Here is a 57,671-nt window from a genome sequence, read left to right on the forward strand (position 1 = left end):
TAAATTAAAAGCAATTAGCGGTTTTAATGCGTTAAAAAATTGTAATAGCACCTTTGATATTAACGTAAATGAAAACCTAGAAACAATTGAAGGTTTTAATAACCTAATTCATATTGGTGAAGATTTAGTTATTCAATCAAACAATAATTTAGTCAAGGTAAAAGGTTTTGAATCCTTAACTAACATTGGAAAAAACCTCAAACTTGGAAGCAACCTCCTTATTAAAAGTATAGAAGCGTTTAATAACCTTAAAACGATTGGAGAGGATTTAGATTTCCGATACAATTGGAGTTTAGAAAAGTTAGATATGTTTCCAAATCTAGAAACAATTCAAGGACGTTTGATCATTGAAAATCATAAAAAACTAAAGTCTCTTCAAAGTTTAAACAATTTAACTTTCGTTGGAAATCAGTTATATATAGCCGAAAATTTAATACTTTCAAATTATTGTGGTCTAAAGACTTTAATACAGACAGAAGGAGGACTCCAAGAAGGTGATAGCGGCCCACCATACAACGTTCCATATTTCGTAATCGTCAATAATTTATACAATCCTACGCGGCAAGATTTACGTGATGGGAATTGTTCTCAATAAAAAACTTGGATTTAATTTTAGCAAAAACACCAGCTTCTGACAAGCTGGCATTTTCGTTTAATAATATGTCAGTTTATAGGCAGTGGCATAGTTTCTGCCAATAAGAAATCATTACATAAAAACATAAGTTTAACAACTATAAAAAATAATAAAATATGGCATTAAAAATTCAACCACTTGCAGACCGTGTATTGGTTCAGCCAGAAGAAGCAGAAACTAAAACCGCCTCTGGACTTTACATTCCTGATTCAGCAAAAGAAAAACCACAACAAGGAAAAGTAGTAGCTGTTGGTAAAGGAAAAGAAGATCACAAAATGACAGTTAAAGTTGGCGATACTGTTCTTTACGGAAAGTACGCCGGAAGTGAATTAAAATTTGATGGCAAAGATTATATGATTATGCGTGAGGACGATATACTCGCAATTATCTAAAATTAAGGACTCACAGATTCCAATATATTCCATTTAAAATTGTTTTTAGAATTTGGAATATTTGGAAAAAATAGAATTAAAAAAATAATACTAATCTGAAGGTTCCCAATTCTAGCGGGAATCGCAAAATATAAAATTTATGGCAAAAGATATTAAATTTGACATTGAAGCTCGTGACGCTATAAAACGCGGTGTTGATGCTTTGGCAAACGCAGTAAAAGTAACTTTAGGACCAAAAGGTCGTAATGTAATTATTAGCAAATCCTTTGGAGCTCCGCAGGTAACTAAGGATGGTGTTACAGTTGCAAAAGAAGTAGAATTAGAAGACGCTCTTGAAAATATGGGCGCACAAATGGTGAAAGAGGTTGCTTCCAAAACTAACGATCTTGCTGGTGACGGTACAACTACTGCTACAGTTCTTGCGCAAGCAATCGTTAAAGAAGGACTTAAAAACGTAGCTGCTGGTGCAAACCCGATGGATTTAAAGCGCGGAATCGACAAAGCTGTTGAAGCTATTGTTGCTAACCTTGAAAAGCAAACTACTAAAGTTGGGAACTCTTCTGAAATGATAAAGCAAGTAGCTTCTATTTCAGCAAACAACGACGATGTTATTGGTGATTTAATTGCTAAGGCATTCGGAAAAGTAGGAAAAGAAGGTGTTATTACTGTAGAAGAAGCAAAAGGTACTGAAACTTATGTTGATGTAGTTGAAGGAATGCAGTTTGACCGTGGATATCTTTCTCCATACTTCGTAACAGATACTGAAAAAATGCAAACAGAATTGGAGAACCCAATGATTTTGCTTTACGACAAGAAGATTTCTTCAATGAAAGATTTACTTCCTGTACTTGAACCAGTAGCACAACAAGGAAAGTCGCTTTTAATTATTGCTGAAGATGTCGATGGTGAAGCACTAGCTACATTGGTAGTAAATAAGCTTCGTGGTTCATTAAAAATTGCTGCTGTTAAAGCTCCAGGTTTTGGTGACAGAAGAAAAGCAATGTTAGAGGATATCGCAATCTTAACTGGTGGTACTGTAATTTCTGAAGAGCGTGGATTCACTCTAGAAAACACAACTATCGACATGCTTGGTTCTGCAGAAAATGTAACTATTGATAAAGACAATACAACTATTGTAAACGGTGCAGGTGAAACTGACAATATTAAAGGTCGAGTAAACCAGATTAAAGCACAGATTGAATCTACAACTAGTGACTACGATAAAGAAAAGTTACAGGAGCGTCTAGCTAAATTAGCTGGTGGAGTTGCTGTTCTTTATGTAGGTGCTGCATCTGAAGTAGAAATGAAAGAGAAGAAAGACCGTGTAGATGATGCTCTTCACGCTACTCGTGCAGCTGTAGAAGAAGGTATCGTTGCTGGTGGTGGTGTTGCTTTAGTTAGAGCTATAGAAGTTCTTAAAAAGATAACTACAGATTCACTTGATGAAACAACTGGTGTAAATATTGTTTCTAAAGCAATTGAATCTCCTCTACGTACTATCGTTGAAAACGCCGGTGGTGAAGGTTCAGTTGTAATTAACAAAGTATTAGAAGGCAAGAAAAACTTCGGTTACGATGCTAAATCTGAAACGTATGTTGATATGATTAAAGCTGGAATCATCGATCCAAAGAAGGTAACTCGTGTAGCCCTTGAAAACGCTGCTTCGGTTGCTGGTATGATTCTTACCACAGAATGTGCTTTGGTAGATATTAAAGATGAAAATGCTGGCGGCGGAATGCCGGCTGGTATGGGAGGCGGAATGCCAGGAATGATGTAAAATCAACTTCCAGCATTCAATCTGCTGTACAAAACTAAACCTCATAGATCTCATAGATCTGTGAGGTTTTTTGTTTTTAGAACTTTTGAAAAAAAACTAGTATGAGACAATTAAAATTAAAATCATTTTAATTTTAAACATATAGTTACATTTGGGTATCCTAAAGATGAAAACTAAGTAGAACCATAAATCGACTTATCAAAGACTTGAATTTCATTAAAACATATAAAAATCCAATTCTTGTTTCTTTAGTATCGATTGTACTCTACTTAGGCTTTGCATATAATTTGGAGCGCAGTGAGTTCGTAAAACTCATTTGTTTTTATTCTGTGCTGTTTATCACTTCTTATCTATTTATAGAAAAATATCTCTCACGACATCAATTGCGTTTTTGGGTTTTAGCGAGCTTTGGAATTATTTTTCGATTAGCTTTTATTGTTTCGATTCCAAACCTTTCACAAGACTTTTATCGCTTTTTATGGGATGGCAGATTGTTAATTCAAGGGTTTAGTCCGTATATATTTACACCCACCACTTCATCTTCGTTTGACGTTGCAATAGCCCAATCACAAGAGCTAATTGTAGGAATGGGTGCGCTTAATGCAAGTCATTTCAGTAATTACCCTCCAGTTAATCAGTTGTTTTTCTCAATTGCTGGGCTATTCGCTGGGAAGAGTATATTAGGGTCGGTTATTGTTTTACGAATGGTCATTATTTTGGCAGATGTAGGTATTCTCTACTTCGGAAAAAAGGTATTAGAGCAATTAAACCTTCCTTTAAAAAATATTTTCTGGTATTTTTTGAGTCCTTTTATAATTATTGAACTTACAGGAAATCTACATTTTGAAGGAGTTATGCTGTTCTTTTTTGCATGGGCATTGTATTTACTATTCAAGAGAAAGTGGTTTTGGGCGGCGGTTTTAATCGGACTTTCAGTTTCGGTGAAATTGTTACCCTTATTGTTTTTACCTTTATTTTTTAGATGGTTTCAAAAAAAAGAGATTCCAACTGCGTTTAACCTGACATCTCTTTTAAAGTTTTATAGCATAATAGGAGTAACGGTTTTAATAACTTTTCTACCATTTCTCTCCCCAGATTTTATTCAAAACTTCGCAGCTACCATCGGACTTTGGTTTCAAAACTTTGAGTTTAATGCGAGCATTTATTACATAATTCGATGGATTGGATTTCAAGTTGTAGGTTGGAATATTATTGGAACTGTTGGAAAAATACTACCCTTGATAGTTGTGCTTTTTATCTTAGGACTTTCGTTCCTTAAAAAGAATAGTACACCTCAACAGTTAATTACGTCAATGCTATTCGCGGTATCTTTCTACTTCCTATTATCTACAACTGTTCATCCGTGGTATATTGCCACTCCGCTTATACTTTCGGTTTTTACGAATTATAAATTTCCTATTGTATGGAGTTTTGTGGTTATTCTTAGTTATTCAGCATATGGAAAAGAAGGATTTGATGAAAACTTATGGTTGGTCGCTTTAGAATATATTATAGTTACTGGAGTTGCTGTATGGGAATTTACTCGTTTCAAAAAGTATAGCGGAAAGGAGAAAATCCTAAACCATTGAGTGAAAATGCAATCGAAAAATCACTCTTTTCATATCATTCCTATTAGTCTAAGATCATTATGGAGGTAAGGCTTGTTTCCCAATAATTTGGTAGTTGAATTAAATTACGAAAGCGTGGTTTCGAGTTTTTAAATCTCAGGGAGTAGCATTATAATAGGGTCTTACATATTGAAAATATTATAATCACCTTTAATTCTTAGTAAAATAGAATTTTCTACATTTTCATTTCACAGTAATTTTTACATGTAATTAACTGAAAAATAAATAGTTAAAAAGTTGTAAAACCAAATAAAAAAGTATAAATTTATACTTAGTTTAATGTAAATTCATACTGTCATGAAAAAGCAATATAAAACCCCCGACACGACAAACTACGTAAAGGAAGCTCCTACATATTTTTACGATGGGAATCTAGCTATTCCCTTAGTTGATATGACTTCCTATCAGAAAATGCAAATAGTGCGGGATGGGGTTACCAAAACTTATTTAACCAAGCTTAAAAAAGAAACTTCTTTAGATTACGATGCTTTAGCTCAAGCATTATCCGTAACACGTTCCACGCTTATCAATAAGAAAGGCGATCAAAAGTTTAGCGATCATATTAGCGAGCGAATTATTGCTGTAGCCGAAATTTATTCCTTTGGCTACGAGGTGTTTGAAGACAAAAGCAATTTCAACAAATGGATGTTTTCTTCAAATCAAGCCTTTGCAGGAGCAAAACCTTTTGAACTTATGGACAATCAATTTGGTCGTGAGGAAGTTCGAAACCTGATTGGCCGTATTGCCCACGGCGTATTTTCATAATTATGAAGGTTTATAGAATAACAAAAACAAAATACGCCGAAGATCTAAGCGGTACAGGAGCAAAACTCTACGGGGGAAGATGGAATCATATTGATTCCGCTTGTATCTATACTGCCGAAAGTCGTGCTTTATCTGTTTTGGAGTATGCCGTTAACATAAATATAGACTTCATTCCACGTGCCCTTAGTTTATGTGTTTTTGAAATTGACGAAAGCCAAGTTTACTCATTTAAACAAGAAGATTTACCAGGAAACTGGAGAGAAACGCCTGCACCAAAATCAACTAAGGATTATGGGACACAATTCTTAAAGAGCAACAAGCCTATCTTAAAAATTCCATCTATAACAATTCCTGAAGAATTTAATTATATAATAAATCCTCAAATAGCTAGTTTGAGTTTTAAACTAGTTGAAATAAAGGACTTCGTCTTTGATTTACGAATAAAGAAAAAGTAATTGCCTTGACTTCTACAAAAACTATGAGTTTACTTTTTTACACGTTCTAATCTGTAGAAATCTTTTCTTCTATCTTTTAAATTTCTTACTGCTCCAAAAGTATGAAGCTCACGAAGTAAGTCAATATCTACATCGGCAACCAATATCATTTCGGTATTTGGTGTTGCTTCCGCTTTAATTCCATTACTTGGGAAAGCGAAGTCACAAGGAGTGAATACAGCGCTTTGAGCGTACTGTATGTCCATATTATGGACTTTTGGAAGATTGCCCACGCTTCCTGCTATAGCCACGTAACATTCGTTTTCAATAGCCCTAGCTTGAGCACATAATCTAACACGTGAATATCCATTTTGAGTATCGGTTAGGAAAGGAACAAAAAGAATGTCCATGCCTTCATCCGAAAGTAATCGCGAAAGCTCAGGAAATTCAGAATCGTAGCAGATAAGCACTCCTATTTTTCCACAATCGGTATCAAATGTTTTTAAGGAGTTTCCATTGGACATTCCCCATACGCGTTCTTCATCTGGTGTAACGTGAATTTTCTCAAAACGTTCCACACTTCCATCACGACGACATAAATATCCTACGTTGTATAACTTACCGCGAACTATTTCGGGCATGCTTCCCGTGATTATATTTATGTTATAGGAAATTGAAAGTTGCGAAAGCTTTTCGGTAATTTTTTTAGTGTATTTTGCTAGTTCTCGAATTGCATCAGGTTCGCTTAAATGATTGTATTCTGCCATAAGCGGAGCATTGAAAAATTCTGGAAACATTGCAAAGTCGCAGCGGTATCCTGCAACACTATCTATAAAATATTCAGCTTGATGCATCAATTCCTCCATTCCGGAATAGCTTCGCATTTGCCATTGAATAAGACCAAGACGTACAACACTTTTTATAGCTGTAGGTGTTGGTTTTTTTTCAGGTTTCGTATAATAAATATTATCCCATTCCATTAAAACGGCAAATTCACCTGAAGCCTTATCACCTTCAAGATAGCCTTTTAAAACACGAACAGGGTGAAAGTCATTAGAAATCTGAAAATTTAAAACTGGATCGTCAATTTGCTTGCGTTTAACTTTTTCGATGTATTGTTTTGGTGAAAGCTTATCGGCATGCCGGTGATAGTTTGGCATTCTTCCTCCAAACACAATGCTCTTTAACTCTAAGTTCTCACAAAGTTCTTTTCGGTAATCATACAATCTTCTTCCTAGACGTAGTCCACGAAAATCGGGACGTATAAAAACATCTATTCCATACAGCACATCACCTTCGGGATCGTGTATTTTAAAAGTTGGATCACCAGTTACATCTTTATACGTATGCTTCTCCCCTAGTTTATCAAAATCTACAATAATAGAAAGCGCACAACCAGCAATTTGGCCATCAGCCATAATTAATACTTGACCTTCTGGAAAAACATCTATTAGGTTACCTATTTCGTTGATTTTCCAATAGCTATTAGGCATTCCTCCATAAGACTGAATAGTTGCCTTTTTAAGTGCTTCGTAGTCTTTTAAGGTTAAAAACTTAAGCTCGATATTTTCAATCTTTTTTGGTTCCATGGTTTTTATGATTACTTCTATTTAAGCAATTTCGATTAGGGTATAAATAATAAATGTTAGAGAGCAAAAACCGCAGCCAATTCCCAATTTTTAATTAGGAACTGTAAACTGCGGATTGTTCTTTGAATGCATTAAAGTATATAATGAACGTTACTTTTTACATATCCAAAATATACGCAAAAACTAAAGGAGCAACAATAGTAGCGTCACTTTCAATAATAAATTTAGGTGTATCTATATCTAATTTACCCCAAGTAATTTTTTCGTTAGGTACAGCTCCTGAGTAACTACCAAAACTTGTAGTTGAATCACTTATTTGGCAGAAATAACTCCAGAAAGGAGTATCAGTACGTTCCATGTCTTGGTATAACATCGGTACTACACAAATTGGGAAATCTCCTGAAATACCTCCTCCAATTTGGAAGAAACCTATTCCGTTTTTAGAATTTTCAGTGTACCAATCTGCAAGGAAAGTCATATACTCAATTCCACTTTTCATAGTAGAAGCCTGTAATTCTCCTTTCAATACATAACTAGCAAAAATATTTCCCATTGTACTATCTTCCCATCCCGGGCAGATAATTGGTAGGTTTTTTTCAGCTGCAGCGTACATCCAAGAATCTTTTAAGTCAATTTCATAATGTTCTTCCATTACTCCACTTAAAAGCAGCTTGTACATATATTCGTGCGGTAGGTAGCGTTCGCCATTAGCTTCAGCATCTTTCCATATTTTTACAATATGCTTTTGAATTCTTCTAAAAGCTTCTTCTTCAGGAATACAAGTATCAGTTACTCGGTTTAACCCTTTTTCAAGTAAATCCCATTCATCCTGCGGTGTTAAATCGCGGTAATTAGGTACTCTTTTGTAATGGCTATGCGCCACAAGGTTCATTATATCTTCTTCAAGGTTTGCACCTGTACAAGAGATAATTTGAACTTTATCTTGACGGATCATTTCAGCAAATATCTTTCCTATTTCGGCTGTACTCATCGCACCAGCCATAGATACAAGCATTTTTGAGCCGTTCTTTAATTGTGCTTCATATCCTTTAGCTGCATCTACAAGCGCTGCTGAATTGAAGTGTAAATAATATTTTTCAATAAACTGAGAAATTGCTCCTTTGTTAGTACTCATCTTCTTCTGTGTTAAATTTTGAATTACCTTTTTTGCCCGAATCAGTCGGAATTGAGATATTAAAATTGTTTTCGTAGTCGTCGCCTTCTTCTACACCTTCGAATTTATACGATAACATTTTGTAGTAAAGTTTAGCCGCTACAAAGTCTGAAGATTTTTCGTCTTCTTTCGGACAAAGTTCAACGATATCAAAACCTACTACGTTTTTCTCTTCAAAAACTTGTTTTAAGAAATCAAGGGTTTCGTACCACAACAATCCTCCAGGTTCTGGAGTTCCTGTTGAAGGTAAGATTGAAGGATCGAAAGCATCAAGATCAAAAGTGATAAAAACATTATCTCCTAAAGCTTCAATTACTTTATCTATCCAGTATTCGTCTTTTACCATATCATGGGCGAAGAAAACTTTTTCCTCATCCATAACTCTTGTTTCAGCAATATCCATACTGCGGATACCTACTTGAACTAGATTGGTATTTTGACTTGCTTCGTAAACAGCACAAGCGTGATTGCATTTTGTTCCTTCGTACTCTTTGCGTAAATCGGCGTGCGCATCGATATGAAGCACCGTAAGATTATCAAAACATTCATTAAATGCTCGAATTGAACCAATAGAGATACTGTGTTCTCCTCCAAATAAAGTAACAAACTTGTTGCGTTTAATATAATCTTTGGTGGTTTTATGCACTGCATCAACCATGGCTTCCGGAGAAGAGTTTTCGGTTATTGCATCAGCTAAATAAACGCCTTGTTTGTAAACCTCCGATTGGGTTTCAATGTCGTAAAGTTCCATATTTTCCGAAGCATCCAAAAAGGCATCTGGACCTTTGTCCGCACCTTTTTGCCAAGTACTAGTTCCATCGTAAGGAACTGGAATTAATACTATTTTTGATGTTTCAAGTGCCGCATATTGTTGCGGGATACCTGCGTACGTTTTAGTGCTCATAACCTAAAATGTTTAGCAATTGCTCGCTTGTTTGTTGTTCTGAAAAAAGTTTAGTTGTAATATTATTATTTTCGTCTCTATCAATCAAAATATGTTTTGGCTGCGGGATCAAGCAATGTTGAAGTCCACCAAATCCACCGATAGTTTCTTGATATGCTCCTGTATTAAAGAAACCGATATACAACGGTTTTTCTTTCTTAAATTTCGGCAAATAAATTGCCGCCATATTCTGCTCACTGTTGTAATAATCATCACTATCGCAAGTCAACCCACCTAAAAGCACTCTTTCATACTCATCGTTCCATCGATTTAAAGGTAGCATAATAAACTTCTTACTAATAGCCCAAGTATCAGGCAATGTAGTAATAAATGAAGAGTTTATCATATTCCATTTTTCACGGTCGTTTTGTTGCTTTTGGTACAAAATTTCATAAACTGCACCTCCGCTTTCACCAACTGTAAAGCTCCCAAATTCAGTAAAAATATTTGGAACTGGCACATCGGCTTCAGCGCACGTAATGCTTATCTGATTGATAATTTCATTAACCATATACTGATAATCGTACTCAAAATGTAAAGAGTTTTTTATAGGAAACCCGCCTCCAATGTTTAGACTATCCAGAGAAGGACACATTTTTTTAAGACGTACATAAACCTTTAAACACTTTACCAATTCGTTCCAATAGTAAGCAGTATCACGAATACCAGTGTTTATGAAGAAGTGAAGCATTTTCAGATCCACCTTATCATTATTTTTAATTTGGTTTTCGTAAAAAGGAATGATGTTTTTATATCCAATACCTAACCGGGAGGTGTAAAACTCGAATTTCGGTTCTTCCTCTGAAGCAATTCTAATTCCCACCTGAAAGTGATCGTTTATGCTATCTGAAAGCAAATCAATCTCTTCATAATTATCGATAATTGGAATACAGTTTTCGTGACCTTCATTAATAAGACGCGCTATACTATCGATGTATTTCTCACGTTTAAAACCATTGCAAATTACATAGGTTTTATCTGTAAGTTTTCCTGTTTTTTTAAGACTCTCAACAATGTTTATATCAAAAGCTGATGATGTTTCGATGTGAATATCATTCTTTAGCGCTTCATCTAAAACGTGTTTGAAGTGCGAGCTTTTGGTACAGTAACAATAACTGTAATTGCCCTTGTAGTTATGCTTTTCAATGGCTGTATTAAACCATTTCTTCGCCAAATTTATATTTTCCGAAATTTTGGGCAGGTATGTAAATTTAAGTGGTGCACCATACTTTTGCACCAATTCCATCATATCTACGCCGTGAAATTCAATTCCATTCTCTCCTAAGCGAAATTCTTCCTGAGGAAAGTAATAAGTTTGATTTATTAAATCTATATATTTAGTATTCATTTTTTTGTTTTCAAAGTGTAAATTAAAAATCTCTATAGACTAATCCACTTAAAAGATTAGATATAACAAAAAATTAACTTGTAAACTATATACGAATAGGCAAATACTTTAAAGTAAGGACTTTGCCTTTAATCTGCAGATAAGCAGTTTTAGGTAGTATGAGTAAATTGTTCATTTAGGATATCTGCTTTTGAAAATTTCAAAAGCCAACCATTAAAGATAATATCATTTGAGTTTGAAATACAAATGTGCGAAAAAAATTCAATATTTTTTACAATTAGCAAAAAATTCACTTTAGTTAGCCATACTAAACATATTCAGCTCTTTACTAGTTAGTGTTCTCCAACGTCCGCGTGGTAAATCTTTCTTAGTAAGAGGGCCTAATGTAACACAATCTACACGCATTACATCATAACCTAAATGTTCAAAAATTGTTCTGATTACGCTATTTCCAGTATGCTTAATTTTTAAGCCAACTTCACTCTTAGGTGAATTATCTACATAGCTAATTTCCTCAACTGCAATTTCTTTCCCTTCAATAGTTAAACCGTCTTTAATTTTTTTAAGATGTTCCGCTTTTAAATTTTTGTCTAATGCTATGTGAAACAATCTTGAAATTCCTTTTTTCGAGAATTTCTGTACAAACTCTTCGTCATTAGTGAAAAGTAACAATCCAGTTGCATTTCTTCCTAAACGGCCAAATGGCTTTATTTTGGTAGTAGTAGCATTAGCAACAAGATCCATTACCGTCATACCTTTTGCATTGCTATCTGTTGTAGCAAACCCCTTAGGCTTGTTTAGTAAAATATAAGTATTAGGTTCAGGGTTTAAACGACGTCCATCAAAACGAACATCATCATTTAATTGAACCTTGTAACCCATTTCATTAATAATCTTACCATTTACAGTAACTAAACCTGTTGCAATAAATGTATCTGCTTCTCTTCTAGAGCAAACTCCACTGTTTGCAATGTATTTATTCAAGCGTATTCCATCTCCTGGATTACTTTTCTTAACTTGTTTCGGCGCCACTTCTCTTCTACCAATTTCTTTTCCGCTTTTATCGAATTTTAATTTTGGTTTTGAAACTGGGTCCTGCTGACGTCCCGTCTTTTTTGATGGAGCTTCAGTTTTTAAGGGAGCATTACCTCTTGCATTACTTCTTTTGCGTTGGTTGTTACCACCACGCCCTGAAGCTTTTCCTCTATTCGTATTATCTTGTCTGCTCATATTATAAATTTTTGCAAAGGTAATGAATTTAAGTAGGCAGAAGCATTTTCATTTTACACTTAAACTTCCTATAATAAAACCCCACAGATGCTGGATTTTAGCTAATTATTTGTTTTAAGACACTTAAATAGTCTGCTCTATTTTTTACAAAATCCATCTCAGAAATATCAATTATCTTAATATTTTCGGAATGTTGATTTTTTATAAACTCTAAGTAACTTTCATTCAACTTCTGAAGGTATGAAGCTTTAATACTTTGCTCGTACTTTCTACCGCGCTTTTTGATATTTTCTAATAACCGCTCTGTGTTTTGATATAGATAAACATATACATCTGGTTTTGGCACCTCTTTATGCATTACGTGAAATAGCTTTTTATAAAGCGTGTATTCTTCTTCCGGTAATGTGATACTAGCAAAAATCAAAGATTTGTTTACATCGTAATCGGCAATTACAGATTCTTTAAACAGGTCGAATTGGGTTATATCATCCACCAATTGTTGGTAACGATCTGCCAGGAAAGACATTTCTAAAGGAAATGCATAGCGAGCTGCATCTTCATAAAATTTCGGAAGAAAAGGATTGTCTTTAAATCGTTCTAAAATTAATTTAGCATTAAAGTCATCTGCTATTTTCGTCGCTAAACTAGTTTTTCCCGCTCCAATATTCCCTTCAATTGTAATATAACTGTATTTTGAAATATTATACTTACTCATAGGATTCACAAGCCATTTCGATTGTTTGTGTAGCTCGCTATTATCTTCAGTTTCAGTTAATATTTCACCTATACTTTTTTTGGAAATAGGATGAATTAATTCAGAGTTTAAATCATATAACGGCTGAAGAACAAACTTGCGCTTTTCCATTTGTGGATGCGGGATCGTAAATTTTTCAGTGTCAATAATCATAGTGTCTATTAAGACAACATCAATATCTATAGGACGAGAACTATACCCTTCTGAATTATTTCTTATCCTTCCAATTTTCTTTTCAATACCTAATACAGACTTAAGAACTTTTTGCGGTTTCTGGTTTGTATTTACCCAAACTGCACAGTTTAAAAAAGGGTCGCCATCAAAACCCATTGCGGGGGTTTCGTAAACTGAAGAAATTTTTATTACAGATCCAATTTCTTCAAAAATAAGGTCAACAGCATTTTGAAGATATTCAAAACGGTTACCCATATTGCTTCCGAGAGATAAAAAGACGTTATGCGAGGGCTGAAGTGGTTTCAATTGTTAACATTTAAGACGAAATTAAGGAAAAGAAAAAGACTACCAAGTAAATTTGCGGGCAGATATAATTTTTCCTTAATACCACTTTTTAATAAGTTGCATTAAAAGGAATTATAAAAAATAAATTTCTCAATTTTCTTATGAAGAAAGCACTCAAAATTTTTGGAATCATTTTAGGATTAATTTTGATCCTATTGATTGCCGCGCCTTTTATTTTTAAAGGAAGTCTTGAAAAAATACTAAAAAACAACATCGATCAAAACATAAATGCTAATGTAAGCTGGGAAGAACTCGATTTAAGTCTTTTTAGTAGCTTCCCAGATGCTTCCCTTAAAGTGAAAAACTTTTTAGTAATTAACAGAACGCCTTTTGAAGGAGACACTCTTGCTAGCGGTAAAACCTTATCGCTAAACATGGGCATTCTGCAACTTTTTAAGTCTGAAAACATCAAGATAGATGCTTTAAAACTTGACGAAACATTTCTGAATATAAAAATTGACTCTTTAGGAGTCACTAATTATGATATTGCTATCAAGGACGACGCGCCAATTCTTAATGAAGAAGATACGAGTAGCGGGTTTACTTTTGAGTTGGATAAATATGAAATAGAAAATTCACGGATTAACTACTTTGATGAATCTTCAAAAATTTATTTAACATTATCAAACATTCAACATGAAGGTAATGGTGATCTTTCGGCAGAAGTTGGGCAACTAGATACTTATACAGAGGCATTAGCTTCTTTCAAAATGGAGGACACTGAATATTTGTCCAACAACAGCATTTCACTTAATGCTATTTTTAAATTAGATCTAGTAAATCAAAAATACTCTTTTCTAGAAAATGAGGCTAAAATCAACGAGCTACCGCTAACATTCGAAGGTTATGTAAAACTAAATGAAGACAACAACGAAGTTGATATTACTTTTAAAACCCCTTCATCCGATTTTAAAAACTTCTTAGCCGTATTTCCTGAAACTTATGTGAAGCAAATAAGCGATGTAAAAACTACAGGAAACTTTACTGTAAACGGAGTAATTAAAGGCATTGTAGACAGCATTCACATTCCTACCATGGATATAAAAATAGGAAGTGAAAACGCATCATTTAAATATCCCGATTTACCTAAAACGGTTGAAAATATTACAATTGATGCACAGTTAAAAAACGAAACTGGCCTACCAAAAGATACTTTTTTAAACATTCCAAACCTAACTTTTAAAATTGACGGTGAACCTTTTAGAATGAATGGAAGTATTGTAAATATGACCGAAAATCCATTTGTTAATCTAGAAATGCAAGGAACGCTTAACCTGGCCAACATTGAAAAGGTTTTACCTGTAGAAATAGAACAGAACCTCAGCGGAATTTTTAAAGCCGATGTTGTTGCAAATTTCGACATGGAATCTGTTGAAAATGAGCAATACCAAAAAATAGACGCTCGTGGAAATGCTAGCCTGTCTAATTTTACTTATGATGCTGGATTTAAAAAAGACTTAAAAATCTCGGATGCTAGGCTTACATTACAACCTGGAGTTTTCACTTTAAAAGAACTGAATGCAACCACAGGGCAAACAGATATAAAAGCTTCTGGAAATATTAAAAACTTAATTCCATTTTTAGTTAGCAATCAAGAGTTAAAAGGAAACTTTGACGTTACATCAAACACTTTTAACGTGAATGACTTTATGGTTTCTGAAACCTCATTGACAGAATCAAAATCTGGTGAAAAAGGTGAAACATCTAAGAAAGTTACCAATAAAGAAGCCATTAAAATCCCAGGATTTCTTGATGCTACCTTAAACTTTAAGGCTAATAAAGTTATCTACGATAATTTGGAACTTAAAAATGCAAAAGGCGTAGCTTCCGTTAAAAACGAAGCTATTACAATTAGCAATTTCACTTCTGATATTTTCGGTGGAAATATTGCTCTTGATGGTAATGTTTCTACCAAAACTGACGTTCCAACCTTCGCTATGAAACTGGATCTGAGTAAAATTGATATAGAGGAATCATTTGAAAAACTTGAAATGTTTCAATATCTAATGCCAATAGCAAAAGCATTACAAGGAACTCTAAACACCAAATTTGAATTTAATGGTAAGTTAACCTCTGATCTTTCTCCTATACTTTCTAGTCTTGGCGGAACTGCCTTGGCTCAAGTATTAACGGCAGAAGTCAATTCCGAAAACACACCGCTGTTATCAGCGCTTAGTGATAAAATTGCTTTTTTAAACCTTGACAAATTAAACCTACAGAACCTAACAACCAATTTAGTTTTTAAAGATGGCGATATTGTAATTAAGCCTTTTAACTTCGACATTAAAGGAATTGATGTAGCTGTTTCAGGAACTCACGGCTTAGACAAGTCGATAGACTACGATGTAACCATGGATGTTCCTGCCAAATATTTAGGTGGTGAAATCACCAAACTTCTTCAAAAACTAGATTCAAAAGAAGCAAACCAAATGAGTGTTGCGCTTCCTATAGGTTTAAAAGGAACTTTTAATAACCCGCAAGTTTCTTTAAATGCTGAAAACGCTATCAATAAGCTTACTCAAGAACTTATAGCCAAGCAAAAGGATAAACTTATCAACCAAGGAACAGATATTCTTAGTGGTATTCTTGGAGGTGGAACCAAAGCTGATTCTACTTCAACAAACACAAATACCCAAAAACAAGATACGATTCAACAGCATACACAGCAGCAAAATACCCAACAACAAAACACTAAGGTTATCAAGGATATTTTGGGTGGAATTTTAGGGGGTAAGAAAAAGAAACAAGACACTACTAAAGCTGGAAATTAATAAAAGACAGCAGCTAAAAGCATCTCTTTATTTATTTAACTAATTTACAGTTATTGAAACCACATATCCTTCGTTACTGCGAACATTAAAAACGGTATTATCTTCAAATATGAGGTATTGCCCTTTTATGCCTTTTAAGATTCCTTCGTAAAATGGAGTTTTGTCAAGGTTAAGCGATTTTGGTTTTTCTGGATATTTAAGGACTGGAAATTGTAAATTGGTTTCAGAATTGTTCTCGAGATAATAATCCATTGCTTCAGTAGGAATATATTGTTTTAACTTCTCACGCCATTCTACCAAATCTTCATCTTTAATATCGTTTTTCAGCATATTACGCCAATTAGTTTTATCGCTTACGTGATCTTTTAAAGCAATCTCGGTAATTCCAGCTAAATATCTGTTTGGCACTTCTACAATTTCAATAGCTTCATGTGCTCCTTGGTCTATCCAACGTGTTGGCACTTGTGTTTTACGGGTAACGCCTACTTTAACGCTACTACTGTTTGCCAAATAAACAATGTGGGGTTGAAGTTGCACTTTTTTTTCATAATCAAGGTCGCGATCTTCAATTTCTAAATGCGCAGTACTTTTTTCCGGATTTATAATCCAATCTGCAGCTTGGGGTATTTCAAAAAAACAATCATAACAAAATCCTTGACGGTAAATTTTTTTCTGAAGTTCACAATTTAAACATTGATGATATCGGAAATTAATTGAAATCTTCTTGTCCAATAATTGATTCACATTTATAAAGTCGTTTTTAAAAATGAGGTAATACTGAATGGGTGAACCGTTTTCAGTTTGCATTTTTGTAAGTACTCCTTCGTAATTCATTTATTTTATAGTGTTTAGGTTGAAAATTTTCCTTGCAAAAGACATAAAAAACATCTCTTCTAAAAAAGGAAACTCATAATTATAAAATCATTATTTTTATAGCATAAAGATAGCAGAAAATTATGCCAATCCCGATTGTAAACTCCATTGCTTCTTGGTTTCTTAAAAAGAGGTTTCATCAAATAGATCTATTTCTAAAGTATCCTATTGAGGTTCAAGAAGAATTGCTTTTCAATTTACTTTACAAAGCGAAAAATACTGAAATTGGACAAGAGTATGGTTTCGGTTCTATTAAAACCTATCGAGAATTTGCAGATAGAATCCCAATCACTACATACGAAGAGAATGAAGCGCGAATTGAGCGTGCTCGAAAAGGCGAAAGCAATATATTTTGGCCTACTCCAATTAAATGGTTCGCAAAATCTAGTGGTACTACCAATGCAAAAAGTAAATTTATTCCCGTTACCCACGATTCGCTTGAAGACTGCCATTATGCAGCCAGCAAGGATTTGTTGTGTATGTACCTCAACAATAATCCAAATGCTCAGTTATTTCTAGGGAAAAGTTTGCGCCTCGGTGGAAGTAAACAGCTTTATGAAGAAAACGGAACTGTATTTGGCGATTTATCTGCAATACTAATAGATAACATGCCATTTTGGGCAGAGTTCAGCAGTACGCCGAGTAATGAGGTTTCGCTTATGGGGGATTGGGAAACTAAAATGCAGGCCATTGTAAATGAAACTATAAAAGAAAATGTTACAAGTCTTGCAGGTGTACCCTCCTGGATGTTGGTATTGTTAAATAACGTAATAGAAACAACAGGAAAAGGAAATTTATTCGAGGTTTGGCCTAATTTAGAAGTGTATTTTCACGGTGGAGTAAACTTCGATCCTTACGTAGATCAATACAATAAATTACTACCTAAAAGTGACTTTAGATACTACGAAATCTATAACGCTTCAGAAGGTTTTTTCGCCATTCAAGACAGAAACGACAGCAAAGAGTTATTGCTAATGCTCGATTACGGTATTTTCTATGAATTTATTCCAATGGATAATTATGGCACAGGTGATGAAAAAGTTATTCCATTAAGTGAAGTTGAGGAAGGGAAAAATTATGCTGTAATAATCACAACCAACTCTGGGCTTTGGCGATATAAAATAGGGGACACTGTGCGCTTTACTTCTACAGAACCTTATAGAATAAAAGTAACAGGCCGCACCAAACACCATATAAATGCCTTTGGGGAAGAGTTAATTATCGAAAACGCCGAAACAGCATTGCGTAAGGCTTCTCAACTTACAAATGCTGAGATTGTTGATTATACTGCAGCACCAGTTTTTATGGATGGTAAAGAAAAAGGGGCTCACGAATGGATTATTGAGTTTAAATCACCGCCTCACGACTTAGAAGTTTTTACAAAGCTTCTAGACACAGCTTTACAAGAAGTAAACAGTGATTATGAGGCAAAACGCTTTAACAACACAACCTTAAATTCTCCCAAAATTCATTACGGAAGAGAAAATTTATTTTATGATTGGTTAAAAGATAAAAATAAGCTTGGAGGTCAGCATAAAGTTCCTCGACTATCAAATACTAGAAATATGCTAGAAGAATTATTAGCACTTAATAAGTAAAGACTTCAGCATGCTATCTAAAAAAAAAGCCTCAGGATATCCTGAGGCTTTTTTAAGCAAATTATATTTCCCTATGAAACTGCCTTCAACTTCTTAAGTGTCGACTTATTAAGTTTTTCATCGGCATATTCTCTAGTTACTTTTACTAATTTTTCATCAGTACCTGGCATTTCATACATTGCATCGGTAAGCACTGCTTCACAAAGTGAACGTAGTCCTCTAGCTCCTAGCTTATATTCAATTGCTTGTTCCACGATAAAATCTAGTGCTTCCTCAGTCACTTCGAAATCTATTCCGTCCATTTCAAACAGTTTTTTGTACTGCTTTATAATTGCGTTTTTAGGTTCCGTAAGAATTGCACGAAGCGTTTCTTTATCTAGTGGATTCATATATGTTAAAACTGGAAGACGTCCAATAATTTCAGGAATCAACCCAAAATCTTTCAAATCTTTTGGGATAATATAGCGAAGCATATTGTCCTTTTCAATTTCAGTTTCCTTTAAGGTAGCAGTAAAACCAACGGCCTGCATATTCAATCTTTTGGAAATATGACGTTCAATTCCATCAAAAGCTCCTCCAGCGATAAAAAGTATATTTTCGGTGTTTACCTCAATAAACTTTTGATCTGGGTGCTTTCTACCACCTTTAGGCGGAACGTTAACTGTAGTGCCTTCTAAAAGCTTTAATAGCGCTTGTTGAACACCTTCACCACTTACATCACGTGTAATTGATGGGTTATCGCTCTTACGTGAGATTTTATCGATTTCATCAATAAAAACGATACCTTTTTCAGCTTTTTCTAGGTTGTAATCTGCAGCCTGAAGCAAACGAGTTAAAATACCTTCAACATCTTCCCCTACATAACCAGCTTCAGTTAAAACCGTAGCATCCACAATAGCTAGTGGAACGTTCAACATTTTTGCAATTGTTTTTGCAATTAGTGTTTTCCCTGTTCCTGTTTGCCCAACAATAACGATATTACTTTTCTGAATTTCGATATCGTCATCGCTCTTAGGCTGAAGTAAACGTTTGTAGTGGTTATACACCGCTACAGACATAACTTTCTTTGTGAAGTCTTGTCCTATCACATACTCATCTAAGAATGCTTTAATGAGCTTTGGCTTTTTCAGCATAAGGTCTTTAGACAATTCTGAGTTATCAGAATGCAAAGCCTCCTCAACAACAATCCCGTGCGCTTGCTCTATACAACGGTCGCAAATGTGGGCATCCAATCCTGCAATTAGCAGTTTGGTTTCCGACTTTTTACGGCCGCAAAAAGAACATTCTAAATCTTCTTTCGACATAATATTTTTTTCAAAAATCTTTACTTAATCTCTTGTCAATATTTCATCAATCATACCGTATTCAACAGCTTTATCTGCTTTCATCCAGTAATCACGATCACTATCTTCATAAACTCTCTCATAAGTTTGACCAGAGTGTTTTGCTATAATTTTATAAAGTTCCTCTTTAAGAGTTACAATTTCGCGAGCTGTAATTTCGATATCACTTGCTTGACCTTGAGCACCACCTAAAGGCTGGTGAATCATAACACGTGAATGCGTTAAACCACTACGCTTCCCTTTTTCACCAGCACATAAAAGCACTGCTGCCATAGAAGCTGCCATTCCTGTACAAATAGTAGCTACATCTGGTTTAATAAATTGCATAGTATCATAGATACCAAGCCCTGCATATACACTTCCTCCAGGGGAGTTTATATAAATTTGAATATCGCGAGAAGCATCTGCACTAGCAAGAAACAATAACTGAGCTTGTACAATATTGGCAACTTGGTCGTTAATTCCGGTACCTAGAAAAATAATACGGTCCATCATTAAACGTGAAAATACGTCCATTGCCACAGCATTCATCTGGCGTTCTTCAATAATATTTGGTGTCAAGTTTGTTGGATACATGCTACTTACAATCTTGTCGTAGTACATATTACTAATACCCTGATCTTTTATAGCAAACTTTCTAAATTCGTCACTGTAATTCATAAATGTTAATTCTTTATTTAGGTAAGAAATTCAACTTAAAGAGCATATTTGGATTCCCGTCTTAATAGGAATTAAAAAGGCGTTAAATTAAAATAATTCAACGCCTAAAGATAACTATTTCTTCGCTAAATTAAGCGTAGGCTTCCTTAATGAATTCATCGAAGGTAATCTCTTTAACTTTTAATTTTGCATTCTCCTTAAAGAAGTCTAACAGTTTAGCTGTGTTTAATTGTTCACTTAAACGCTCAACCTCTTCTCTATTAGAAAGAATGCGTGCAGTAATAGATTCAACTTCTTCGTCAGTTGGATTTGTTTGTCCGAACTGAGCCATTTGAGCTTTAATCATATTTTTTGAATGGTCTTTCAACTCATCAAAAGTTACCTGCAGGTTGTTTTCAGTACGAAGCTTACCCTCAATTAACTGATAACGCAATCCTTTTTCACTTCTTTCGTATTCAGCTTTTGCTTCTTCTTCAGACAGTCTTTTCTCTCCAGTCATTGCAATCCAGCGCTGTAAAAACTCTTGTGGAAGATCAAATTTTGTGTTTTCAATTAAAGATTCTACAACATCATTTAAAAGCCTTTGATCGCTTTGCTGTGCAAACTGTCCTTCAGCATCTTCTTTAATTTTCGCCCTTAATTCATCTTCTGAGGTAACATTTCCTTCACCAAATAGCTTGTCGAAAAGCTCTTGGTTTAATTCGGCCATTTCACGCTGATTTACTTCTTCAATTTTTAAAGAAACTTCGATATCCAAACCGTGAGCGTCATCGTGATCAACACCCAAATGCTTTTGGTTATCGTGGTCATCAGCAAACATCCCCTTAGTTTTTAATGTAATGGTATCGCCAACTTTTGCCCCAATAAGAGCATCTAATTGTTTTTTACCTTTAATATCTTCAGTTGAAAAAGTAGATTTTTTCTCAATTTCTTTTTCAGTTGAAGTAAATGTTCCAGTGATTTCATCACCTTTTTCTACTTCATTTTTAGAAATTAGTTTTCCGTATTGTTTGCGGATTGTTTTTACTTGATTGTCAAGCATCTTATCATCTGCAACAATTTTGTAATGAACTATTTCTTTTCCTTTTACATCAACATCAAATTGTGGAGCAAGACCTAATTCAAATTCGAACTTATAGTCTTCAGCATCCCAATCGATTTCTGATTCATTCTTAGGAAGTGGATTACCTAACACATCCAATTTTTCCTCTGTTAGGTATTTTTGAAGTGCATCTTGTAATACTTTATTTACTTCTTCAACCAAGACTGCTTTACCATATTGCTTTTTAACCATTCCCATTGGAATATGACCTTTTCTAAAGCCAGGTATGTTAGCGGTTTTTCTATAGTTTTTTAAAACCTTTTCTACGTTGTCTGAATAGTCTTCTTTCGAAACCTCTACTGTAAGAACAGCATTCAGCTTATCAATGTCTTTTTTTGTAATGTTCATCTTTTCTCTTCTGAAATTCGGGATGCAAAAGTACGGCTTTTTACAAAACTCAACAAACATTTACAAATTGTTGTTGATTTAAAGTGAAATAACCCACCTTTTCTTGTTTAAGGTTAATAAAAACAAGCTATCCAAATCAATTCTTAAAAGAATAAAAAATCTATTAATAGAAATTTTATTAATCCTCGGGTATTAGTGAAAATAAAATTGATTGAAAAACAGATAGCAATAAACTAAACAGTAAAGCCCACCAAATAGTAGTTACATCAAAACTATCGACAAAATAACCTGCAAGTAAAATAATAATAGCATTGATTATTAATAGGAATAAGCCAAAAGTGACAATTGTTATAGGAAGGGTTAAGACCACTAAAATTGGTTTTACAATTAATCTTAACAATGCGATAACAATAGCAACAATCACAGCTGAACCGTAACCTTCTACAGCTACACCAGGAAGGATTTTTGCCAAAACCACCACGGCTAAAGCAGTAAGCAACAATTTTACAATTAATTTCATAAAAGGTGTTTTTAGTTAATTTAAGCTTAGAGTAAATATAATAAAAAAACCGCTCTCATTTGAGAGCGGTTCTAACCACGTATAAAAATCGATAAATTTAATTATTTGTAAGCGTAATCGTAGGATAATACCCTATTTGTACCGTTGGTATCGTAGCGTCGTACGTATCGTTTATTGCCTGAATCATCATGTTTGCTGTATAAGCATATCCTCTTGCAGTTGGGTGAACGCCATCTAAAGAGAAAGCACCTCCGGTTACAAATTGAGAAGTTAACACTCCTCCATCATAAGGAATTCCACCATCCGATAATCTTGCCAACGCAGTTTTTGCATCTACAAAAGCAAGGCCTTTTGCACTAGCCAACCCTTGAATTGTAGCATTGTATGAATTTGTTGCCGCTGTAATTCTATCTTGTTCAGACTTAGCTAAAACAAATTGGTCTGCCAATGGAATACTAACGCCTACAACACCTTGTGGGTTGTTAGGATCAGGAGTAGAACCTAATTCAGAAGATGCTGTTAAAACAATAAGGTCGTCTGAGTTTACTTGACGTAATTGGCCTAACAAAGCAGCTGTTGGCGCTGGTAAGTTAAATGGAGGCCCTTGTAAAATAGCTGTAATATCTGTTAAATCTTTATCTGTAGTAATTGGAAAGTTCTGTCCTGCAGAGAAGTTTATCATACGCATTGCAGCTTCTTCAGCCGAGATAATCCCCATACCAGCTAAGCCAGGTAATATTTGAGTATTATATCCTGCGAAATTAGCATTTACGGCAGCAGCAGTAGCAGCTTCTAATGGAATAGCATTAGTAGGAACAGTAGTAAAATATGGAATAGAGGTTACTTCTGGAATATTTACCAATACTCCTTTCGCTCCCCCAGCAGTTAATGCTTCTACTTGTGCGTTGTAAACCGAAGCGAAAACATTTGGATCTGTTATATCGTTACTACCATAAGTAGAAGGATCAATATTTCCAGTTTGATCAACTCCCGAACCGCCAGAAGTTGCGTAACTTAGAATATCATTATTTCCAATCCAAAGACTAAAAAAAGTTGGGCTTTGAGCAGCCGCATCCTCAATAACTTTTACATTTTCACTACTAGCAAAACGTGCAAAATATGGGTTGGCAGCTCCTACTGGTACTCCTGCAACATTTCCATATCCTGGAGTTACCAAGTGAAAACTTTTTGCTCCGGGTACTCCCATATTGTTGAAAGGCCCACTTAATTTGTTAGTAATATCGGTAGTTGGAGTTCCTTCTAAACGAACTGGAGCTGGATTACCATCTGCACCAACAGCTAAAACAAGTCTGTTTTTAGCAATTGGGTTTCCACCTAATAATAATCCACCAAGATTGTCATTCATTAATGGTTGGGTAAAATCTCCACCACCAACAAATTCAAATTGCTGTGCCATTATATTTGGGTAACTATTTTTTTGACCCGTAATATATAATGCGCCATCTGCATAACCAGCTGTCAAAGAGTTCCCAACTGCTACATACTTTGATAAGTTAGCAGAACCATTACTATAAAACCCATCATCGGTTACAGGGCTGTCAAATTCTGGCTCACAGCTTACAAGACCTATTGTCAATGCTGCGAATGTATATTTTAATAAGTTTTTCATCTTTCTGAATTTTTCAAATTATAGTTTATAAGTAACTCCTAGACCAGGAACAAAAGCATTGGTTTTGTATGCTCCACCAAAAGGAACAGCAACACCATTTTCTAAGTAATGATCGTATGAAGCATCAATTTCTTTAAAGTGTGAGAAAAGGAAAGACGCATCAATTTGTAGGTTCTCACCAATATTCACTGTTAAGCCTGCAGTAAAGTTGTTACTATCACCACGTGGTGTTTCTGGGGCGAAGTAACCTGGCTGAACTGGAGTTTCATCAAAGTAGTATCCTGCTCTTAGTGTAAACATCTTTGTTGCTTCGTATTGTAATCCAAAACGATAAGCAGAAGAGTTCTTGTAGTTACGTGGGTTAAATGAATCTGGAATTGCCGGATTGGCAAAATCAATATCTAAAGACTCGTAAACATTCCAATATGTACGGTTGTAATCAAAAGCGAATAACCAGTTTTCTGCGAATTTATACGACATACCAACCATCAATTCTGCTGGTAAAGGCATTGCAGCATCAATCTGGGTATCTTCGAATGGAGTTAATGGAGAATTTGGAATATTTTCAAAAGTTGCATCTCCACCTTCTGCTTCTAGAATCATTTCAGAACGGTAAGTTGCACCTATTCTTAAATTATCAGTAAAATTAAAAGTTGTACTCGCTACCCACCCCCAAGCAGTTACACCACTTGCGTCAATTGTTACATTCGAACGATTTCCATCAAGATCGGTAAGTGTACGGTTTAAGTTTCTGTTAAAATTCACAGATCCATTTACATATATTGGTCCACCACCAACACTTAATTTTTCATTTATTTTGAACGAAACTGTAGGCTGAACATATATTGCTTGTAGGTCAATATTGTTTACTAAATGTGAACCAACCCAATCTTTATCATATTCTACAGAACTTCCATAAGGTGTATATACCCCAAGACCAAAAGCCAACCAATCTGTTGCTTGATATGATGCATAAAAATAAAATGGCGTTCCTAACAGACTTTTAGTTTGATCACTTGCACCTGTAGTTTCATTTTGATAGGATATGTTTGCTAATACACCGTGTGCACCAGCAGAAATACTGAGTTTATTTTCTAAATACACTAATGCAGAAGGGTTAAAAAACACAGATTCACTGCTATTTATAACTGCAACACCCGTATGGCCCATTGCAAGGGACTTATTACCCTGTAGACTTACACGGTACCCGCCCGCATAAGTTACCGCAGTTGCGAGTGCAAATACAGCAAGTACTAATACTTTCTTCATAATTTTTTAATTCTTTAGAGTTAATTTGTGAGGTTATTGGTAAGTTCAAAATGGCTTTTATTATGCATGCATAACAACCGTACTTACAATATTATAAAAAATTCATAACATTATCATAAAATTCTTTAGGATTTTCTGCATGAAGCCAATGACCTGCGTTCGAAATGGTCTGGATTCTGGCTTTTGGGAAGTGTTTTTTAATCAAAATTTCATCCATAGGCTCAATGTAACCGCTCTTTTCCCCACTTAAAAACAAAGTTTCACCTTCGAAAATGGAATCTTCAGCAAGTGCAACACCAATAGCTTCAATTTTATCGGTTAATACAGGAAGATTTATACGAAGGCCATATTCTTTTTTATCTTTTCGATACAGGTTCTTAAGAAGAAACAGCCTTATGCCTTTATCTTTAATGTATGCTGCCAATATATCTTCGGCATCATTACGAGATTTAATTTTTGAGAAATCTAATTGTGAAAGAGCCTTTAAAATATCTTGATGATGAGAAGGGTAAAATTTAGGACCTATATCTGCAACAATAAGGTTTAAAACCATTTCGGGATAACTAACTGCGAATTGCATAGCAACTTTTCCACCCATTGAATGACCTAATAATATAATTTGTTTTAAATGGTGTTCATCGCAGTAATTCTTTAAATCATCTACCATTAATTCATAAGAGAACTTATCGTGATGAAAACTTCTACCGTGATTTCGTTGATCAACCAAATGAACTTCATATCCATCTTCGGCCCATCTAGAACCAAGTGTTTTCCAGTTATCACTCATACCAAGAAAGCCGTGGAGTATCACGAAAGCTTGGCCGGAACCGAGAATTTGAGAATGTAAAATCATGTGCAATCTTATTTATTATTTAAGTCTTTGTAAATACCCTGCAATAACCTTTTCTATCCCATCGTATAGCGCCTCGCTGATTAGGGCATGACCAATACTTACCTCTAAAAGGTTAGGGATATTTTCTTTAAAAAACTGGATGTTATCCAATGAAAGATCGTGCCCCGCATTAATTCCCAAACCTAATTGGTTTGCAAGAACCGCACATTCGGTATAAGGCTTAATAGCATCTTTGTTTCCTAGTGCGTACTGATCTGCAAATTCTTCGGTGTACAATTCAATTCTGTCTGTTCCAGTTTCGGCTGCCCCTTCAATCATTTTTAAAGTGGGATCGACAAAGATTGAGGTGCGTATTCCGTTATTCTTAAATTCTGAAATAATATCTTTTAAATAATCTTTATGTTTAACTGTATCCCATCCAGCATTAGAGGTTATAGCGTCTACAGCATCTGGCACAAGAGTAACTTGGGTAGGTTTTATTTCTAACACCATTTTTGTAAAGTTATCCATAGGATTTCCTTCAATATTATATTCTGTAGTAACTATAGATTTTAAATCGTAAGCATCTTGATACCGAATATGGCGTTCATCCGGCCGCGGATGAATAGTGATACCTTGAGCTCCAAACTTTTGAATATCCTCTGCCATTTTTAATAAGTTTGGCACATTACCACCTCGTGCATTACGAAGAGTAGCTATTTTATTTATATTAACGCTTAACTTTGTCATTGAATAAATTGTTATTTTGTAATAATAATTAAAACCTATTAAACCCGAAAATTAACTCAATCAGATTCAACAATTGCATTTTTAACAAAAATACAAACCTTAAGGACGGAAAGGAACTTATATTTTAAGTAATTTGCATTTTAAATAAATAGCTAATGGAGACCATAAATTATATTATTAACGACATTGAACCATTCGACATTTCAGCTAATATTAAAGACGTGCAAACCCTGTTTAACCAGCTAACTTATTCGCACGTACCTGTTGAAAAAGATGGGGAATTTATAGGTTGTGTATCCGAAAATGACGCTTATTGTTTTGATAATAGCAAACTCCTTAGTAATTATCAATATGCTCTAGAACCTTTCCACGTGCTAGAAGACACTAATTGGCTTGATGTTTTAGAGGCTTTTGCATTACACAATAGCAATGTAATGCCAGTTTTAGGCAAAGACAATAAATACCTTGGGTATTTCGAATTAGGTGATATAATGAGTCTTTTTAACAATACTCCTTTTTTAAATGAAACAGGCGGCATTATTGTAGTTGAAAAAGGCATTCAAGATTATTCTTTTAGCGAAGCTTGCCAGATAGTAGAGTCTAATGGCACTAGAATTTTTGGGATATTTATTTCAAAAATCACTGAAAACACTGTTCAACTTACAGTAAAGGTTGGTCATACCGCAATGAATAGCATCGTTCAAACATTTAGACGATATAAATACAATATCATAAGTCAACACGAAGAAGATAAATTTGTGGAAGATTTAAAAGAGCGTTCCAAATACTTAGACAAGTATTTAAACATTTAAAACAATAAACATACCTAAACAAATTTTAATTTTATTACAACACTCCAATCTTCTAAACCAACTAAATGAAAATAGGAATTTACGGACAGTTTTATCACAAAAATTCAGAAATATACATTCAGATTTTGCTGGATGCACTTCAAAAAAAGGCTGCAAAAGTTCTGATAGAGGAAAATTTTCTTGAAATTATTAATCAAAATCAAGAAATCACTAAAAACTTTTCGGAGTGTTCAACTTTTAAAAAACTTGATTCTAGTTTCGACTTATTTTTTAGTATTGGAGGTGATGGCACCATTTTGAAAGCGGTGACATTTGTTGGGGATTTAGGTATTCCTATTGTTGGAATTAATACTGGGCGGCTAGGTTTTTTGGCGACTATCCAAAAAGAAACCATTACTGAAAGCCTCAATCAAATATTAGAAGGTGAATATATTATTTCTGAACGCAGTCTACTAACGGTAGAAACTATTCCTGAGAGCGAAGAAGTACCAACACTTAATTTTGCCCTGAATGAAGTTGCAGTAAATAGACGCAACACAACCTCTATGATTAAAGTTGAGACCTTGGTAAACGATAGATACCTTACCTCCTATTGGTCTGACGGATTAATCGTTGCTACACCAACCGGATCTACTGGCTACTCTTTGAGTTGTGGAGGTCCCGTAATAGACCCTGATTCAAAAAATATGATTCTAACTCCCATTGCACCACATAATTTAAATGCAAGACCTTTAGTAATTGCAGATTCAAACACAGTAACGCTAAAAGTTTACGGACGTGAAGAAACTTTTTTAATGTCTATGGATTCCAGGATTGCTACTTTAAAAAATGAAACGAAGATTATTATAAAAAAAGCTGCTTTCACAATTAAACTAGTTCAATTAAACGATGACAGTTTTATTAAGACCCTTCGAAAAAAATTGTTATGGGGCGAAGACAAGAGAAATTAAACAATAAAATAAACCAAAACATGTTAATCATTTAAGACAATTTGGCTTCAGTCTATTTCAAGCCAAGTTTATTGTTATATTTGCAAACTTTTAAACTATATGAAGCATTTTGCAACTGCATTTTTACTACTCTTAGCTGTGTATAGCGCACAGTCTCAAACCTATGAAGTAGGTGTAATGTTGGGCGGCGCCAACTATATTGGCGATGTCGGCAAAACAAATTACATAAACCCAAATGCAATTGCAGCAGGTGGGATATTTAAATGGAATAGAGGTCCAAGACATTCATTTAGAGGGTCTCTTCTTTATGCGAAAATTAAAGGAGACGACGTTGATAGCGGATATAGCAACAGAGAACAGCGCGGATATTCTTTCGAAAATTCAATCAAAGAATTATCAATTGGTTTGGAATTTAACTTTTGGGACTTTGATGTTCACAGTGGTAAAAAAGTTCATACCCCGTATTTATATACAGGATTTACTTCATTTTTATATGATTCAGCAGGAGCTTTAGATAGAGGAGAAGCCAATACAAAAGAAGAAAAGTTACAAACCGGGATAGATTTTGCAATTCCTATGGTAATTGGGTACAAGGCAAAACTATCGCATAGCACAATGATTGGCTTTGAAGTTGGCGCTCGATATACTTTTACAGACGACATAGATGGAAGTGGTGATTGGAAGAAAGGAGAACCTCGAAGAGCAGGTGATTTTGGAAACATCAATAGCGATGATTGGTATGTGTTTAGTGGTATAACATTTACATTTGCTTTTGGAAGATTACCCTGCTATTGCAATTTTTAAAAGAACGATGAATTCTAATAACAGCATAGATAAAAATAGACTACCAAAACACCTCGCCATTATCATGGATGGGAATGGTCGTTGGGCTAAACAAAAAGGCCTAATACGCACCATTGGGCATGAAAACGGATCGAAAGCTGTACGAGAAATTGTAGAAGGATGTGCCGAAATTGGAATTGACTACTTAACCCTCTACGCCTTTTCTACTGAAAACTGGAAAAGACCTAAAATTGAAGTAGAGCTTTTGATGAAGCTTTTAGTCTCATCCTTAAGAAAAGAAATTAAAACACTTAACGGTAACGACATAAAGTTAAATGCTATCGGCAATTTAAACGCGTTACCAAAAAAAGTGCATAGAGAACTTTTGGATGTAATCGACCAGACAAAGGACAATAAAAGGATGACACTTACGCTGGCATTAAGCTACGGTTCAAGAGAAGAAATAACAAAAACAATTAAAGAGATTAGTCTTAAAGTTAAAAATAACCTAATTTCGCCGGACGATATTGACGAAACGGTAATTAATAATCATCTTTACACCCAAAATTTACCAGATGTAGACTTGTTGATCCGCACCAGTGGAGAACAGCGTATCAGTAATTTTCTGCTTTGGCAAATAGCTTATGCCGAACTATATTTTACTGAAACGCTTTGGCCGGATTATACTAAAAACCATCTTTTTGAAGCAATATTAAATTATCAAAACAGAGAAAGAAGATTTGGAAAAACCAGTGAACAACTTAAATAAAAGTTCCCTATTGCATACATACAGAAAATCTTATTGTATATTTTTATTTACAATACTTTCCGTTTTTACACTACAGGCACAGCAAAAAGAACTTGACAGCGGCATAAAATACACTATTAACGAAATAGTAGTAACAGGCGCTCAAAACTTTAACGAACAAACCGTTATAGCTTTTACAGGCTTAAAAAAAGGAGATCGCATTTATATCCCTGGTGAAAAACTTAGCCAAGTTACTAAGAAACTTTGGGAACAAAACCTTTTTAGTGACATTGCTTTCTATGTAACCAATATTAATGGAGATGAAGTAGATTTAGAGCTATACATTGTAGAGCTACCTAAACTTAACGAAGTTACTATTGAAGGCGACGGAATTCGCAAAGCCAAGAAGAAAGAAATAATTAAGGATAATAACCTTAGCGCTGGGGCTAAAATTACCGAAAACCTTATTTCTACAACCACCAATTACATTACCAATAAGTATAAAAAAGAAGGTTTTTTAAATACTGATGTAACTATCACCACCACTCCTGTTAAGGATTCAAGTGGCGTAGAGATTTCTAAAAATATGAAAATCGCGGTTGATAAAGGAAACCGTGTAAAAGTAACCAAAATAAACTTTGAGGGTAATGAGCAGTTTTCAAATGGAAAATTGCGCAGAGCGATGAAAAAAACAAAGCGTAAAAACTTTTTGCGTTTTTGGAAAAGATCTAAATACACCGAAGAAGGTATTGAAGAAGATAAAGAGTCTATCTTAAAGAAATACAAGTCTAATGGTTATCGCGATGCACGTATTATTAAAGATTCGTTGCGAATCCTAAATGATAAAAATGTAGCATTAGATATTAAACTTGAAGAAGGAGACAAATACTATTTTGGAGATATCGATTTTATTGGAAATAGCGTTTTTACAGATTCTCAATTACGTCAAGTTTTAGGTATTAAGAAAGGAGAAGTTTACAATGGTATCCTACTTCAAGAACGCATTGCAGACGACAGCTCTCCTGATGCTGAAGATATGACTAACCTTTATCAAAACAATGGATATCTTGCTGCAAGAATTAACCCGGTAGAAGTTGCTGTAAGAAACGACACCATCGATTTTGAGATAAGAATTATGGAGCGTAACTTATTCTATTTCGACCACGTTACTGTGGTAGGAAACGACCGTACCAATGACCATGTAATTTACAGAGAGCTTAGAACTCGTCCAGGTCAAAAATATAGTAAACGAGATGTAGTACGTACAATTCGCGAACTTGGACAATTAGGATTCTTTGATCCAGAACAACTTTCACCTAATTTCAAGAAAGTAGACGAAAGCAATGGTTTAGTAGACCTTGAATACTCTGTAGTTGAAAAAGGAAGTAGCCAGGTTGAGCTACAAGGTGGTTATGGAGGTGGAGGTTTTGTAGGAACCCTAGGGCTTTCCTTCAACAACTTTTCACTTAGAAACATTTTTAATCTAGACAGCTACAGACCACTACCAATGGGAGACGGTCAAAAGCTTTCACTAAGGGCGCAAGCAAGTAGCTATTACCAAACCTATAGCGTTTCACTTACAGAACCATGGCTTGGTGGTAAAAAACCAGTTCAGTTTTCTGCTTCGTTCTCACATACCATTCAAAATTTTTACGACTATAGAAATAGAAGAGCCGATACTGATAGAAGTTTTACAATTACTGGTGGTTCTCTTGGATTAGCTAAGAAGGTTAAATGGCCAGATGATTATTTTGTGTGGTCTAATGCTCTTAGTTTTCAACACTACAACTTAAACAATTACAATACTGGATTATTTACATTCGGTGATGGGTACTCAAACAACCTAGCCTATACTATAGGGATAAGCAGAAACAATACAGCTACAAACCCGATATATCCTACTTCTGGATCGGACTTTAGCATTACCGCTAAACTTACCCCTCCGTATTCAGCATTTAACAGTGTGGATTATGGCGCTTTAAAAGATGAAAGAGCTAGATTATTGGAAACATTACCAGACGATCCTAACTTTGTGAATGCTAATGAAAGAATTTCTGAAATTGACCAAGAACGATTTAAGTGGTTAGAATACTATAAAGTTAAATTTAAAGGAACTTGGTACACACGTTTATACGACAAGCTTGTACTTCGTACAAACACTGAATTAGGATTCTTAGGCGCATACAATCAAGACCGTGGTGTTCCACCATTTGAAAGATTCTTTGTTGGTGGTGATGGACTTGGAGCATATAGTTTGGATGGACGTGAGGTAATTCAAATGAGAGGATATCCAAACCAAGGACTTTCTGACCCAGATGGAAATACGATTTATAATAAATTTTCGTTAGAGGTAAGATATCCTGTAACTTTGGCACAAATGGCGTCAATTTACGTTTTGGCTTTTGCCGAAGGTGGAGCTTCATACGATGGCTTTAGAAATTACAATCCATTCGAACTCAAGCGTTCAGCTGGAGCAGGATTACGTATATTTATGCCAGCATTCGGACTATTAGGTATCGATTTCGGATATGGATTTGATCCAGCTCTAGGAGGTACCGAAAAGAATGGATGGGAGACACATTTTATCATCGGACAACAATTTTAAAAAAACTGGCACGATATTTTCTTAACCTACAACCAAACAACTATGAAGACAAAAAAAATACTCGTTTTTACTATTGCCCTTTTTTGCTTTACCTTCATGGCAGAAGCACAACGAGGTGTTCGTATAGGATATATTGACATGGAATACATATTAGAGAGTGTTCCAGAATATAAAGAAGCGTCAATTCAATTAGAAGGAAAAGTTCAACGTTGGAAGCAAGACATCGAAAAAAGGCAAAAAGATATCGATCAGATGAAATTGAATCTTGCCAATGAAAGAGTGTTACTAACACAAGAATTAATTGAAGAGCGAGAAGAAGAAATTAAAATTAAGGAAGATGAAATGCTTCAGTACCAGCAAGACCGATTTGGTCCTAATGGTGACTTAATGATTCAGCGCAGACAATTAGTTCAGCCTATTCAAGATCAAGTTTTCAATATTGTTCAAGAAATTGCAGAAGGTAAGAAGTACGATTTTATTTTTGACAAGTCTGCAGATGTAGTAATGTTGTTTGCCGCAAAAAGAAATGATATTAGCGACTTAGTGATTAGAAGCATCGAACGTGCTGGTAGAAGAACACAAGCTCTAGATAAAAAAGAAAAGCGTGAAATAGAACGCAAAGAAAAACTTTCTTTAGAAGAGGAAGGAGCACTTTCAGAAAGAAAAGAAGAAATTCAAAAGAAACAGGAAGAGCGCGAAACTATTATCGAGGCTAAGAAAACTGAGCGTGAGCAAATGATGGAAGATCGTAAAAGAGAACGCGATTCTATTAGAAATGCAAAAAGAGCTGAAATGGAAGCTCGCAGACAAAAGATGATAGAAGAAAGAGAACGTAGAAGAGACTCTATCTTAAACGCTCGACAAAATAGAAATAATCGTAACACTGGAGACGGTGGTGACGAATAGAATATAAAAACTGAGTTGTTAAATCTCAATAAACCTTTAACGCAATAACCAAATCGATTTAATTAAAAATAACACTTAAATTTAATACACTTACGATGAAAAAAATGAAAACCTTATTAATGGCAGTTGCACTAATGATAGGAGCTACTAGTTTCGTAAACGCTCAAGTAAAAATTGCTCATATTAATGCACAAGAACTTATTGAGTCAATGCCAGACTATAAAGCTGCTCAAAATCAGTTAGACAAAGTTCAAAAGACTTACGATACTGAAATTAAAGCAATGGTGAAAGAATGGGAAACTAAAATGAAGCAGTACGATGCTGAAGCTTCAACAAAAACCGACGAAGAAAATCAAAAGAGATTCCAGGAGGTTCAGGCAATGCAAGAAAACATTCAAGCATATAGACAACAAGCATTACAAGATCTAGATAAGAAAAGAGCTGATACATTTAAGCCAGTTCTTGAAAAAGCTCAATCTACTATCCAAAGAGTTGCTAAATCTTTAGGATACCAATATGTGTTGGATTCTACAATGGGAGGTGGTGTAATTCTTGCCGATGGTAAAGACCTTATGGCTGATGTGAAAAAAGAATTAGGAATGTAATTCTTTTTAGATAATACTTTTAAAAAACTGCCCCCTCAAAAGGGCAGTTTTTTTATGCAATATTATTAACGGAATTGGCTACTTTTACGATATGGATAAAAATAGTCCGATAGGGGTTTTTGATTCTGGAGTGGGTGGCACTTCTATATGGAAAGAAGTAGAAAAGCTACTTCCTTTCGAGAATACCATTTACCTTGCCGATAGCATAAACGCCCCTTATGGTGATAAAGCTGCCGACGACATTATCGCACTCAGTATAAAAAATGTAGAAAAGCTACTTAGCCTACAATGCAAAATTATAATTGTAGCTTGCAATACAGCAACTACAAATGCAATTTCAATCCTTAGAAATAAATACGATATTCCAATTATCGGAATAGAACCTGCAATAAAACCAGCAGCATTACAAACAAACTCGAAGAGTATTGGCATTCTAGCTACAAAAGGAACGCTTAGCAGCGCACTTTTTAGCAAAACTACCAAAGAGTTCACCAAAGATATAAACGTTGTTGAAATAATAGGCGAAGGACTCGTTCCGTTAATTGAAAAAGGAGATTTAGACGGTCCAGAAATGATGGCTCTTTTAAAAAAGCATATTCAACCTATGATTGATGCCAATGTAGATTATTTGGTTTTAGGATGTAGCCACTACCCTTATATTATCCCTCAATTAAAAATGATTTTACCAAACAACGTTAAAATTATTGATTCAGGGGAAGCTGTAGCTAGACAAACAAAAACGATACTACAAAACTTAAAACTACTCCGTGAAGAGGCATCTGCGCCAACTCATCAATTCTATACTAACGCCCAAACAAGTACTTTAGAATTTCTTTTAAATGAATATTCTGAAATCATTACGATAGAAAAAAAAGACTTTTAGAAAGTTATTTAAACCAAGAAGAATACATCACGTAATTTTCAGCAATTCGTTCTACTTCTCCTTTTGTAAGTTCTGGACTAATATCCTTAATTTTTTTTGCTGGGATTCCAGCGTAAATACTTCCGCTTTCTACTACAGTGTTTTTAGAAACAACAGCTCCCGCTGCTATGATGGTATTACTCTCCACAATGCAATCATCCATCACAATACTACCCATCCCAATTAGCACGTTATCGTGTACGGTACAGCCATGTACGATAGCATTATGACCTATGGAAACATTATTACCAATTGTGGTAGGTGAAGTTTTGTAGGTAGCGTGAATTACTGCTCCATCTTGTACATTTACCCTATTTCCCATTTTGATATAATTTACATCTCCGCGAATAACTGCATTAAACCATACACTACACTCTTCACCCATAATAACGTCGCCAACGATGGTAGCATTTTCAGCTATAAAACAATTTTCAGGTATTTCAGGATGTTTTCCGTTTACTGATTTTATTATCATAAGAATATATTAAGAAAGTAAATTTTAGAATTATTAATACAATAAAGCCTAATACAAATTTAAGTATTAGGCCTAATTGTAAATTATAAAAACTGCTTCAATTAGTTAATCGCAGGACAATTACATTCATACGGCGCTGGTCTTCCACCTAAAAAGTCGAAACCTAAAGTAATTTGGTGAAACCCTCCACTTTGATATTTTACATTCCCAGATTGATACGAATAAGTATAAGCAAACATAAAGTTGTTAAAGTCTATTCCTAAAACTGGAGTAAAATATTGAAGTTTTTGATTTTCAATTTTTGTCCCATCTAAATATTCTGCACCGTCTAGAGTTCTTCTGTACGATATCCCTCCCCAAAGTTTTCCAAAATCCATTGTGCGATAGGCCTTCATATTTACATCAACGGTTTTTTCACCTGTACGTTCAGCCCATTGGAATAGAAATGAAGGTTCGTAAGTCCAATCCGAATCAAATTTTCCAATTGCGTAAGCCATAGATGCTAAGTATTTACGTTGATTGTTCGATTCAAATTCTTCACTGTAAATATTTCTATTTCTAAAAATGATATTCTTAACAGTAACGTGACTTGAGAAATTTAAAAAATTGTACGAAAACCCTGCATCAACATTAAAGTAAGTGCTACTCTGAATAATTCCACCAATTACTGGATCGAAATCGGATAAATCAAAGCTAGTCTCATCCAATCTACCTTGTGTAATTCCCGCACTTAATCCAAAAGATAACTGATTTAAATCAACTTCAGTTCTTGAAAACATAATATGATGCGCATAGGTTACATACCCACCTGTTTGCGAATGATATCCATTTTTATCGTTATACAGAATTAATCCAAGACCAGATTTTTCGCCCACGCGAATGTTAGCACTCAATGTTTGCAAATTTGGCGCCTCCTTTTGATCAAACCATTGCTTTCTTGCCGTAAGTCTAATCTTGTTATAATATGCTGCACCTGCCATGGATGGATGAATAAGATATAAATTATCTGCAAAATAGTCTGAGTATACCGGAATTCCATCTTGTGAATAACTGTAGAAGGAAACTAATAATAGCAGTAAAATGGGGAATTGTTTAAATTTCATGTGCATAAAATATTTGATAAAGCGAAAGACAAATGGCCTGTTCTAATTTTCGGTAATTTACCATTTTTTGTTAAACACTTTATATTTTCTATTAACGTTTTAAAGTAAAATGTCCTTTAAATTCTTTTAATTGATCATCTTCTTTATATTCAACTCTAAACCAATAGTCACTAGATGGTAATGGGGTACCATTAAATGTTCCATCCCAACCTTGATCTGTAGGACTCAATTGCTTCAATAATTTTCCGAAGCGATCAAAGATATATATTTTTGCCGTTGGGTCACTTGCACCGATGCCATAAATATTCCAAGTATCGTGATAACCATCTTCATTTGGAGTAAAATACTGAGGATAATCTATTACGCTTACTTTAAAAGTAACAGATCCACAACCATTCACATCCTTAATGGTTACTAAGTGAATTCCAGGACTTACATTTTCAAATATATTGCTAGTTTGAAATGGGCCATTATCAAGTTGATACTGATACTCTCCAATGCCAGTTGCGAGCACTTCTATTATATGATTTCCTGCAAAAGCTCCATTGCTTAAAACAGCTTCATACGTAAGCGGTGGAGATGATAAAACAACTGTTGTACTTGCTGTGGTTTCACAGCCTGTAGCAATTTCAACAATTGTAACCGTATACACCCCCTCTTCCAAAGCAGTTATAGAAGGCCCCGTTTCTCCAGGCACTAACACTCCATTTAAATCCCATAAAAATGAGTACAAGTTAGGATCTAAACCAGTATCAATTATAGGAGGCGACACACTTCCCTCATCTTCAGGAATTGGATTGCCATTTTCATCAACACATAATCTATATTCATCATCAAAAATAATAGTTGGTAAATAGTTTACTTTTAAAATCATTTCAACTACCGCATAACATTTCGGAATAAAAGTATTGCTCTCATTAGTAACCCTTACATAAATACGTTGTGGATTGATGATGTTTACATAAGGGAATTCAATTGCACCTTCTCCACTTTCGGCACCTTCAAATGTTTCATAGAAGGTTAATTTAAAATCATTTGGGTCTTGACCATCTAAAATTTCATTGTGAAGATCTTGCACTTGTGGATCTGTTAAGTCGTATAAATTAAATTCTGTAAAACCATCACTTGGAGGAAGGTTGTCACAAATTACAAATGGTTGAGCTGGGGTAATTGCAAGCGCCTCTCGATTCACCTGAAGTTCGAAAGATTGACTGCCACCTGCATAACATCCTGTTTCTGTGTTGAGAATACCCGTGTAAATAATTTGTGGGTTTATAGCGTTGTTATTCGCATCTCTATTTTGATAAGTAGTAGTATTTACAATTGCATTTATTTGATTTTCTGCATCCAGTATATCTGTATAAAAACTTACTTCAAAAATAGATGAAGACTGACCATTTAATATTTCCTCAACCTTAGAATCTAAATTGAAAATACCAATTCCGCTATCATTCGAAATACAAACTACATAAGGAGAAACCTCAGCCGTATCATCAGGAATTGGATTTACGATTAGTTCCAATTCTACTATTTCAAAACATAGTGAAGTAGGATTGGTTGTACGAACGTAAATTGTTTGTGGATTACTTAAGTTTTGATAAGCTGTAGTTTCCGCCGCTGGAATAGCATCGGTTTCTGAAACCGCATTTTCATAACTTAAATAATAATCTAACGTCCAAGTGGTGTTTCCATTCAGAATTTGATTATTGCGAGAAGTTAGGTCGAAAAGCTCTGTTTCATCATATGGTCCCGGAGGAATAATCAAGTTGTTATCGCAAAGCACTATAGGGTCTGGCGTAACGGGTTCTGGATTGCTTTTTACTCTTATGGTTAATGTTGTAAAAGACAAACATCCGCTATCAGTATCTTCTACTCTTACATAAAGTACTTGAGGATTTATAGCATTACCTGCAGCGTCAACATTTACATAAGCTGTATCTGGATCTATAGGATTAACATTATCCTGAGCATCTTCTTCTGTAATAAAATAAGAAACTCCATGTGTAAGCACTCCCCCCGTAATTTCACTATTTTTAACTGTAAGATCAAAAGTTGTTATACCGTCGTTTGCCTCCCCTAAATCATCACATAAAGACAATGGTGTTGGGTCTATTACTTGCACTCCATCTTGAACTACAAGGTCAAATTCGTCTAACTTATAGCATTCCGTAATATTATCACTTAACCGAACCCATATTGTTTGTGGGTTGCTCGTATTTGTATAAGATTCTGGTTGAACTATAACATCTGTCCCTAAGGCTGCTGAAGCTTCCGATTCGTGATATGTCAAAGTAAAATCACTTGTTGACTGACTTCCAAAAATTAGATCTTCCTGAACAGTAAGATCAAAAACAGCAAAATTATCGTCGCCACAAAGTATTAAATCTGGTAAATCTTGAGGAACAATTGGCGTTGAATTAACGATGAGTTCTAAGGTAGTAACATCAAAACACCCTGTCCCAACTGGTTCATCATCATAGGCAACTCTTACAAATAGCGTTTGATTGTAAGCTATAATATTTTCATAAGGACTTTGTAATGGAAAACTACCTGTATTTGCATCTTGTAGTGTTTCGTGATAGCTAACATTTAGAAGTGTATTACCTCCGCTAATTTCATCACTCTTACTTTCTAGATTAAAGTCGGAAACTATTCCATCGTTATCCATATCGCAAACAACCAACGGTGTTGGCTCTACAGGAACAGGAAGTGGGTTTACTATTAGATTAAACGAAAGCTCTGCCACACAATCCTGCTCATTTGAAATAGAAACAAATATTTCGTGGGGATTGCTTGTGTTTTGAAATGCTGTAGGATCATCAATAGGAATATTATTTGCTAAATCGTTTGCATCCTTATAGTACGTTACTGTTAATGTTGCATCATTATTAGTTATCAATGGCGTATTCACTGTTAAGTCGAATGTAGATACCTCATCATTTGGTGTACTTCCATTAACTTCATCATCGCAAAGTTCAAGATCCTCAGCCGTTCCCGAACCAGGGAATTCTCCAACTTCTAAATCAAAAGATGAAACTCTGTAGCAACCAGTATTTAAATTTTCTAAACGCACGTATACAGTTTGTCCCATGCTAGAAAATTCATTTGCTTGCGTAATTTGATTAATACCGGCTTCGGCATCTGCTTCATTTTCATAATAAGAAATTGGCGCAAAATCGGTAGGATTCTGAATTCCATAAACTGAAGAATTTTGAATTGTTAAATCAAAAATTCCAAATCCATCACCGTTTAAATCACAAACGATATACGGATTTAAAAAGTTAGCATCTGGCGCTTCTGGCAATGGAATAACAATAAGTTGCAGCTGCACAACGGCATAACATTCAGATTCATTCTTTTCAACTCTTGCCCAAACAGAATCATTAAAGGCAACAACATTTGTATATAAAAATGGAGCTACAATTTCACCTGCACCCCCTACTTCTGCTTCTGCTTCGGTTGGGTAATATTTTACTGTTACATCTAACTCCCCGTTCATTATTTGGTTTGTACGCAAACTAAGGTCGAATTCTGCAAATCCATCACCTTCATCACAAAGTTCAAGTGGATCAGGAACTGCTGGAGTTGGCAATGGGTCTACCACTAATGTTAAAGTTACAAGGTTTTTACATTCAAAAGTATTTGCAACTCTTGCCACAATAGTCTGTGCGTTTGTGGTATTTTGATAAGCGGTTGGATGAGGTATTGGATTTTCGGCAGTTTCATCTGCAAACGTTTCAAACCACGTAACAACTAAATTAGGAACGCCACCCGTAATTTCCTCATTTCTTGTAGTTAAATCGAAAGTACTTATTTGGTCAGTAGCTGTACTGCCATTTACAGTATCATCACATAAATGATAATCAACTGGTTCACTTCCTATGGGACTTGGCTCTACAATTAACTCCAATTCAACAATCGCATAACATCCCTGTCCTCCATTATTTGGAGTAGTGTTAGCTGCTGAACCAACTCCAAGAACATAAATAATCTGAGTATTTGGAACGATATTTTGATAAGTAGTGGGGTTTGCAATTGCTTGAGAGAAATCTGGATTTTCTAAGGCTGAAATTCCAGCATCTACAGCATCTTGTTCTGATGCGTAGTAGTAAATATCGTATTGCAATGGATCAAGTCCGTTAAGGATTTCATCTTGCTTGCTGGTTAAATCGAAAACTTCAAAACCATCATTATTATCATCGCATAAACGATAAACTGAAGGTTCGTTTAGCATAGGGCTGTCACGTACTTCAAGCTTTAATAAAACAGTTGTATAACAAGTTGAATTCGGACTTTCTATTCTTGCATATACCTCATCGTTATATGGAATAACATTTTCAAAGGGTTCTGGTAATATTCCTTCATTGGTTTGAGCATCTGATAAGGTATAATGATATGTTACCGTTAAGGTAGGGTCTCCACCAGTAATATCTTCGTCTGCGTTATGAAGGAAAAAGTCTGTAAATCCATTACTATCACTATCACAAGCTACTAATGGATTAGGGTTTTCATTTACTACCTGAAGTGAATCAACAGTAATTTCAACAGAGGTAGTTAAAAAACAGTCCGGATTTATAACTGTCTCAATCCTAGCAAAAATCGTTTCGCCTGGAACAGAAACTACATAGACAATTGGAAGTGGATTAACTCTCGTTTGAGCTTCATTTAAAGTGTTGTGATATGTAATATTAAATTCTGAAGCATTTTGACCGTCCAAAACAAATGCATCAAATTCTAATGGTAGGTTTATTTCTTCGCTACCATTTTCATCTTGATCGCATAAAGCCATGGCTGGAAGTACTCCTACGCTAATTGGAGTATAATAAATTTCAAATTGTTCAAGATCGTAACACATTTCCTGTGCTCTGTCATGAATACGCACGTAAATTGTTTGTGGTGATGGCCCCACCATAGGATAAGCCCCTGGTGTTGTAATTGCATTTATATTATTTTCACTATCTGAAAGAGACTCGAAGTACTTAACCTCAAAAACAGTTGAATTTTGCCCACCTAAAACATTTACATCATTCTGACTTAGATCGAAAAAATTTGTTTGGGTTCCATTATCGCACCTAAAAAGATCTAATGGTTCATAGGCGACTGCTTGAGGATTGAATGTTACAATAAATGCAGGTGATTCTTCCACAAAACAAGCAGCCTTATTACCACTTACAGTGTAAATCCCAGACTGTGTTACATTTATTGTAGGGGTATTACCACCATATGGATTTCCATCAAGAAACCAGTTATAAGTGTCTAAATCATTAAAATTCGCTGTTAAGGTTTCTGTTTGACCTTCGCAGCTTTCGTTATTTCCAGTTATAAACAAACCCTGTGCTGCTAGATCTACTGTTTGCTCAAATTCATTATTTTCTTCATTAGTTTCTAGAACAATTCCCACCCCTGTTCCGTTGTCATCAACAACTGCTTTTAGCGTAAATATTTGAGGTGTACCTACAGGTATATTGAGGTTAATCGTTCCACTTTCGCTACCATCAATTGGAAGTTCATTATTTGTTTGTGTTTGCCCTAACAAAACTGCATCGGCATAAAATGCTATAGGAGTACCGGCCGGCAATGCTGCAGTACTATTAATATTATATACGGTATAATCAACTTCTATAGTACTATCTGCACACAGCACCCCAAGATTATCAATAGTTATGGTAGCATCTGGAAGTTCTGAATTTACGCTGGTAATAATGTTGTTTACCATTATCCAATCTTGGTCTGATGTAAGTTTAATTTCAATAGTACTATCACCTGGCTCAACGATTCCCACCAAATCGTAAAAATCCAAATCCATATTATAATTCTGGGCATTTCCAGGAGCATCAATATAGGAGTTGGTTCCGTTAAAGGCATTATTTGAAGGGTTTAAAGGCGGATCGGATATTAGTTGTCCATTGATATATAAACTTTCTTGATTATCGATAAACCTATCACCTTCCCAAGCAAGAAATCCAATTTTTGACAATTCATCTGAAGCTACAGAAATATCAGTAAGCGTTATTTCAATTGGATTCTCAAATTCATTAACACCTTCAAGTCCGTCGAAAAGACTTATCTGATTTAATAAAATATCTGGATCGGTTGGGTCTTCATAAATTATATAGATGGCCCACCCTCCAAAGTTAGTACCACTACCCGAACCATTTGGAGGCGAACAGTAGTCTGAAAGAATATTCATAACATCTAAACCAGAAAATGTATATACTCCATTCCCATTAGCCAACAGTAAATTTGTAACATCTGCATAAGCAGCAAAATAAGGTAGATTTCTAAAAGAATGCGAAAAAGTTCTTTCAGCTGATATCGCTGTTCCATTAATATCAACTTGGAAATCTCCAGGTCCAATTGAAGACCAGTATAAATGAGCAGAAACTAGGCTTTGGGTTGGAGATAAATTTAATGTTGCGCTGCTTTCTGAAAGCATATCACAGTAAGAAGTCCCATTTTCAGAGGCATTTAAAGTATTACCTATAGCTGTAAAATCGTAACGCCCATTAAACTGTTGAAATAATCCAATTGGGTTTTGTTGAGAAAAAACAAATAAGGGGATTAATACTAGTAAAGTGAGTAGTGATTTTTTCATAATTTGGTGTTAAGATACCAAATATATTGAATGTTCTGATTTCCTTTTTATAATTTTGCAAATTATTCCTAAAACTCTCCTCTTTTTATTATGGAAATCGCCAAAACATCTAATCCTAGTATTGTAAAATTTGTGTCTGATTCTTTCCTTACTAAAGCATCAAGTTATGAATTCAAAAATATTGATGAAGCTAAAAACAGCGCTTTGGCACAACAACTTTTTTACCTTCCCTTTGTGAAAACAGTTTATATTTCTCAAAACTTTGTTGCCATTGAGAAATACAATATTGTAGAGTGGGAAGATGTTCAAGAAGAGGTAGCAGAATCTATTTCAGAATATATCAAGTCTGGGAAACCTGCTGTTACAGAGGCCGAAGTTGTAGCTCCAAAAAAACTTCCTGTTAGTATTTATGCTGAAAGCACACCGAATCCAACAGTTATGAAGTTTGTTGCCAATAAAACGTTAGCGACAGGCACTTTTGAATTTAAAAGTGTTGATGATGCTATTCTTTCACCATTGGCACAAGCGCTGTTTAACTTTCCATTTGTAAAAGAAGTTTTTATTAGCAACAATTATGTATCCGTTACGAAACACAATATGATTGATTGGGAAGAAATTTCTATGGAAATTAGAGAGTTTCTTCGTCAATATGTTCAAGACGACAAGCTTATAGTGAAAGATGAAATCACCAAGGCTTCAAATATTTCGAACACTATTGGTTCGGTAGATTCTTCTTCAGAAAAAGACGACAAAAATTTTTCAGATGTAGAAAAAGAAATCATAGCTATCTTAGACGAATACGTAAAACCTGCTGTAGCAAGAGACGGGGGAAATATTATGTTCGACTCCTTTAATGAGAGTTCTAAAACCGTTAAAGTAGTACTTCAAGGAGCTTGTAGCGGATGTCCTTCATCGACCATCACTTTAAAAAATGGAATTGAAACCATGCTTAAAGAATTAATGAAAGGACAGGTGGAAAGTGTAGTTGCTATTAATGGCTAATCTTTAATTTCTAGAGGACTTTATAGCAATTTTATAATTTATTTAGTTCATTTTCAACTTTTAAGCTCAAGGTTTAACTTAATTTTCAGACTAATAATTCTCAATAACTGTATCTTAGTGTTTTATTAATTATCCCAACTTTATATTCAACAAGTTGGGAACAAAAACTAAGTAATTATGGCAGTATTAAAAGTAATTGAAATTCTTGCTAGCTCTAAAGAAAGCTGGGAAGATGCTTCAAGAAATGCAGTAAAAGAAGCTTCAAAAAGCGTAAAAAACATCCGTTCTGTTTATGTTCAAGAAAACAGTTGCGTTGTAGAAAATGGGGATATAACCCAATTTCGTGTAAACGTAAAAATTACCTTCGAAGTTAATTAAATACTTCAGAAAATATTAAAAATACGCTTTTGAGTTTCCAAAAGCGTATTTTTATTTTATAAACTTCTGTAATGAAGCTATTTTCCTCTATTTTAATTTTTGGTATTCTACTTGCCTGTAATTCATCTAAAAAAGACGCTTTGGACACACATCTCTTTACAAACGATTTAATTCACGAAACTAGCCCTTACCTGCTTCAACACGCTCATAACCCTGTAAATTGGAAACCGTATAATGACGCAGCATTGCAACAGGCCAAAAAAGAAAAAAAACTCATTATAATTAGTATTGGTTATGCCGCCTGCCATTGGTGCCACGTTATGGAGCATGAAAGCTTTGAAGACAATGAAGTTGCAGAGGTTATGAACAAAAATTATATCTCGATTAAAGTAGATCGAGAGGAACGACCAGATGTAGATCAAACATATATAAATGCAGTTCAACTTATAACTGGAAGTGCGGGTTGGCCATTAAATGTTGTTACGCTTCCAGATGGTCGACCTATTTGGGGAGGTACTTATTTTCGTAAAAGTGATTGGATAAATGCTCTAGAGCAAATTCAGGAGGTGTACAAAGAAGAACCCGAAAAAATTATTGCTTATGCTAACAGGTTAGAACAGGGTATTAAAAGCATGGATCTAATTGAGTTAAATACTGAAGATTTAGATTTAACTCAGTTTCCGACAGCAGATATTATTAAAAATTTTTCAGAGAGATTTGACAATAAAAATGGTGGATTTCGAGGAGCTCCGAAATTTATGATGCCTAACAATTTTGAATTTCTATTACGTCAAGCTGTTGAGAGTAACGATGAAACCTTATTAAATTACGTTACTTTATCATTAGATAAAATGGCATACGGTGGGCTTTACGATCAATTAGGAGGTGGATTTTCACGTTATAGTACAGATGAAAAATGGCATGTACCTCACTTTGAAAAGATGCTGTACGACAATGCCCAGCTCGTAAGCCTATACAGCAATGCCTATCTAGTAACTAAAAAGCCACTTTACAAAGAAGTAGTTGAAGAAACGCTAGATTTTATCGCCTTAGACCTTACCAATAAAGAAGGAGGATTTTATTCATCCCTAGATGCAGACAGCAACAATAAAGATGGAAAGTTAGAAGAAGGAGCTTTTTATGTTTTCACTCATGACGAATTAGAAAATTTGCTAGAAGACGATTTTAAAATTTTTAGAGAGTATTACAATGTAAATAGCTACGGGAAGTGGGAACACGATAATTATGTTTTAATTAGAAAGAAAACTAATTCAGAAATTGAAAAAGAGTTTAATATTTCTCATGAAACGTTACAACAGAAAAAGAAAAGCTGGAAGCAAACCCTTTTAAACTATCGAAACAATAGACCAAAACCAAGAATGGATGACAAAACACTTACTTCTTGGAATGCTATGATGCTAAAGGGATATATAGATGCTTACAAAACATTCAACAATCATGAGTATTTAGATATCGCTCTTCGAAATGCTGAGTTTCTTGTTAAAAATCAACTTCAGAAAAACGGTTCATTATATCACAATTATAAAAATGGGAAAAGCACAATTAACGGCTTTTTGGAAGATTACGCCTTTACAATTGAAGCTTTTATTAGTTTATACCAAGTTACCTTGGATGAAAAGTGGCTTAACTTATCAAAAGAAATGACAGATTATTCAATCTTAAACTTTTTTGACGAGGAAAAACATATGTTTTATTTTACATCAAAAGAAGACCCAGTCATTGTTAGTAGAAATTTTGAATATCGCGACAATGTCATTCCGGCTTCGAATTCAGTTATGGCAAAGAATTTGTACAAACTTTCAAAGTATTTTGATGAGCCTCGTTTTAATGAAATTTCTAAGCAGATGCTAAAAAATGTATTAGCAGAAGTTGAAAGTTACCCTAGCGGGTTTTCCAATTGGTTAGATTTGCTTTCTAATTTTCAAAATAACTTTTTTGAAGTAGTTGTTGTTGGAGACAGTGCATCTGAAAAAATTCAGGAATTCTACAGTCATTATCTGCCAAACACAATTTTGGCTGCAAGCAATATAGAAAGCAATGCTCATCTATTTAAAAATAGGTTCGTTAAGGACGAAACACTTATTTATATTTGCGAAAATAATACCTGCAAGATTCCAGTTGAGGATTTTGAAATTGCAATTAAATCATTAAACTAAAAATTAAAAAACAGTAAAACATTTATGGAAAAATTTAAGGACATTAATATTTATATCGAAGAATATGGTCAAAAATTAATTGACTTTCTACCGAGTTTAATCGGGGCTATTTTACTTCTGTTTATAGGAATGTGGGTTATAAGACTTATAAATAAAATAGTTAGGAAGTTTTTTGACAAAAAAGATTATGATGTTACTTTAGAAAACTTTATCGCTAGCTTAATTAACTGGGCGCTTAAAATTGTTTTATTTGTTCTTGTAGTTACCCAGTTAGGAGTAGAGTCTGCTTCCCTAGTCGCTATAATTGGTGCTGCTGGTCTTGCTGTTGGTTTAGCATTACAAGGATCATTAGCAAACTTTGCTGGGGGCATTCTAATTTTGTTGATGAAACCCTTTAAGGTTGGAGACTTTATTAGCGCTCAAGGTATTGATGGTACTGTAAAAGACATTAATATATTCAACACTAAGCTTACCACTTTTGGAAACCAACTCGCTATAATCCCTAACGGAAAGTTAAGTAACGACAATATAGTTAATTATACTTCTGAAGGAATTAGAAGAGAAAACTTAACTTTTGGTATAGGTTATGATGATAATATTAAAGAGGCAAAAGATATTTTGCTTAATTTAGTAAACGAACAAGAGACTGTAATACAACTTGAAGATAAAGCGCCTATGATTGTTGTTGCCGAATTAGGTGATAGTTCAGTTAATTTAAGTCTGCGTTATTGGGCTAAAAATGAAGATTTCTGGAATTTAAGATGGTTAGTTTTAGAAGAAGGAAAGTCTAGATTAGAAGCAGCTGGAATTTCAATTCCATTCCCGCAACGAGATGTTCATCATTTTAATTTGGAAACACTTAACTCTAATAAATCTTAATAAAATAAATCATGAAAAAAATACTATTAACAGGACTAATTGCCCTAACTGTTAGCTCTTTATTTGCACAACGCGCAAGCACTAGTTTCGATATGTATGCTACCACTATAGATATAAATCAAAAAGCCTTGGCTTTTGGATTAACTGAAGCCGAGTTTGAGTCTATAGTAGATGACGCTTATACAAATCCTAATTTCTTAGAGGGCTCTATTTTCCAAGGGGAAGATTTAATGAAGTCTAAAGTTCTTATGCGTTATAATGCTTTCGCCGATGAAATAGAAATTAAAAAACACGCTACCGACAAAAATTATGGAGCCTTAATTAAAGACCCAGAAGTATTTGTAAAAATTGGTAGAGACATTTATCTATTCGTGCCTTACCAGGGTAGTAATGAAAAAGGTGGTTATTTTAATGTGCTAAGCGACGGAAAAAACTATGATCTTTACAAAAAAGTGACATCAAAGTTTAACGAAGCAAAAAAAGCACGTAATAATTACCAGACAGACACTAAACCTTCATTTTCAAAAAATGTGAAGTATTATTTAGTAGAAGATGGAACTTTTTTGGAAATGCCTAGCAGCAAGTCTAGAATTCTTAAAATGATGGATAAGAAAAAGACTGAAATGAAAGCTTTTATCAAGGAAAACAATTTAGACCTTGACAAAGAAGCTGATTTAATAAAAGCTGTTGAACATTTCGATTCTCTTTTATAAATCGAAATTAATTTAAAAGAAATTCTTTTAAATAATAAGGTTCAAAATAGGCGACGCTTTCAGTGTCGCCTATTTTGTATTTAGCCTCTGCCAAACTAGCCATTTCAGCTGATGAAGGATAAGTTATTTTATGAAACTCAGCATTGTTATGATTACAAATAGCTTCAAATTTTGCTGTTCCATCGCCAATGAAAACTGTTTTCTTCTCATTTAAATATTCAGCAAAAGAATTCTCATCGATAATTATGGCTTGAGTATCTTGTATTTGCTTTTTATCAGCGTTAAAAATTGCAGAATAAACCTCCATTCTTCTGGCATCTAGCAAAGGAATAATAAAGCAGTCTTGACACGTTACTTGTTGCGCTAACACCTCTAAGGTGAGTGTAGATATTAAAGGTATATCTAACGCAAAGCACAAGCCTTTAGCTGCAGAAACTCCTATTCGTAAACCTGTATAAGACCCAGGACCTTTACTAACGGCAATCGCATCTAATTTGGATTTTTCAATATTAGCCTCCTTTAAAACCGCTTCAATAAAAACATGAAGTTTTTCGGCATGCGAATATTTTTGATTATTTTCTTCCCTAATAGCTTTCACTTCACCATCTATTGATAGCGCAACAGAACAATTAGTTGTAGCCGTTTCTATACAGAGAATTATTGCCATTTGTGTTATTTCTTTGAATTAGAACTAACCTCAACCTTATCACCTTGCTTTAGTAATTTAGTTACGGTAGTATATGGACCAGTAATTACAGTTTCATCCACTTCTAGACCAGAAAGAATCTCAATATTGGATTCATCCTGAATTCCCGTTTTCACAACTCTTAATTTTGCCTCATCCCCTTCTTTCACATAAACCGCTTCAAACTTTTCGGTATCTAATTTAACCTCATTAGTCTTTGGTTTTCTTATATCGGATGTATCAGTTTTAACGACGATCGAACTAATTGGAACTCCAATTACATTTCGCTTCTTATTTGTGATAATATCTACCGTAGCAGTCATTCCAGGGCGGAACGGAGAATAGCTTTCTGGCTTTCCTGCGGTTAGATCTTTATATGATTCTGGAAGGATACTAACTTTAACCTTAAAATTAGTTACCTGATCTGCTGTTAAGGCATTTTCAGCACTATTTGCAATTGCAGTAACAACACCTTTAAACTCTCTTTTTAAATACGCATCAACTTCAACCATAGTTGAGTCACCAACCGAAACTTTTACAATGTCGTTTTCATTTACATCAACCTCAACTTCCATTTTCTGTAGGTTTGCAACACGAACGATTTCCGTACCTGCCATTTGAGCTGTACCTACAACTCTTTCCCCAAGTTCTACAGACAGCTTTGAAATTGTTCCACTCATGGGAGCATAAATAGTAGTTCTTGAAAGATTATCTACCGATTGTTTTACGTTGGCAGCAGCACTTTGTACACTGTAATAAGCAGCTTTCACATTTGCTTTAGCCATATCGAAATCTGTAACAGATTTATCCCATTCAGACTTAGAAATCACGCCTTTTTCAAAAAGTGTCTTATTTCTTTCATAGGTCAATTGGGCATTCATTTTACTAGCTTCGGCTTGTGCTAATTGCGCTCTTACATTCTGAAGTCCAGCTTGTGATTGGCTTACCGCAGCTTGAATAAGGTCTGGGTTAATTTTAACCAAAAGATCTCCTTTTTCAACAGTTTGACCTTCTTTAATGGGAAGCTCAATAATTTCACCAGAAACCTCTGAAGAAAGTGCCACTTCCACTTCAGGTTGAATTTTCCCCGTTGCAGCAACAGTTTCAGTGATATCCAATAATTCTATTTGAGTTATTTCAACCTCTTTGAAATCGCCTGATTTTCCAAACCAGCCAGCTTTTTTCCCGAAAATCAATAAAATTATAAGCAAGACAACCGCTACAACAATCCAAATAAGTGTTTTTTTCTTCATATTTAAAATTTTAATTCGCTTGCTGGAACGCCAAAATACAATTCCAAAACTTTTAATTTAAAAATATACTCAAATTTAGTTCTGTTTTCTTCAATTTTAGCATTGTCATATCTCAATTTTGACTGACTAAAATCGAAAGCGTTGGTTAAACCTACATCATAGCGATCTTTTGCATATTGATAGGCTAATTCTTGCGATTCCATTGCAACTGTAGCAGCTTCATAAGCTTTTAATGCACCATTCGCATCTACATAAGCCTGGTAAACATTAGACTCAAGATCAAGCTGTGCCTGCTCTAATTGATATTCAGTATTCTTTAAATTTACTTTACTTCTCATTACACCACTACGTGCTGCAAACCCATTGAATATAGGGATGTTTAGTTGTAAACCATAACCTATTCCATCGTTCAAATACAACTGCTCCACGAAATCGCGATCTAGTGGATCATTATCGGCATAACGTGTATTATATCCAAAGAAAGCTGAAAGCGTAGGGTAGTAACTTCCTCTAGAAATCTGCAAATCCTTTTCGGCAAGCTCTACATTTTTTTGAGCTATTTTTACTTCAGAGCGTGTTTCTTTCGCACTTTTAATAATTTCTGAAACATCTTTGTCTGCAATTCCACCATCGATGATATTGTAATCCTCTTCGGCTATATCAAAACTAGAGTAATCCTTAATCAATAATAATTGCGCAAGACTAATAAGTGAAATTTTTACGTTGTTTTCCGAAATAGCAATTCTTTGTTTTTCACCGGCATCGGTTGCTTTTATCTCTAAAAGATCTCCTCGAGGAAGCACCCCCGCATCTACAAGGTCATTAGTTCTTTGTAACTGTTGAAGGGTAACCTCATTTTGAGATTTTATGACTTCCAAATTTGCTTTATTTAGTAATACCTGCAGGTAGGAGTTTGCTACAGCCAAAGCAATATCATCTTTCATTTTGTCTAAACGATATTGCGCGGCAAGTTCTGAAAGTTTCGCTCGTTGCAATTGACGTACGTTTCTTAAACCATCAAAAAGTGTATATCCTACATTAATAGCTCCAGAAGCAGAACCAAGAGTTGTATTTTCTAATTGATTGGTTGTTGGGTTTAAACTAAGTCCTGTGTTTTTTGATGCTGAAGCATTGGCGTTTAAACTAGGTAAAAAATTACCAATAGCTTGTAATTTATCAGCTTCGGTAAACTCTAAGTCTAACTGACTTTGTTTTACTGAAATATTATTTTCTAAAGCGTGGTTTACACATTCCTGAAGGGTCCATTGTTTGGTTTGAGCATTTAAGAAAACACCACACATAAAAAATAGAAATGGGATTACTGTCTTTTTCATAAAATTTTCTATTACTGAATAAGTCTTTTGTATTGCTATTGCGTTACAAAAATTATGAAATTTAAATTTTTATAAGGTTTTAGTATGTAATAATTTAAGGTAAAGGTATCCTATATTTTTACAATGCATTTACCCTTAACTTCTTTATCGAACCGCAGGTTTTAATTGATTCCATACTTTAATGGCATCTTCTTCGGAAATACCACTTTTAACTTCTACATCAATACCATCACTTATACCTAACTCAACATCTTTTCTTTCAAACTTTTGATCTCCAACCATAATTTCTACAAATGGTTTTTGTGTTTTTGAATCGTATTGAACCAAAGCTTCTTTTATAGTTAGAACATTTTCAGCTTTAGCTAAGATTATTGAAGCATTAGCACTTAATCCAGCACGAATAAATACTTTGGAGGTATCTAAGTTTTTCATTGTAGCTTTAATCTCAAACTGAATAGCTCCATTTTCATCTACACCTTTTGGAGCGATATAATCTAACTCCGCATTGAAAAGTTCATCTGGAAGTGCTCCAACTGTAATTTCAAGAGGCAAACCTTCTTTAATTTTTCCAACTTCACTTTCATCTACTTTACCTTCAAAAATCATTTTATCAACATCGGCTATAGTTGCAATAGTTGTCCCATCGTTAAAATTATTCGATTCGATTACTTGATTTCCGGTTTTTACAGGAACATCTAAGATCATCCCAGATACAGTAGCCCGAATTTCAGTGTTAGCCAAGGCTCCCATTCCAGTAGTGGTTCCAGTTCTAATGATATCATAATTTTGATTTGCAGCCGTTAAGCCCACTTGTTCTTGCTTTAATCTTTGTTGTGCTTGATTGTATGCTAATTGTGCGTTATCGAATTCATTTGCAGAAATCACTCCTTTTTCAAACAGTTCCTTTTGACGATTGTAGATATTTTTCTGATTTTCAAAAGCAAGGCGAGCCGTTTCTACTTGAGTGCGTACATTGTTTATATTGCTTTTTGCACTATTAAGCGACGAAACATTCGGTACAACTTTCACCTTTGCAATTAAATCGCCAGATTTAACCACTTCCCCTGCTTCAACAAATATTTGATCTATGATTCCCGAAATATTAGGTTTTATTAATACCTCCTCCTTGGGAACTATGCTTCCTGTTGCGACCGTCTTTTTTAAAATAGTGCCTATTGCAGGTTTTTCAGTTTGGTAAACCACTGGATCTTCAATATTCTTACTATACAGCCAATACATTGAAGCCAGAAACAATATCGCTATTGTGGCAAGGATGATTATGGTTTTTGATTTTTTCATTGGTATTGATGTTGATTTAATTTCATATTTTATTTTATACTCCTAATAATGGCAAATGTTTTAGTTTATGATACATTAAAGCCATTGAAATACACTGCTTTAATTCATCTCTGGGAATTTCTGCATCTAATTCGAAGCATATCGCTCTATTTTTCTCAAAATTGAATTCGTTTTTATATAAAGTTTTAAAAGTTGGAACTAACTTAGACGTACACTTAAAATAAATAGCATATTGATTAGGTTTTTTAGATTTCCAATCTATCCTTAACGTACTTCCAAATTTTGTTATATAACTTGGCTCACCCCATCTCAAGGTTTCTTCAAGTTTATCAATTTCTTTAATGTCAGACGCGGTATTAATAACTAATTCTCTAAGGCTAAGCATTTGCTGTTTTACCTTTTCAGGGTAATTTTGAAAAACTTCTTGAACCTTATAATTTGTTATTAACTCCATTTTTAAAATTCTATTCCGTTCTTAAGGCCTCTACAGGTTTTATTTTTATTGCATTTTGAGCAGGGATTAAACCAGCCAAAAGCCCGGATACAATTAAAATAGTTAAAGCAATAAACACTACACCTATATTTACTGATGGGTTTATAAACATCATTTCTGAAGTATCCATACCATCGAGTTGATAATTTACAAACCAAAGTACTACAGTTGCTAAAACAATGCCTGCCATTCCTGAAACAATGGTTAAAAATATCGACTCTAATAAAATTTGAGCACGTATACTCCAAGGAGTTGCTCCTAAAGCCCTACGAATACCTATTTCTTTTGTGCGTTCTTTTACTACTATTAGCATAATATTACTAATACCAATAATACCAGATAATAGGACAAGTATACCTACAAAATAGGCTACAAAATTTAGGGCTGTAAACAAGCCTGTTAGTTTAGTGTATTCTTGAAAAAGATCGAAGTTTCCTACTGCGCGATCGTCGTTAGGGTTGATGGTGTGACGAGTTTTAATAACATCAAAAATCTGTTCTTTCAAGTTTGTAATTGAGTACCCATCTTTTGCGGTTATCGCCATCCAACCTACAATATCTCCCATATTAAACGCTTGAGAAAAAGCTGTAAATGGCACATAAATCTCTTTTTGCATCTCTTCCGGGTCGCCGTTATTACCCTTCTTTTTATAGGTTCCAACAACCATAAAGTTCACTCCGTTTATCTTAATATACGAGCCGATAACTTCTTCACCTGAATCATATAAAGCACTTTGCACCCCACTTCCTATAATTGCAATTTTTCGTTTTTCCTGAATGTCTGAATAATTAATAAATCTACCTGATGTAATATCCATAGGCTGTTGTTGGATAATTTCAGGGTAGTCACCATAAACATTGAATGCTCCTGTTTGAAGACCTCTTACAACGTTATTACTCCCTCTAAATCCACCTAATTGATTTCGAGGAGAAACAAATTGCAAACCTTCTACACTTTGCTTTATCGCTGGAACATCATCGGTTTTAAAATTATAGCGTCGTCCTTTAGGCAAACCTTTATAGGGCTGAGAGGCAGTTTGGGTCCACATAAACATTGAGTTTGTAGCCATCCCATTAAATCCTTGCCTTATACCGTTTTCTAAGCCATTTCCAGCGGCGAGAAGGATTACTAAGATGAAGATACCCCATAGCACACCAAAAGCGGTCATAACCGTTCTAAACCAATTGCTGCTTAAAGCCTCAATAATTTCTGTCCAACTATCTTTGCTTAATATCTTACTCATCTCGCAAAGCTTCTATGGGTTTAATATTTGCTGCTCGGTATGCTGGGAAAAAGCCTGCAATTGCTCCAGCAATTACAAGAATTATCACAGTTGTTATCGCTACTGAAAAATCTACTGAAGGGTTTTTAATATAGTCCATCTCAATAAAGGGCCCGACTATCTGAAGGAGAAACAAACTAAATATAAGTCCTATAAAACCTGCGATTGCTGTCACAAATATGGATTCATGTAAAATCATTCCTATAATCGACCAAGGTTCGGCACCAATAGCTTTTCGGATGCCTATTTCTTTTGTACGCTCTTTTACGATAATTAGCATAATGTTACTCACTCCTACAACTCCAGCAATTATGGTACAAATTCCAACACCCCAGAAAAACCAACGTATCATTTTATTCAAGTCGTAAAACTTTTTAGCGTTTTCTAAGGAATTGTTCACATTTACAGCTCTGTCATCCGTCGGAGCAATAGTATGCTTAGTTTTTAAGTCGGCTTCTAATTGCGCAGAAAAAGCTTCTGAAGCAGCTAAGGCATCCTCATAGGTATCGTGTTTTTCCAAAGTAAAAGCTAAGGACCGAAGTTTATCTCCTGCATTATATACACGTTGTGCTGTAGAAATGGGAATAAATATTCGGGTTTCTTCACGTTCCCCTCCTGGGTCACTATAAACACCTACTACTTTAAATTTTATTCCAGCAACATCGATGTATTCACCCAAAGCATCTTTTCCTTTAAAAAGATCGAGATACACCTGGTTTCCTATTACAGCGTGTTTTTCGTAGTTAATTACATCTCCTTGATTTATATATCTACCGTCAACAAGAGTTTCATTTTCTAAAAATTGATAATCGCCATGAACACCTTCCACACGATAGCTACCGCTTTCTTTTTTAAAGGTTGTTAATTGCCCCCATCTACTGTAAACACCAGATTTATATTCAATTTTATCTTCGTTTTTATTTACTGCTAAGTCATAGTCACGATTATCCATTTCTATTCTTCGACCTGGATTTAAACCTTTGTATTCAACTGATGTTACATTTGTCCATACGCTAATCCTGTTGGTAGCATCACTTTCAAATTGCTGCTGTACTCCATTTTGCATTCCTTGACCAATTCCGAGGAGAATTACCAAAATAAAAATACCCGATGCTACAGATAAACCCGTAAGAAAGGTTCGCAACTTATTTTTGCGTATCGCTTCAAATATCTCCTGCCAGCGTTCCAGATTAAACATAATTGTTGGCTTTTGCGCGTACTTGGGTAACAACGGAGTCGTCTATAATTAAGCCGTCTTTTAGATTTACAATTCGCTTAGTCATATGCGCAATGTCGTCCTCGTGAGTGACTATCAAAATAGTTTTCCCTTCATCGTTGATACCTTGGATTAGCTCCATTACTTCATAAGAAGTTTTAGTATCTAAAGCTCCTGTTGGTTCATCTGCCAGTAGTACCTTTGGATCGCTTGCTAAAGCTCTAGCTATCGCAACACGTTGTTTTTGCCCACCAGAAAGTTCATTTGGTAAATGTGTAGCCCAATCTGCCAATCCTACTTTCTCAAGGTAATGCATCGCTTTTTCAACTCGAATATTTCGTTTTACACCTTGATAGTAAAGAGGCATTGCTACATTGTCTAATGCAGATTTGTAATTGATAAGATTAAAAGATTGAAAAATAAAGCCAAGGAATTTGTTTCGGTAACGAGCTGCGACCTTTTCATTTAGGTTTTTTATTAAAGTACCATCAAGTTTGTAAGTCCCTTCATCTGCTTCATCTAAAATACCTAGTATATTGAGCAATGTAGACTTCCCAGAACCGGAAGAGCCCATTATAGAAACCATTTCACCTTCAGAGACTGTAAAGTTGATGCCTTTTAAAACATGGAGTGAGTTTTTCCCCATGTGATATGATTTGTGAAGGTCTTTAATTTCTATCATTATTAAATTATATTAAATTACAAAACATGAAAATCCTCATTAAAACAATGAATTTCAAGTTCAAACTTAAATCAATTAAGGTTTTCAGTCTTTAATTAGACTTTAAAAACTGCTCCTTGTTACAATAGAAATTAAAAAAAACTAAGCTTTATCTTGAGTCCGTGCTTTTTTACGACTTCTATAGATAACATAGCCTACCCCTCCAACTAATAGGTAAGGAAAAATCATTAGGTAAACGATACCATTGTTTATACCTTTTGCAGCTCCTCCACCGTCTTCCGTTTCTAACACTGCACGACACATAGAGCATTGCGCTTCGGCAGGAAGAACAACTATAAAAACAAGTATTAATAATAATAAAGCCTTTAGTTTCATTTTTTTATTCAATTAAATCCACAATGTTTAATAATATGGAGATATCATTAGATAAACTATTACTCCACTAACAGCCACATAAAGCCATAATGGATAAGTGATACGCGCAATTTTTCGATGTTTATAAAATTCTCCAGAAAGAGCGCGAACAAAGGTAATCAACACAAAAGGTATAACGATGATTGAAAGCAATATATGCGTTATAAGTATAAAATAATAAACATACTTAATAATTCCTTCACCCCCATAAACCGTAGAATCTGACGTCATGTGATAAGCCACATACATCAGTAAGAAAAGTACTGAACACCCTATAGCAGTTTTCATCAAGCGTTCGTGAGCCTTTCTATTACCTTTTCTTACCTGATATACTGCAGCAACCAAAAGTACAGCTGTAAAAGCATTTATAGTTGCATAAATAGGAGGCAAAAAGCCTAATCTTTCAACACCAGGAATTTTAACTGTAAACAAAACGGCAACTGCGATTGGAATTGCGATAGATAAAATCCAAATCCA

The 57,671-nt window shown here is 34.7% G+C and carries 49 protein-coding genes (2 of these 49 only partly in view); 21 read left to right on the top strand and 28 right to left on the bottom strand.

All coding sequences use genetic code 11. From position 1 onward, the window contains the following. The 6 genes from RT250_RS02680 to RT250_RS02705 all read left to right on the top strand — a co-directional run. Positions 1-595: the 3' portion of a hypothetical protein gene (locus RT250_RS02680; RefSeq protein ID WP_313111895.1), read on the top strand. Its footprint begins 431 nt before the window's first position; the window shows 595 of its 1,026 coding nt (coding positions 432-1,026); its start codon lies beyond the left edge, outside the window; the stop codon is at positions 593-595. Between the two features lie 155 nt (positions 596-750). Continuing rightward, the gene (locus tag RT250_RS02685; protein WP_139855508.1) at positions 751-1,026 is read left to right on the top strand and encodes a co-chaperone GroES; all 276 of its coding nucleotides are present in this window, start codon (positions 751-753) and stop codon (positions 1,024-1,026) included. 139 nt (positions 1,027-1,165) lie between these two features. Further along, entirely contained in the window at positions 1,166-2,803 is a 1,638-nt protein-coding gene (gene groL / locus RT250_RS02690) for a chaperonin GroEL (protein WP_313111897.1), read from the top strand. A gap of 206 nt (positions 2,804-3,009) precedes the next feature. Further along, positions 3,010-4,392, top strand: coding sequence for an MptA/MptB family glycosyltransferase (locus tag RT250_RS02695; RefSeq protein ID WP_313111899.1), 1,383 nt, complete (start codon positions 3,010-3,012; stop codon positions 4,390-4,392). A gap of 336 nt (positions 4,393-4,728) precedes the next feature. Next, positions 4,729-5,196 carry an Xre family toxin-antitoxin system antitoxin gene (locus RT250_RS02700; RefSeq protein ID WP_313111902.1) on the top strand — a complete coding sequence of 156 codons (468 nt, stop codon included), beginning with the start codon at positions 4,729-4,731 and terminating at the stop codon, positions 5,194-5,196. Between the two features lie 2 nt (positions 5,197-5,198). Next, positions 5,199-5,651: an RES family NAD+ phosphorylase gene (locus RT250_RS02705; RefSeq protein ID WP_313111904.1), complete on the top strand. Its 453-nt coding sequence runs from the start codon at positions 5,199-5,201 to the stop codon at positions 5,649-5,651. Positions 5,652-5,680: 29 nt separating this feature from the next. Here the strand turns inward: RT250_RS02705 and RT250_RS02710 are convergent, their stop codons facing one another. From RT250_RS02710 to folK, 6 genes are all read right to left on the bottom strand, one after another. Next, positions 5,681-7,219, bottom strand: coding sequence for a bifunctional GNAT family N-acetyltransferase/carbon-nitrogen hydrolase family protein (locus RT250_RS02710; RefSeq protein WP_313111906.1), 1,539 nt, complete (start codon positions 7,217-7,219; stop codon positions 5,681-5,683). A 157-nt stretch (positions 7,220-7,376) separates the two neighbouring features. Next, positions 7,377-8,354, bottom strand: coding sequence for a deoxyhypusine synthase family protein (locus RT250_RS02715; RefSeq protein WP_139855514.1), 978 nt, complete (start codon positions 8,352-8,354; stop codon positions 7,377-7,379). Continuing rightward, on the bottom strand, positions 8,344-9,297 hold the full coding sequence (gene speB, locus RT250_RS02720) for an agmatinase (protein WP_313111909.1): 954 nt from the start codon (positions 9,295-9,297) through the stop codon (positions 8,344-8,346). The genes RT250_RS02715 and speB overlap by 11 nt, the downstream gene beginning before the upstream one ends. Then, positions 9,287-10,684, bottom strand: a complete 1,398-nt coding sequence (locus tag RT250_RS02725) for an arginine decarboxylase (protein WP_313111910.1) — start codon at positions 10,682-10,684, stop codon at positions 9,287-9,289. Before RT250_RS02725 ends, speB begins: the two co-directional genes overlap by 11 nt. A gap of 294 nt (positions 10,685-10,978) precedes the next feature. After that, positions 10,979-11,914, bottom strand: coding sequence for a pseudouridine synthase (locus RT250_RS02730; RefSeq protein ID WP_313111911.1), 936 nt, complete (start codon positions 11,912-11,914; stop codon positions 10,979-10,981). A gap of 97 nt (positions 11,915-12,011) precedes the next feature. After that, complete coding sequence (gene folK / locus RT250_RS02735; protein ID WP_313111913.1) at positions 12,012-13,148, bottom strand: 2-amino-4-hydroxy-6-hydroxymethyldihydropteridine diphosphokinase; 1,137 nt, start codon at positions 13,146-13,148, stop codon at positions 12,012-12,014. Between the two features lie 140 nt (positions 13,149-13,288). On the opposite strand from folK, the gene RT250_RS02740 reads away from it, so the two are divergent. Further along, on the top strand, positions 13,289-15,958 hold the full coding sequence (locus RT250_RS02740) for an AsmA family protein (RefSeq protein ID WP_313111915.1): 2,670 nt from the start codon (positions 13,289-13,291) through the stop codon (positions 15,956-15,958). Between the two features lie 39 nt (positions 15,959-15,997). Here the strand turns inward: RT250_RS02740 and RT250_RS02745 are convergent, their stop codons facing one another. Continuing rightward, entirely contained in the window at positions 15,998-16,792 is a 795-nt protein-coding gene (locus RT250_RS02745; protein WP_313111917.1) for a DUF2797 domain-containing protein, read from the bottom strand. Between the two features lie 122 nt (positions 16,793-16,914). Between RT250_RS02745 and RT250_RS02750 the strand changes: the two genes are divergently transcribed. Then, positions 16,915-18,429, top strand: a complete 1,515-nt coding sequence (locus tag RT250_RS02750) for a GH3 auxin-responsive promoter family protein (RefSeq protein WP_313111918.1) — start codon at positions 16,915-16,917, stop codon at positions 18,427-18,429. Positions 18,430-18,500: 71 nt separating this feature from the next. Here the strand turns inward: RT250_RS02750 and clpX are convergent, their stop codons facing one another. From clpX to RT250_RS02790, 8 genes are all read right to left on the bottom strand, one after another. After that, positions 18,501-19,733 (bottom strand): ATP-dependent Clp protease ATP-binding subunit ClpX, encoded by a 1,233-nt coding sequence (gene clpX / locus RT250_RS02755; RefSeq protein ID WP_313111920.1) that lies wholly within the window; start codon positions 19,731-19,733, stop codon positions 18,501-18,503. 24 nt (positions 19,734-19,757) lie between these two features. Continuing rightward, positions 19,758-20,432: an ATP-dependent Clp endopeptidase proteolytic subunit ClpP gene (gene clpP / locus RT250_RS02760; RefSeq protein WP_313111922.1), complete on the bottom strand. Its 675-nt coding sequence runs from the start codon at positions 20,430-20,432 to the stop codon at positions 19,758-19,760. Between the two features lie 130 nt (positions 20,433-20,562). After that, on the bottom strand, positions 20,563-21,882 hold the full coding sequence (gene tig, locus RT250_RS02765; protein WP_313111924.1) for a trigger factor: 1,320 nt from the start codon (positions 21,880-21,882) through the stop codon (positions 20,563-20,565). A gap of 178 nt (positions 21,883-22,060) precedes the next feature. Further along, the gene (locus tag RT250_RS02770; RefSeq protein ID WP_313111925.1) at positions 22,061-22,402 is read right to left on the bottom strand and encodes a phage holin family protein; all 342 of its coding nucleotides are present in this window, start codon (positions 22,400-22,402) and stop codon (positions 22,061-22,063) included. A 97-nt stretch (positions 22,403-22,499) separates the two neighbouring features. Then, positions 22,500-24,032 (bottom strand): SGNH/GDSL hydrolase family protein, encoded by a 1,533-nt coding sequence (locus RT250_RS02775; protein ID WP_313111927.1) that lies wholly within the window; start codon positions 24,030-24,032, stop codon positions 22,500-22,502. 18 nt (positions 24,033-24,050) lie between these two features. Continuing rightward, the gene (locus RT250_RS02780) at positions 24,051-25,301 is read right to left on the bottom strand and encodes an OmpP1/FadL family transporter (protein WP_313111929.1); all 1,251 of its coding nucleotides are present in this window, start codon (positions 25,299-25,301) and stop codon (positions 24,051-24,053) included. Between the two features lie 91 nt (positions 25,302-25,392). Beyond that, complete coding sequence (locus tag RT250_RS02785; protein WP_313111931.1) at positions 25,393-26,154, bottom strand: alpha/beta fold hydrolase; 762 nt, start codon at positions 26,152-26,154, stop codon at positions 25,393-25,395. A 15-nt stretch (positions 26,155-26,169) separates the two neighbouring features. Beyond that, positions 26,170-26,883 (bottom strand): pyridoxine 5'-phosphate synthase, encoded by a 714-nt coding sequence (locus RT250_RS02790; protein ID WP_313111933.1) that lies wholly within the window; start codon positions 26,881-26,883, stop codon positions 26,170-26,172. A gap of 155 nt (positions 26,884-27,038) precedes the next feature. Between RT250_RS02790 and RT250_RS02795 the strand changes: the two genes are divergently transcribed. From RT250_RS02795 to murI, 8 genes are all read left to right on the top strand, one after another. Next, the gene (locus RT250_RS02795; RefSeq protein WP_313111935.1) at positions 27,039-27,695 is read left to right on the top strand and encodes a CBS domain-containing protein; all 657 of its coding nucleotides are present in this window, start codon (positions 27,039-27,041) and stop codon (positions 27,693-27,695) included. Between the two features lie 65 nt (positions 27,696-27,760). Further along, positions 27,761-28,645: an NAD kinase gene (locus RT250_RS02800; protein WP_313111938.1), complete on the top strand. Its 885-nt coding sequence runs from the start codon at positions 27,761-27,763 to the stop codon at positions 28,643-28,645. Between the two features lie 99 nt (positions 28,646-28,744). Then, the gene (porG, locus tag RT250_RS02805; protein WP_313111940.1) at positions 28,745-29,449 is read left to right on the top strand and encodes a type IX secretion system protein PorG; all 705 of its coding nucleotides are present in this window, start codon (positions 28,745-28,747) and stop codon (positions 29,447-29,449) included. Positions 29,450-29,456: 7 nt separating this feature from the next. After that, positions 29,457-30,197, top strand: a complete 741-nt coding sequence (uppS, locus tag RT250_RS02810) for an undecaprenyl pyrophosphate synthase (protein WP_313111942.1) — start codon at positions 29,457-29,459, stop codon at positions 30,195-30,197. Next, positions 30,181-32,781: an outer membrane protein assembly factor BamA gene (bamA, locus tag RT250_RS02815; RefSeq protein ID WP_435373067.1), complete on the top strand. Its 2,601-nt coding sequence runs from the start codon at positions 30,181-30,183 to the stop codon at positions 32,779-32,781. Before uppS ends, bamA begins: the two co-directional genes overlap by 17 nt. A gap of 42 nt (positions 32,782-32,823) precedes the next feature. Next, a complete protein-coding gene (locus tag RT250_RS02820; RefSeq protein ID WP_313111946.1) occupies positions 32,824-33,687 on the top strand; it encodes an OmpH/Skp family outer membrane protein in 864 nt (287 codons plus the stop codon). 95 nt (positions 33,688-33,782) lie between these two features. Further along, on the top strand, positions 33,783-34,292 hold the full coding sequence (locus tag RT250_RS02825) for an OmpH/Skp family outer membrane protein (RefSeq protein ID WP_313111947.1): 510 nt from the start codon (positions 33,783-33,785) through the stop codon (positions 34,290-34,292). A gap of 91 nt (positions 34,293-34,383) precedes the next feature. Next, positions 34,384-35,175 (top strand): glutamate racemase, encoded by a 792-nt coding sequence (murI, locus tag RT250_RS02830; protein WP_313111948.1) that lies wholly within the window; start codon positions 34,384-34,386, stop codon positions 35,173-35,175. 4 nt (positions 35,176-35,179) lie between these two features. Here the strand turns inward: murI and RT250_RS02835 are convergent, their stop codons facing one another. The 3 genes from RT250_RS02835 to RT250_RS02845 form a co-directional block, all read right to left on the bottom strand. Further along, entirely contained in the window at positions 35,180-35,689 is a 510-nt protein-coding gene (locus tag RT250_RS02835) for a gamma carbonic anhydrase family protein (protein WP_313111950.1), read from the bottom strand. A gap of 101 nt (positions 35,690-35,790) precedes the next feature. Then, on the bottom strand, positions 35,791-36,792 hold the full coding sequence (locus RT250_RS02840) for a PorP/SprF family type IX secretion system membrane protein (protein ID WP_313111952.1): 1,002 nt from the start codon (positions 36,790-36,792) through the stop codon (positions 35,791-35,793). A gap of 91 nt (positions 36,793-36,883) precedes the next feature. Then, the gene (locus tag RT250_RS02845) at positions 36,884-43,387 is read right to left on the bottom strand and encodes a T9SS type B sorting domain-containing protein (protein ID WP_313111953.1); all 6,504 of its coding nucleotides are present in this window, start codon (positions 43,385-43,387) and stop codon (positions 36,884-36,886) included. A 90-nt stretch (positions 43,388-43,477) separates the two neighbouring features. Between RT250_RS02845 and RT250_RS02850 the strand changes: the two genes are divergently transcribed. The 5 genes from RT250_RS02850 (at position 43,478) to RT250_RS02870 (ending at position 48,536) form a co-directional block, all read left to right on the top strand. Further along, positions 43,478-44,389, top strand: coding sequence for a NifU family protein (locus RT250_RS02850; protein ID WP_313111954.1), 912 nt, complete (start codon positions 43,478-43,480; stop codon positions 44,387-44,389). A gap of 177 nt (positions 44,390-44,566) precedes the next feature. Beyond that, positions 44,567-44,767 (top strand): dodecin family protein, encoded by a 201-nt coding sequence (locus RT250_RS02855; protein ID WP_313111955.1) that lies wholly within the window; start codon positions 44,567-44,569, stop codon positions 44,765-44,767. Positions 44,768-44,838: 71 nt separating this feature from the next. Further along, positions 44,839-46,944, top strand: coding sequence for a thioredoxin domain-containing protein (locus RT250_RS02860; protein ID WP_313111956.1), 2,106 nt, complete (start codon positions 44,839-44,841; stop codon positions 46,942-46,944). 24 nt (positions 46,945-46,968) lie between these two features. Beyond that, positions 46,969-47,823 (top strand): mechanosensitive ion channel family protein, encoded by an 855-nt coding sequence (locus RT250_RS02865; RefSeq protein WP_313111957.1) that lies wholly within the window; start codon positions 46,969-46,971, stop codon positions 47,821-47,823. Positions 47,824-47,834: 11 nt separating this feature from the next. Further along, complete coding sequence (locus RT250_RS02870) at positions 47,835-48,536, top strand: hypothetical protein (RefSeq protein WP_313111959.1); 702 nt, start codon at positions 47,835-47,837, stop codon at positions 48,534-48,536. Between the two features lie 7 nt (positions 48,537-48,543). On the opposite strand, the gene tsaB is transcribed toward RT250_RS02870, so the two are convergent. The 10 genes from tsaB to RT250_RS02920 form a co-directional block, all read right to left on the bottom strand. Further along, the gene (gene tsaB / locus RT250_RS02875; protein ID WP_313111960.1) at positions 48,544-49,203 is read right to left on the bottom strand and encodes a tRNA (adenosine(37)-N6)-threonylcarbamoyltransferase complex dimerization subunit type 1 TsaB; all 660 of its coding nucleotides are present in this window, start codon (positions 49,201-49,203) and stop codon (positions 48,544-48,546) included. 5 nt (positions 49,204-49,208) lie between these two features. Further along, complete coding sequence (locus tag RT250_RS02880; protein ID WP_313111962.1) at positions 49,209-50,474, bottom strand: efflux RND transporter periplasmic adaptor subunit; 1,266 nt, start codon at positions 50,472-50,474, stop codon at positions 49,209-49,211. Between the two features lie 2 nt (positions 50,475-50,476). Further along, positions 50,477-51,808, bottom strand: coding sequence for a TolC family protein (locus RT250_RS02885; RefSeq protein WP_313111964.1), 1,332 nt, complete (start codon positions 51,806-51,808; stop codon positions 50,477-50,479). 144 nt (positions 51,809-51,952) lie between these two features. Beyond that, positions 51,953-53,107, bottom strand: coding sequence for an efflux RND transporter periplasmic adaptor subunit (locus tag RT250_RS02890; RefSeq protein WP_313111966.1), 1,155 nt, complete (start codon positions 53,105-53,107; stop codon positions 51,953-51,955). A 34-nt stretch (positions 53,108-53,141) separates the two neighbouring features. Next, positions 53,142-53,561 (bottom strand): DUF1801 domain-containing protein, encoded by a 420-nt coding sequence (locus RT250_RS02895; protein ID WP_313111968.1) that lies wholly within the window; start codon positions 53,559-53,561, stop codon positions 53,142-53,144. A 10-nt stretch (positions 53,562-53,571) separates the two neighbouring features. Beyond that, positions 53,572-54,834 (bottom strand): ABC transporter permease, encoded by a 1,263-nt coding sequence (locus RT250_RS02900; protein WP_313112174.1) that lies wholly within the window; start codon positions 54,832-54,834, stop codon positions 53,572-53,574. 1 nt (position 54,835) lies between these two features. Next, positions 54,836-56,080: an ABC transporter permease gene (locus RT250_RS02905; protein ID WP_313111970.1), complete on the bottom strand. Its 1,245-nt coding sequence runs from the start codon at positions 56,078-56,080 to the stop codon at positions 54,836-54,838. Then, complete coding sequence (locus RT250_RS02910) at positions 56,073-56,780, bottom strand: ABC transporter ATP-binding protein (protein WP_313111972.1); 708 nt, start codon at positions 56,778-56,780, stop codon at positions 56,073-56,075. Before RT250_RS02910 ends, RT250_RS02905 begins: the two co-directional genes overlap by 8 nt. Positions 56,781-56,921: 141 nt before the next feature. After that, entirely contained in the window at positions 56,922-57,155 is a 234-nt protein-coding gene (locus RT250_RS02915) for a hypothetical protein (RefSeq protein WP_313111973.1), read from the bottom strand. A 27-nt stretch (positions 57,156-57,182) separates the two neighbouring features. Then, on the bottom strand, positions 57,183-57,671 hold the 3' portion of the coding sequence (locus RT250_RS02920) for a DUF420 domain-containing protein (protein ID WP_313111975.1). The gene runs 36 nt beyond the window's last position; the window shows 489 of its 525 coding nt (coding positions 37-525); the start codon falls outside the window, past its right edge; it ends in the stop codon at positions 57,183-57,185.

Source organism: Aequorivita sediminis (assembly GCF_032080575.2).
Lineage (GTDB): Bacteria > Bacteroidota > Bacteroidia > Flavobacteriales > Flavobacteriaceae > Aequorivita > Aequorivita sediminis.

Excerpts from the sequence above, each read along its gene's own strand:
- RT250_RS02685 (WP_139855508.1), top strand. The coding sequence starts at position 751 with ATGGCATTAAAAATTCAACCACTTGCAGACCGTGTATTGGTTCAGCCA.
- groL (WP_313111897.1), top strand. The coding sequence starts at position 1,166 with ATGGCAAAAGATATTAAATTTGACATTGAAGCTCGTGACGCTATAAAA.
- RT250_RS02700 (WP_313111902.1), top strand. The coding sequence starts at position 4,729 with ATGAAAAAGCAATATAAAACCCCCGACACGACAAACTACGTAAAGGAA.
- RT250_RS02705 (WP_313111904.1), top strand. The coding sequence starts at position 5,199 with ATGAAGGTTTATAGAATAACAAAAACAAAATACGCCGAAGATCTAAGC.
- RT250_RS02710 (WP_313111906.1), bottom strand. The coding sequence starts at position 7,219 with ATGGAACCAAAAAAGATTGAAAATATCGAGCTTAAGTTTTTAACCTTA.
- RT250_RS02715 (WP_139855514.1), bottom strand. The coding sequence starts at position 8,354 with ATGAGTACTAACAAAGGAGCAATTTCTCAGTTTATTGAAAAATATTAT.
- speB (WP_313111909.1), bottom strand. The coding sequence starts at position 9,297 with ATGAGCACTAAAACGTACGCAGGTATCCCGCAACAATATGCGGCACTT.
- RT250_RS02725 (WP_313111910.1), bottom strand. The coding sequence starts at position 10,684 with ATGAATACTAAATATATAGATTTAATAAATCAAACTTATTACTTTCCT.
- RT250_RS02730 (WP_313111911.1), bottom strand. The coding sequence starts at position 11,914 with ATGAGCAGACAAGATAATACGAATAGAGGAAAAGCTTCAGGGCGTGGT.
- RT250_RS02740 (WP_313111915.1), top strand. The coding sequence starts at position 13,289 with ATGAAGAAAGCACTCAAAATTTTTGGAATCATTTTAGGATTAATTTTG.
- RT250_RS02745 (WP_313111917.1), bottom strand. The coding sequence starts at position 16,792 with ATGAATTACGAAGGAGTACTTACAAAAATGCAAACTGAAAACGGTTCA.
- RT250_RS02750 (WP_313111918.1), top strand. The coding sequence starts at position 16,915 with ATGCCAATCCCGATTGTAAACTCCATTGCTTCTTGGTTTCTTAAAAAG.
- clpX (WP_313111920.1), bottom strand. The coding sequence starts at position 19,733 with ATGTCGAAAGAAGATTTAGAATGTTCTTTTTGCGGCCGTAAAAAGTCG.
- clpP (WP_313111922.1), bottom strand. The coding sequence starts at position 20,432 with ATGAATTACAGTGACGAATTTAGAAAGTTTGCTATAAAAGATCAGGGT.
- tig (WP_313111924.1), bottom strand. The coding sequence starts at position 21,882 with ATGAACATTACAAAAAAAGACATTGATAAGCTGAATGCTGTTCTTACA.
- RT250_RS02770 (WP_313111925.1), bottom strand. The coding sequence starts at position 22,402 with ATGAAATTAATTGTAAAATTGTTGCTTACTGCTTTAGCCGTGGTGGTT.
- RT250_RS02775 (WP_313111927.1), bottom strand. The coding sequence starts at position 24,032 with ATGAAAAACTTATTAAAATATACATTCGCAGCATTGACAATAGGTCTT.
- RT250_RS02780 (WP_313111929.1), bottom strand. The coding sequence starts at position 25,301 with ATGAAGAAAGTATTAGTACTTGCTGTATTTGCACTCGCAACTGCGGTA.
- RT250_RS02785 (WP_313111931.1), bottom strand. The coding sequence starts at position 26,154 with ATGATTTTACATTCTCAAATTCTCGGTTCCGGCCAAGCTTTCGTGATA.
- RT250_RS02790 (WP_313111933.1), bottom strand. The coding sequence starts at position 26,883 with ATGACAAAGTTAAGCGTTAATATAAATAAAATAGCTACTCTTCGTAAT.
- RT250_RS02795 (WP_313111935.1), top strand. The coding sequence starts at position 27,039 with ATGGAGACCATAAATTATATTATTAACGACATTGAACCATTCGACATT.
- RT250_RS02800 (WP_313111938.1), top strand. The coding sequence starts at position 27,761 with ATGAAAATAGGAATTTACGGACAGTTTTATCACAAAAATTCAGAAATA.
- porG (WP_313111940.1), top strand. The coding sequence starts at position 28,745 with ATGAAGCATTTTGCAACTGCATTTTTACTACTCTTAGCTGTGTATAGC.
- uppS (WP_313111942.1), top strand. The coding sequence starts at position 29,457 with ATGAATTCTAATAACAGCATAGATAAAAATAGACTACCAAAACACCTC.
- RT250_RS02820 (WP_313111946.1), top strand. The coding sequence starts at position 32,824 with ATGAAGACAAAAAAAATACTCGTTTTTACTATTGCCCTTTTTTGCTTT.
- RT250_RS02825 (WP_313111947.1), top strand. The coding sequence starts at position 33,783 with ATGAAAAAAATGAAAACCTTATTAATGGCAGTTGCACTAATGATAGGA.
- murI (WP_313111948.1), top strand. The coding sequence starts at position 34,384 with ATGGATAAAAATAGTCCGATAGGGGTTTTTGATTCTGGAGTGGGTGGC.
- RT250_RS02835 (WP_313111950.1), bottom strand. The coding sequence starts at position 35,689 with ATGATAATAAAATCAGTAAACGGAAAACATCCTGAAATACCTGAAAAT.
- RT250_RS02840 (WP_313111952.1), bottom strand. The coding sequence starts at position 36,792 with ATGAAATTTAAACAATTCCCCATTTTACTGCTATTATTAGTTTCCTTC.
- RT250_RS02845 (WP_313111953.1), bottom strand. The coding sequence starts at position 43,387 with ATGAAAAAATCACTACTCACTTTACTAGTATTAATCCCCTTATTTGTT.
- RT250_RS02850 (WP_313111954.1), top strand. The coding sequence starts at position 43,478 with ATGGAAATCGCCAAAACATCTAATCCTAGTATTGTAAAATTTGTGTCT.
- RT250_RS02855 (WP_313111955.1), top strand. The coding sequence starts at position 44,567 with ATGGCAGTATTAAAAGTAATTGAAATTCTTGCTAGCTCTAAAGAAAGC.
- RT250_RS02860 (WP_313111956.1), top strand. The coding sequence starts at position 44,839 with ATGAAGCTATTTTCCTCTATTTTAATTTTTGGTATTCTACTTGCCTGT.
- RT250_RS02865 (WP_313111957.1), top strand. The coding sequence starts at position 46,969 with ATGGAAAAATTTAAGGACATTAATATTTATATCGAAGAATATGGTCAA.
- RT250_RS02870 (WP_313111959.1), top strand. The coding sequence starts at position 47,835 with ATGAAAAAAATACTATTAACAGGACTAATTGCCCTAACTGTTAGCTCT.
- tsaB (WP_313111960.1), bottom strand. The coding sequence starts at position 49,203 with ATGGCAATAATTCTCTGTATAGAAACGGCTACAACTAATTGTTCTGTT.
- RT250_RS02880 (WP_313111962.1), bottom strand. The coding sequence starts at position 50,474 with ATGAAGAAAAAAACACTTATTTGGATTGTTGTAGCGGTTGTCTTGCTT.
- RT250_RS02885 (WP_313111964.1), bottom strand. The coding sequence starts at position 51,808 with ATGAAAAAGACAGTAATCCCATTTCTATTTTTTATGTGTGGTGTTTTC.
- RT250_RS02890 (WP_313111966.1), bottom strand. The coding sequence starts at position 53,107 with ATGAAAAAATCAAAAACCATAATCATCCTTGCCACAATAGCGATATTG.
- RT250_RS02895 (WP_313111968.1), bottom strand. The coding sequence starts at position 53,561 with ATGGAGTTAATAACAAATTATAAGGTTCAAGAAGTTTTTCAAAATTAC.
- RT250_RS02905 (WP_313111970.1), bottom strand. The coding sequence starts at position 56,080 with ATGTTTAATCTGGAACGCTGGCAGGAGATATTTGAAGCGATACGCAAA.
- RT250_RS02910 (WP_313111972.1), bottom strand. The coding sequence starts at position 56,780 with ATGATAGAAATTAAAGACCTTCACAAATCATATCACATGGGGAAAAAC.
- RT250_RS02915 (WP_313111973.1), bottom strand. The coding sequence starts at position 57,155 with ATGAAACTAAAGGCTTTATTATTATTAATACTTGTTTTTATAGTTGTT.